The organism is Pseudoalteromonas sp. S3178 (assembly GCF_005886985.1).
Taxonomy (GTDB): domain Bacteria; phylum Pseudomonadota; class Gammaproteobacteria; order Enterobacterales; family Alteromonadaceae; genus Pseudoalteromonas; species Pseudoalteromonas carrageenovora.
Map to the genome: position 1 here is coordinate 57,672 of NZ_PNCW01000036.1, position 57,671 is coordinate 115,342.

Here is a 57,671-nt window from a genome sequence, read left to right on the forward strand (position 1 = left end):
TAAGCTCGTTTAACGATGTATTTTGGGCGTGTATAGCGCTTAATATTGGCTCAATGATTATTGGTTTGCTCATAGCAAAACTTTCAAACCTTAACCTTACCGACTCACTAACACTGGGTATTGAGGTAGGGATTCAAAACGCATCGCTGGCTATTTTAATTGCTATAAGCTTTTTAAATAAGCCCGAATACGCAGTAACAGGCGGCGTATATGGCCTTGCCATGTTTATAGGCCCACTGTTATTAATTGCAGGGTTAAAGTTTAAAAGTAAGCCCACATCTTAAATTAAAAGGCTGCAACTGCAGCCTTTTTTAATATTTATAAATTAATGTGCTATTCAAAAGTATGATGACGAGTAACACTAAAGCGATTAAGTATATGGTGCATTACATACACGGCACACAAACTTAAAATAATAGCCACAGATACCGAGCTAAATCTATATAGTGCGCTGTAAACTAGGTCTTGCCCAGGGCCTAAATAGTTACCAAACAAAATACCAAAGGTTGTTAGTACGCCAAAGCCAATGCCCGGTATACCGCCACCTAAAATATGAAAACGCGCAAATATAAACGACAGTATCCATAAAGTAATAATTGGGAAAAGTAAAAAGTCTGAGTGGCTATACAAAAGCAATTGCGATAAAAGTGCAGCATTACAGCCAATAAGTGTGCCTATAGCACGCTGCCATGCAGCCATTCCTGCGGCTTTCCAGCATAATGAAAATAAAATAAGTACCGATGCTGCTTGCGCCGAAATAGAGTCGTTTAAATCAAGTACCTGAAAAACCACAAAAGAAAGTGTAGCCACACTTGCACAAAGCAGTACTTCATGACGAATACTTTCTTTTGCTTTAGTAGGCATTGCTCGCCCTGGCCGGGCAGTTACATCAGGGAATATGCCATGCATTATTGCAGCAATAATCGCGGTTAAAAAAATAGCTAAACCATTACTTAAAATAAGCGGATAAATACTACTTCCTTGATCTACATAACTTGAAAAGTGCAACTGAATAGATAAACTCACCACACCTAAAGCACCAAATAAAAAGGCGGCGCCTGAACTCATTTGATAAAACAAAATGCAAAAAACAGCAAAAACTAACAAGGTCATTAGTACAGGCAAATGAGAAAACAGCCCTTGCATAATAAGCACTACAAAAGCGCTAAACGCAGCCGAGGCAATAAATTGCGTTATAACAGCGCGGCTAAATGTAGGTACCATACCTAATAGCAACATAGGGTAAACGGTAAAAAATATACCGTTTGGCCAGTTCATTAATTTACTAATTGTAAAACCAATTGTGCACCCGCCCGCAATACGCAGTGCTTGGCGCAAGCCATTGGAGTCTAATTGTGGGCCTTGGCTAACAACTTTGCTCATAAGGCCTCCTTTAATAAATGTAATGTAACCAGCTAATAAATCTAATTTGTATTGAGCCAAACCATTGCCCAATACTCGACTGCGGCAATAATTGCACCGTTGCACGAGAACCACTTGGCATATTGGCTATTAAATCTTGATGGTTTGTAAGCTTTAAATGAATACGTTGACGCTGCGCATCGCGAACCCAGCGGTTACTGGTTTCTGTGGTACTTAATAAACCATTAGCACTCAGCTGGCCGCTACTTACACCCGCTTCAAAAGTATCAAGAACGGCCTCGTAAACTTCACCAGGGCGGCTATCAAACACAACTCGAGCTTGAGAGCCCGGCTTCATATTAGAAAGTGACTTTTCTCTAAAGTCGGCAACCAGATCAGCTTTTTTAGCCACAATAGCCAACAAAGGTTGCCCAGCAACAGCGTACGCACCATCGAGCAGCTGCAAATTAGCAACTGTGCCATCGCTTAAAGCGCGCACCTGAGTGTACGATAAATTAAGTTCAGCTTGCGCTAATTGGTTAGCGCCATGACGCATTGCTAAATTTTGCGAGCCACTTTCACCACGCGCCAAAATAGCCTCGGCTAATTGCGCTTCAAGGGCTGCAACGCTTGACTTGCTAGCTTGAAAATTGGCACGAATGCTTTCAAGCGCTTGTTCCGATATAGACTTTTGCGTATAGAGCTTTTCGCCTCGGTTTTTAAGTAACTTTTGTTCGTGTTGCTTTGCCTTGGCTGCGCTTATTTGTGCTTCAAGCGCTTTTACATTGGTATCTAAACGCTTATTTTGCAGCTTTGCGTCGTCTAGTGCTAATTGCGCTTGTTCTTTGGCTAAAATATATGGGTCTTGGTCGATACTAAATAAAACATCGCCAGCTTTAACAGCTTGGTTATTACTTACTTTTACATTAGTAACTCGACCACTAATTTGTGGAGATATTTGCACAACAGGATGATAAACACGCGCTTGCGGCGTAACAGGTAAAACCATATCTGCCACTAAATAATAGATAAATACTAAAATAAACCCTATGAGAGAAAACCTTACATAGCGTGCAAATTTTTGATCGGGTGTCATTTTTAACCTTACTTATTAACTTCAATACATTCAAGTGCGTTTTGTTCCATTTTGAGTAAACACAATGCCATGGCATCTAACTCCTCAGTAGATAAATCGCTGTATAACTGATTTTTTATGTCGCTGACTGTCTCCAATAAAGAATGCAAAATAGTGCCGCCTTGCTCAGTAAAATAAATCTTTTTACTGCGTTTATCGTGCTCATCTATTTTGCGGGTGATTAAAAGCTGATCCTCTAACTGTTTTAAAGTGCGAGTGAGTGAAGGCATTTCTATACCTAAGCTGTTAGCAAGCTCAAGTTGAGTTAACCCTTCGCCGCGCATATCTATGTGCATTAGGGCTGTCCAACGTGATTGCGTAAGCCCTAAAGGCTCAACAGCTATGGTAACGGCTTCGCGGCATAGCCTATGGACGCGGCCCATATTGCCGATAATGGTTAAATCGAGCGTTTCGTGAAAAGGTTTTTGAGTAGTCATAACCACCCCAAATTAGTTAGCATGCTAAGTATTTTAACATTAATTAGCGTGCTAAGTAAATATATGGTGATGTATCACAATGTAGATATTTTAAAGTTTAAAATCGGGAATGAAATAGTGGTTTTTAAATAGTATTAATCTTTAAGGTTACTTAAAAGCCACTGTATTTTTTAGAGAAGTAATAAATGTTAAATCATGTTGTGAGTGATGGGTCCAAGATCTTTGAAGGCATAAGAAGCAAAACCTGCTTTTGCATGGTTTGAAGCAATTCTCACTTTTGTACCACTGTTAGTTGTAAAAAAATCAGTGTATATCGCAGGATATTTAGTATCTAGCTCGCTAAAAGATACACCCGAGAATAACTTATTTAGATTTTCGAAATTTTTTGGTAAAGCAAAAATAGCTTCGTTTTCATGTATATCAGCGCTTGTATTAGAATAAATAGAGAAAAACTCATCAATTGTTAGATTAAGCTGTAAGTAAAACAGAAAAAATGGCTGCGCTCTTTTTAAGTCGGTAAAATATCCTATACAACTTATATTTTTAGTGTCGAAGTGTTCATCAGATAAATTAAGTTCGTCTTTAAGCGAACGTGCGCTCGTAGCAAAAGGTGAAGGTTTATTTTGGTCGTCAATATCGCTACATAGTGGATTGTTTACGGAACGGTACATACCTTCAGCAGCAGACAAATGTACTGATATTTCATCGTTACTTTGCTTACCTGCAATAAACTGGTTCATGGATCTAACAGAGCAAATCACATAACCATCTTTAGTGACGACTAACGTACCAGTACCAACTTTGAATTGTACCTGCGGAAAGTTCCTCATTGTTGATATAGACAATACTTTTTTATCTAACGAAAGCATATCTCTTAAAGTATGGTTTTCTTGAGTCGCATCGCTGTAATAGGGTTTTTCTAGGCATAAATTTGGAAACACAAAACTAAAGTAATCTGTTGGCTCTAGTATAAGTTTGTAAATATTATTACGTTTACCATTTGTACCCTCAGGTCTACTTACATCAATACGCCTAAGGCCAAAAGATCCATTATTATCTAACGTTAGGCCGTTTAATTCTGAATGTGCTTTTTTATCTGCTATTTCTTTTTGTTTTAGTGTTTCTAATTCAGTAGGAAGCTTTGTATTGTAATCAAGTAACTCCGAATCAAAGCAACTACTTTTTAAGGGCGTTTTAACAAAAAGGTTTTCAGGACGTATATCTTCTACGTTAAGTAAATCAAATAATTCTTTTATATCTAATTTATGTTTGTGCTTACTAATAGAGCTAACAGGTTCTACAAACCAGCTTTTAAAGTTAGTGAGTAAATCTTTTGGTGCGACAGCAAAAAAAGCGAGTATTCCTAATACAGAGGCAATGATGCCTATAACTTCCAACATGTTAATACCCATAATTTATAAACAGCATTTTGCTGTAAGTCACTTATAAAGTTCATTACGAACAACTAAGTTTAATTTTTAAAATAATATTATAAAGTTACCAATGATTGTACTAATAACCGAAAGTAAATTTAAGTAAGTAATAAGTTATATTTAAAACGCGGTAAACCGCGTTTTAAATAGTTCATAATACTAGTTTTAAAAGTTAAGAAGGTTAGCGGGGGAGTATTGGTCGGTAAGTACTTTTGTATCTGCAGGCCAGTCTTGGTTGTTTTTAGTGCTTTGCATGTAGGTACTAATTGCTTTTATATCTACATCGTATTTTTTTAAACGTGGTTCAAGGGCGCTAATACGCTCGTTAAGTTGCGCCTGGGTTGGCATAGTTTTAATGCCCGCTAAAATAATACGGTTGCTGCGATTAGCACGGCTTACATTAATAAAATCACCAAATACGCTATGGTACGTTGCCGACTCGTGCTCGTATAATTTGCTGCTCGAAAACGTATTAGCTGCAATAACACCGCCTTCGGCCAGTACGCTTTGTACTTCTTCAAAAAACTCTTTGGTAAGCAAATGCTCAGGAATGTAATCGCCATTAAATGCATCAAGAATGATCCAGTCGTACTTTTGCTTTTTAATAGCCGCGCGTTTTATAAATATACGACCGTCTTGCACGCTTGATGTAACTTTATCAGTTTCTATAAAGTTAAAGTAATCGCGGGCTACTTTTAAAACAGCTGGGTCTATTTCAACATTATGAATTTTAGCGGCTGGGTAAAGCTCATGAATTACATTAGAAAGCGTACCGCCACCTAAGCCTATAACCAGCACGTTTTTAGGGTTTTGTGTTACTAAAAGGCTGGCAAAAGTAAGCTTGGTATAGTTAAAAACGAGTTTGTCGGGATCGTTTTTATACATACAACTTTGGCTAGTCTGGCTGCTTTTTGTATTAAATTTAAGACAGCGTAGGTCGCGTGTTTCATCAACAATAATATTTCGATACAAAGAGCGTTCTTCGTGTATTACATTACTAAACGCTGCACCTGAAAACACACTGGCAGCTAAGAGTAAGTATTTAAGCATGCGCTAACTCCTTATTACCGCCAAGGCTGTTAACAGTAATAGCAAGTACACCAAGTAGGCCAAGTGTTGATGCAAACGCGCTAATTATGGTGTTTACGTCGAACGCGAGCACAAAGTAAAACGAGGTAATAATAGTACCCAAGGCACTGCCTAGCGTGCTTACAAAATATAAAACACCCGCAACTTGGCCGCTTTTTTCGCTGTCGGTTACTAATAAGCGAACAGAATAAGGCGAAATCATGCCTAAAATAACGGTAGGAATAAAAAATAAAGCTGTAGAGGCAAGCAAAGAGCCATAGCGTGTGTCTTCAATGTGGGTAAATATAAATTCCATTATTGGCTGCGAAAACAGCGCAATAGGCACCACCATAATACTCGCCACTAAAAAAATTAACCCATATTTAGTAAGCGATGCATTTTTAGTACTAAGTTTGCCACCGAGTAAATAACCTAAGGATAAACTAAGCATAAATACAGTAATTATACTGCCCCAAATATGTACGCTACTGCCAAAAAAAGGCGCTAAAATTCGCCCTCCTAAAAGCTCAATACCCATAATGCAAAAGCCACTGCAAAAGGCTAAAAAGTAAATTAACGCGTTTGTTTTTATACTCATATAATTATCGTTATGTAACCTAAAGAGATCACCATACTAACGTGATGTATACAAAGCTGCTAATGCAATTTTTAAATTCAAAAAAGTCTTTTTGTTATAAAGTAACACATGCTAAACTTATCGTTATAATATCACATTAGCTTATTCCCTATTATCATCATGAAGTACTCTTTAATTTATTTAGCCTGTTTAGGCATTAGTGCGCAAACACTTGCGCAAGAGCAAACCGACGAAATTGAAAAAATATCTGTCACTTATAAACAAGCTTACCGTGGCGACATTCCTCAAAAGCAAATGCCGCAGTCTATTGTAAGTGTTAGCAGCGCTGCACTTGATCAAAAAGGCATTACCGAATTACAAGACGCGCTTGATTTTTCAGCGAGTATTTCGCGCAAAAATAACAGTGGCGCATTATGGGATAGCTTTTCTATTCGTGGCCTTTCGGGTAACGAAAACATGCCGTCGGGCTATTTAATTAATGGCTTCAGTGGTGGGCGCGGTTTTAGCGGCCCGCGCGATGTATCAAACATTGAATACATAGAAGTATTAAAAGGCCCAGGTTCTGCACTTTATGGGCGCTCGGAGCCTGGTGGCACTGTTAATATTGTGACCAATAAGCCACAGTTTGATTCTCAAGGTGAGCTAAAACTAAGCTTAGGCAGCGACAGTTTTAACCGTGTTGAAGGCGATTACACTAACGGCATTAACGACACCACTGCGTTTAGAATAAATGGCGCGTGGCAAGATAGCGACAGCTACCGCGATGAGGTGTACACCAATAAAAAGGTGATTACGCCGTCTATTTATCATCAAATAAACGCATCGACCAGTGTAACGTATGAGTTTGAATACGTAGATTTAGCCCAGTTATTTGACCGTGGTGTTGTAGTGCTTGATAACGATTTTGACACCGTACCAAGCTCACGTTATTTAGGTAACCCAAACGATGGCGACACGCAGGTTTACTCTCGTGGTCATCAAATTACGTTAAATCACGATATTAACGACGAATGGTCACTTGTTGTAGGTGCAAACTACCGCAGCTCTACATTAACGGGGTTTTCGTCGGATGCTGAGCTTTCGCCATCGCGCCAATCGTTATTTGACGATGGCCGCACACTTACCCGTCAGCAGCGCTATCGCGACTACGAAGTAGAAGACACAAGCGTTAAGTTTGAAGTTAGCGGAAGTTTAGATACAGCAGGCATTACGCATCACTTATTAATAGGTGCCGATGCATATAAGTACGATTTACGTACAGCGCTTTCACGCTACCGTGGCGGTAATGGTACTTATACTGTTGATATTTTTGAGCCAAACTACGATGTTGAGCGCCCAGCAGTTAGCTTACTTTACGAAAACGACGAAGAGCAAAAAGCTTACGGTATTTATGTTCAAGACCAAATGGATATTACCGATAAATTTAAGCTCTTAGTTGGCCTAAGGTTTGACAGCGTTGACCAAGACATTTTAGAAACCAACAGCGGCGTGTTTTCAACAAGCTCTGAGAGTCAAATAAGCCCACGTGTTGGTCTAGTGTACGAGCTAAATAATGCACTCACCTTTTACAGCAGCTACTCAGAAGGCTTTTTGCCACTAAGCGGCACTGATGCAAGCGGCGACCCGTTTGGCTTTGAATACAGCGACTCGTTTGAAGTTGGCGCTAAGTTTGAATACTTAGGCGTAAACGGTACTGTGGCATTTTTTGATGCTTCTAAAAGTAATATGTTAGTGGCAGACCCTGTAAACGTTGGTTTTTCAGCGCCTATTGGTAAAGCCGATAGTAAAGGTTTTGAGCTTGATTTAAACACCTATATTACTGATGCAACCGCGTTTAGCTTATCGTACGCCTATATAGATGCCAACACAGCAAACGATATTATTAATGCCGATTGGGGCGTGCCAATTGAAAAAGGCAGCCCGCTGGTAAATGTACCAAAAAACAACCTAAACCTTACGCTTAGCCACCAAACGGCGTTAATGGGCAAAGAGCTTGAATTTGGTGCAAGTTACCAATACACAAGTAGCCGTTTAGGTGATGCCGCCGATTTAAGTTTTAGGCTACCTAGCTATCAATTAGTAGGCGTGTTTGGACAAGTTAATTTAACCGAGCAGACCGAACTTAATATCAGTGTTAATAACATTTTTGATGAAGATTACGCAGAAAGTAGCTACAACGCTTTATGGGTTTACCCAGGTGCGCCAACTCAATTAAAAATGTCGTTAGCTTATAATTTTTAATAGCTAGCAACTTAAAGTTTTCATCCTAAAGCGTCTTAGTGTAGTGGTTAAGGCGCTTTATTTTTTTAAGACCTTTTTTATAAAGAATGCATAAGTTTATTAAGCCAACCATCGGCCTTTGATGGTTTGTATATCATTACAATGCTTTCACTGTAGTGACTGTTAACCCCCTTTACAGTTAATTTTGTAAGCCCTAAATCGTCAATCACAAAGTTAGGTAAATACGCTAACGCCAAGCCACTTTGCACAACCTCTATTAATGCACTGTAGTCGCTACATCTAAATACAATATTGCGCGGGGCCATGTGATCTTGCCAGCCGTCGGAGCCTACACCTTGCTCTAAGCCGCATAACGGCGAAAACAAAGGGCATGCAAAAACCGCCTGCAGTAATTGTTTTTTATTAAGCGTTAATGCACCTTTTTGAACTAGCTGATGCGAAGCATGTGCTGCCACACTAAACCCAGTATTAAATACATCAACCGACACTAAATTAGTATGTGAGCTATTATTTAGTGCCTCGCGAGTTACTAGCGCAATATGCGCCGAGCCAGACGCAACTTGGCTTATGGCTTCACCTTCAAACACATTATTAATACGCACCGAGCAGGGTAGTTGGCTAAGAGGTGTAAGCAGCTTTTTAAGGCCACTTTTAAGTAAAATGGCAGGGCCTGCAATAACCGCATTAAATTTATGATTATCACTTTTAAAACGGCTAGTAAGCTGCTGGTAATTATGAACTAAATCACTACTGTGCTTAACAAACTCTTTGCCTTTATCATTAAGCACTAAGGTTTTACCCACACGGTTAAACAGCTCTGTGGCTAAGTTTGCCTCAACCTTTTTTAGCGTTTTAGACAGCGCTCCTGGGGTAATATTAAAATGCTTAGCGGTTGTATGCAGATTTTGCGAACTCGCCATATGAATTACTTTTTCAATGTCGTCTAAATGCATAGCGCCAAACCATGTTGATTAAAAGGAAACAACTAATAACTTATTATCGATTATTTATACATAAAAACCAGCTTATAGTAACGCTATATTTATTTTTGAGCATTAACATGAAACACATACTGCTACTTTTTATTTTATTGTCGAGCGCAGCGCTTGCAAACACACCTCAACACAATTCACAGAACACACATAAAGCCCACAGCTACGTGGGATTTCATGGTATGGCGCTTATATTAGCGGGCGATAAAGTACTGGCTAGCCACATGCCGTTATACGCTCCTCCACACGACTACCAAATAGTGTATGAAGTAACTACAAGTGACACCCACTTTAATACAATCAAAAGTGTTTTAAAAAAAGCAGCAAACGAGCAACGTCAGATCACTATTTTACCAACCAAATTTGACCTAAACTTATTAATAAATAAAAAGACACCCACCTTAAACGTAACTGTATTTAACAGCCATTTTGAACGCGGTGGCAAAGCACTTTTTACAACCAAGCTAACTTTTAAAAACCCGTTATACATTGAAAAAATAACGACCAATAAAGCACAAAAAAATGCGTTTGAGTTAATAAAGCTAACAGCGCAGCAAGGCTTGGTAATTCATAAAATACAAAGTAAACCAAGCTATGACTCACTAAGCTTAGTGCCGCTTAGTAGAGGTGAATATAACGGGGAATTAAAGTGTGATGCTGCATTAAATACTTCAATAGATACTGTTCTCATAAGCAAGCTAGAGGCATGCTTTAAAAGTGTGCCAAGCTATTTAGAAACAAAAGACTTTGCGATTAATTAATTAATTTATAAATAGCCAGCACTTTAGCTTAAAAACGCTGGTTTATAAAGTGCTGCTCAGCATTTAATGAGTACAAGTTTGCCTGAACATACTCACCATTGTGCAACTTAACTTGCGTTAATAAAGTTATGATGACACCCATCTTTATTTTTGTACTTTAGCCATTTAGCAACTAAGATTTATTCAGTTCAATAAACAAACAGGTGCTACATGGCTATTGCAAGAAAACGCCAAATAAGTTTGGCCGATACAAAGTACTATCACTGTATTTCACGTTGTGTGCGCCATGCTTATTTATGCGGCGCGGATTCATTAACAGGTAAATCTTATGAACATCGAAGGGGCTGGGTAGAGCAAAAACTATTTAGCCTCGCTAAAATATTTTGTATTGATATATGTGCTTATGCAGTTATGAGTAATCATACGCATATTGTGCTTTATGTTGATGATAAAAAAGCAAATAGATTGAATGACAAAGCCATAGTGCTGCGCTGGCATAAGCTATGTAAAGGTACACCACTAACGCAAAAATTTTTACAAGGTGAAGAACTTAGTAATACTGAGCGCTACTTTTTAAGCCAAACTATTATTCAATATAGAGAAAGGTTATCTAGCATTAGCTGGTTTATGCGCGTTTTAAACGAACATATTGCTCGAAAAGCTAATAAAGAAGATAAATGCACTGGCCGGTTTTGGGAAGGGCGTTTTAAATCACAAGCTCTTCTTGATGAAGCTGCCCTTGCAGCTTGTATGGCTTACGTTGATCTAAACCCAATTAGAGCAAAAGTAGCTAAAGCTCCTGAAGACTCAAACTTTACCAGTGTGCAAAAGCGAATTAAAAGCGCAGAAAATGCAAAGCAACCCAAACAACTTTTAAAGTTTGCAGGTAAACCCCGTAAATTTATGCCAAAAGGTTTACCGTTCGAGCTTAAATATTACCTCGAATTAGTTGAGCTCACAGGGCGCATTATTCGCAATGACAAACCAGGTTTTATTGAAAACACTCAACTCCCTTTATTAGAAAGAGTAAACATATCGCCAGAAAATTGGTTAAAACTCACTACTGATTTTACCCGCTTATTTCACGGCGCTGTAGGTAAGCCACAATCACACGTAAGTTATTGCGGACACTTAAATAAAAAACGACGAGTAAATTATAGTAATTGTAAAAAGCTACTAGCCTAAAAACCTCCTTAATAGTTTTAAAACTGCTCAAATGCAGGTTTAACCATGCCTAAAATTAATAAATCATAAATATGCCAACCCAATACCTCTTAAATTTATCCATATTGCTGCACTTTTTATAATTACAGCTAATAAACCCCATTAAAAGCGCTTAATTTAACTGATAATTACATATTTAGAGTCGGTGTCATGATAATTTTTTGAACTGCCAACTCAAAATTTAAGGTGGGTGTCATTTTAATTATTCCTCTTACTTGTGACATAATTTTTACTGCTAATTAAACGCCACTTTAATAATTAAAGTGGCTAACTTGGAGCGAAAGCTTACGGGGAATTAACGTGGTTAACCACAGAGATTATCTTTTACCATGGTAAATATTTTCTTTACTGCTGTATTTTATAAAAATACTGCTGAGTTTTAATCTTTTTTAGCCACGGAGTTTTCTACCTCTTTAAACAGCCATTCTTTAAATGCGTGTATTCTTGGCAGTTCAGCACATTCGGGGCGATAAATAACGTAATACGCCAAAGGCGATTCAAAATAAATATTAGGAAATAACCTGACTAATCGCCCTGCGGCGAGATCATCTTTAGCCATAACACTGCGCGCTAAAGCTACGCCGCGGCCGTCAATAGCTGACTGCAATACCGCTGCCGAATTATTTATTTGAATGCTTTTAGTGGTTAAAGGGCCTGTTATTCCGGCTTTTTTTAACCACGCCGACCAAGACGGAAAACCAGTATGATCATCCATTGACTGATCGTGTATTAGGGTTTCGTTCAATAGTTTATCAATGGTACTTAAGCGGTTTGAGTCTTCTAAAAATTTAGGTGAGCATACCGGGTATACTTCTTCATCCATTAGTTTTTCTGCGCTTAATCCTTGCCAATTGCCTACGCCAAAGCGTATGCCTACATCTATACGCTGATCTGCAAAATCCACCGGTTTTAAATTAGTATTTAAATTTACATTGGTTTGCGTACATATTTCTTGAAAGCGATGCAACCTAGGTAATAACCATTTAGCAGCAAATGCAGGACTTACTGCAACCGTTAACGCGCCGCTTATGGCGTTGTCTTTTAAAATGTCTAGCCCTTGGGCAAGTTTATCAAACCCTTCGCGTATTAATGGCAGGGCATTTTGCGCGGTTTCGGTGGTTATTAGCCGTGTTTTACCCGAGCTCATTCTATGAAACAGCGGCGTATCGAGCCACTCTTCCAATGTTTTTACCAGCTGCCCAACTGCAGCAGGCGTTACGTTTAACTCATCAGCTGCCGCTGAAAAACTTTGGTGCCTTGCGCTTGCTTCAAACGCTTTTAATGCATTGAGATGTATGGGAGATTTCATACGATAAACTTTTTCTTTATTGATGATTCAGATTATCTCGTTTGTTAAAGCAAGTAAATAAGTAAAAAATACCTCCCAAGCCAAACAGCAAGCTACTTGCTATTAGGCAACTTATTACTTTTTATTTATATAACAAATACAGCGCATATTGGCGCTTGGAGAAATAATCATGACTAAGCAATTTTCAGGTAAAAAATTACTCGTTATTGGTGGTACTAGCGGAATGGGTTTTGAAACGGCTCGATTAATTTTAGAGCAAGGCGGCCAAGCTGTAATTGTTGGCCACCGTAAAGAAAAAGCCCAAGCAGCAAAAGAGCAGCTATCAGCTTTAGGCACTGTTGAGGTGTTAACCGCTGATTTAACCAGCGATGAAGGCGTGCAAAACTTAATTAACACACTTTCACAAGACCACGCAGACGTCGATTTACTGGTAAATGCCGCCGGTGTGTTTTTCCCTAAACCATTTTTAGAGCACGAAGCGGCTGATTACGATCAATACATGCAAATTAACCGCGCCTTGTTTTTTATTACTCAAAAAGTAGCCGCTAATTTAGTGGCAGCTAAACGCGCAGGCGCTATTGTAAATGTGGGTTCTATGTGGGGTAAGCAAGCTATTGCCGCTACACCATCGTCAGCGTATTCAATGGCTAAAGCAGGCTTACATGCGCTAACTCAACATTTAGCAATGGAATTAGCAACGTACAATATTCGCGTTAATGCTGTATCGCCAGCGGTTGTACAAACGCCAATTTACGAAGGCTTTATTCCTAAGGCCGAAGTAAACGATGCCCTACAAGGCTTTAACAGCTTCCACCCAATTGGCCGTGTAGGTACAAGCGAAGATGTCGCCAATACCATTGCGTTTTTACTCAGCGACAAAGCCGCTTGGGTAACGGGTGCTGTATGGGATGTTGACGGCGGTGTAATGGCTGGTCGTAATTAATACGTAATTTTAAAGCCCTCGATGGGCGCAAATTTATAGAGCAATAATGTATGTTATTGCTCTTGTTTAATTTAGGTTGGATAAATGCGAGTCAATTCAGATTTTTCACAACACGCTTTAATGCTGCCAACTCAATATCGTTGGCAAACATCGCCTCAGGCGGGTGTTGAGCGCGTAATGCTCGACAGAATAGGCGCTGAAAAAGCCAGAGCAACAAGCGTAGTACGCTACGCGCCTGAGTCTACTTTTCCAAGTCATGCTCACCCAGGTGGTGAAGAAATAATGGTACTTTCGGGCACCTTTTCAGATGAGTCGGGCGACTACCCACAAGGCTTTTATTTACGAAATCCGCCAGGGTCTTCACATGCACCTAAGAGTAAAAGTGGCGCCACAATTTTTGTAAAACTGTGGCAAATGTGCGTAACAGAAACCACCCCAGTGCGGATAAATACAGACGATCCAGCTACGTGGATAACACAAAACAACCGCATAATATGCCCGCTTTATAAAAATGATAACGAAGTAACTAAACTGGTAAAGTTAGCTCCGCAGCAGCCCCTATTTGATAATATAAATGCACATAATGCCTTAGAGTTATTTGTACTGAGCGGCAGCGTAGTACATAACGAGGTAGAATATTCAAAAGGAAGCTGGCTAAGGCTGCCATGTAATAATAAAGCGGTAATATCAGCGGGAAATAACAGCGCTAAAATTTATCTTAAAGTAGGTAATTTTAACAATATAGGCTGTGGAGGCTAAATAATGCGTACAAAAATTGCGATTATAGGCGGTGGGCTAAGCGGCTTGTATGCAGCTTATCAGCTAGAGCAACGCGGCATTACCGATTACATATTGCTTGAAGCCAGAGCCCAATTAGGTGGCCGTATTATGGGCTTTACAAGCCTTTCGCAAGCTACAGAAAATAACTTTGACCTCGGCCCAACGTGGTTTTGGCCAGAGTTTCAACCGCAATTAAATGCGATTATTAAAACCCTAAACCTAGAAACATTTGCCCAGTACGAGCAAGGCAATACGTTAGTAGAGCGCTCACATACCCAACCGCCCACAGCGATGCGCGGTTATACGCATGCTCCTACGTCTATGCGATTAAAAGGTGGCATGGGCACTCTCATTAATGCCTTACACGCAAAGCTTAGCAACAAACAAATAGTTATCGGTGCTTTGGTAAACACAATTACCCATCAACACGACAATATTGAAGTTAACTTTAGCACCTCAAACACAGCAAATAATCAGGTAAATGTGGAGCATGTAATGCTTGCGCTACCGCCACGCTTAGCCGTAAGCCAAATAACATTTACCCCCGCATTGCCAAGCAATTTAGTAACGCAGTGGCAAAATACCGCAACCTGGATGGCACCACACGCCAAGTATATTGCTGTGTACGATACGCCATTTTGGCGTAAGCAAACGCTCTCGGGCAGCGCCCGCAGCAGTGTTGGGCCAATGGCAGAAATACACGATGCATCAAACCCAGAAGGCCAAGCCGCATTATTTGGCTTTATTGGCATACCCGCCGATGATCGAAAACGCATTAGTAATGAAGATTTAATCACACATTGTCGAGCGCAATTGGTCAGGCTTTTTGGCGCACAAGCAGCCACACCAAAAGTCGATATTATTAAAGACTGGGCACAAGACCCACTCACAGCAACGTCGCTTGATACACATGCAGCAAATACGCATGCGCCTGCTCCTTACATAACCGCGCAAAATGGCCCGTGGCATCAAAGCTTAGTAGGTATTGGTAGTGAGTGGTCGGTGCAATTTCCGGGCTACGTTGCCGGTGCGATTGATGCAGCAAATATAGGCGTTGAGCATTACTTAAAAAACGTTAAAGCGTGATGTGTAATGGCTGATGTTTGAGCTTAGCGTTTTAATGGTTTGCTCATAACGGCAGCTGATGTGGAGTTATGAGCGAGTGCGTTCATACAGGTGAGTCGTCAGTAACTTAGTAAGAATAAGAGGACACTTTCCTCTTTTTTACATGCTTATATAAATTTCAGAAAGCATAATATTTATAGCTAGCAATAACTTAAACTGTTTGCTATTAATGTAAGTTCACAAAATAAGGACATTTTCGCGATAAAATGGGGAAAGTGTCTTCTGATTAAATTGTTATGCATATAAGGATTTAGATGCGCACTTTCGGTGAAATAAATGGAGTTAGTCCAGGTGATATCTTTGATAATAGAGAGTCTTTAGCTAAAGCTAAAGTTCACCCTCCTTTAGTTGCAGGAATAAGTGGTGGTAAAAATGAAGGTGCTAACTCGATCGTACTTTCTGGAGGGTATGAGGATGACGAAGATTTTGGTAACGTCATTATTTATACGGGCGCTGGAGGTCAACAAAATGGTAAACAGGTTTCAGATCAAGAGCTAGATGGTGTAAACCTAGCTTTAGCTAAAAGCAAAATTGAAAATCTTCCAGTCCGAGTAACTCGTGGACACAAACATCAAAATGAATTAAGCCCAATAAAAGGCTACCGATATGCAGGGCTATATCACGTAGAAAACTACTGGTACGAAACAGGAAAATCTGGGTATAAGGTTTGGAGATACAGGTTAATTGCTCAAGAGGGCTCACCTGCTGACTACATAGTAAAAGAGCCATCTGGCGAATATGATGCTCCAGGTAGAAAACCATCAACAGTTAATCGTATTGTAAGAAACTATCAAAAAGCTAAGAATGTAAAGTCTTGGCATAACTACAAATGCCAAGTATGTGGGGTAGCAATTGAAACCAGTGCTGGTTTATACGCTGAAGCAGCTCACATTAAACCTTTAGGTGAACCACATAACGGACCTGATATAGAGAGCAACCTTTTGTGTTTATGCCCTAACCACCATGTTATGCTTGACAATGGTGGCTTTGCTATAAGTGATAATTTAGATCTGGTAGGTATTGAGGGTAAACTTAATGTTGTAAAAAAACACCTCATCAATATCGACTTTATTAGGTACCATCGAGATCATTATCACACAAATGCATAACAAGCTGTTTAATAAGGACAAAATACAGTTGGCTTTTGCTCCTTCGTCGCTTAATTTTAGCCAACTATATTTTGCCCATTAAGAGGGCGTTATGCATCAAAGGAACTATCGTGCAAAAATTATCATTAAGTTCAGTTAAAAGGTGGCATTGGTATGGAAATCAATATTATTTGCCGTTTTCAATCAAAACACATTGTCCTGAATGTTCAGAGCAAGTAATTTTTAAATTGGAAAACCCTGTAAATGACATGCAATTTCGTAAGGCTTTCAATTTCTCTTCGCCTTGTCCTTCTTGTGACCATGATGCAAATTTTTACTGTATGGGGCCTAAATCAAAAACCGACGAGGTTATAGATTTAGATAACCTTTATATGTATCCAGAAATGAGTTCAATACGTGCAAAAAAAGACTACACAAAATATATTCCTGAACAATTACAAGTCGCATATGAGTCTTCTCTAGTTTCCTATAATTCAAAAAACTATATAGCTACAGCCGTAGGCTGTAGAAGAACGTTAGAGGGGATATTTTATTATTTACTTCCTGAAGGCGAACGAAAAAATAATTTAGCAAGTGCAATTGAAGCTGCTAAAGGCTATGTAGATTGGATCGAGCCCCTAAACAATTTGGCGCACCTTATAAGGAAAGGTGGAAATTTAGGTGCACATTTTGACGAGAGTAAAGAGCCAAATGAAGAAGTAGCAAAAGCTATGATAGATCTATTGGAATATCTCTTCGAATATATTTATGAATTACCTACCAATATTAAAGATCTTGAATCACATATAGCAGGTGTTTAGTTTTTATAAACCGATCTTTTGCTAAATAACAAGGCAATCAAGCGGGTTTATGCTGTTTACTCAGTTTCGCTTCGCTACACATTTTAGCCCCTTATTGGGGCGGTGTGAGCCCAAGCATTAATCAAAAACAATGGAGTGTAAATGATATTATCTGATTGGCTAACTTTAGCTTCAAGTACAGCAGCTATGTGTGCTGCTATTATTTCTTTTTTTACATTGTTCGAATTATTTAAACAACGTAAGGCTAGCTATAAACCTGATTTGTGTATTTTGAAACGTTACTTTTCTGTCAAAGTAAAAGGTACTTCAAGTGATTGGTATCTTGCTGGCTCTTCTCGAGAGCAACAAGCATCGATCAAATTAGTTAATGTTGGAGTTGGTGCTGCAAAGAATATAAATGCTAATTGGACTTTTAATTTAAATAGTCTCATTGAAGAAATTAATAAATTAGCTCAAAAGGCTCATCGAAACTTTTATATTGAAAAAAAGGATCATTTTTTATCAATCGAAGCACATGATAAGTCCAACTCTATGATAAATGCCAAAATGACTGATTTTCAATTTGAGTATTTGTTGGCTTCTGCGCAAGACCCGCAAGGTACTACACTAAACTTGCCTCCGAGCTATTCATATTTACTACCCATTTATATTGGGCTTCACAGGGAATTAGAACTTAATTTTAACGACATAAAAATCCCTTCCCTTGAGCTCAATCTTTCATACAATGACATAGGAAAAAATCAGTATACTTCAAAGCATAATGTTAAATGTGATTTCCATATGTTTTCTCGTAACAAAGATGAGAATGAACATTTGTTCGAGCTTTATTTAATAGAGGACTCATAATAAAGTGAATGGGGTCAAATCTTGACTTCATACACCAAGGTTTACCAATGACCGTTTATGGCTGTGAGTTCAACTACTCGATGCAACATAAAATGTTGATAATAAATGAACAGGCATTTTACTGTGTCGGATGGCGCTTCGCTTATCCGACCTACACAGGCACATACCTAACAGCTCAAGTTAATCCCCCAAATTATTAATTCACTTTACCGCCCTACATTTAACGGCAAAGCCATTTACACATTCGAGCGTGTTGATTCTATAAACCCTTTTACATAATCAAGCTGTAAGTCGTCATCGCGCACGCCTACATTCACGCTTTTTTGAAGCCCTTTATTACCTATGCGGATGCCTTTTATGCCTAAACGGCTTTCGTGCGATGACACTAGCCACTCGGGTAATGCTGCCACGCCCCGATTGGCAGACACTAATTGCAGCATCATTTCGGTGGTTTCTATGGGTACTCTGCGTTTGGGTTGCACGTTAGCGGGGTCTAAAAATCGGGTATATACATCTAAGCGGTTGTAGCCTACGGGCACGGTATAAAGTATTTGGTCTTCGAGATCGTGTGCTGTAACAAACGTTTTGTTGTATAGCGGGTTTTGCTCGCTCACTACAATACATAAATTGTAGTTAAATACCGACCTAAAGTTTAAACCCTCTGTATTTACGGGGTCGGGGGTTATTAGTACATCTATTTCGTTGGCTTTTAGCGCTGCTATGCCATCAAATCTAAAGGCACTTTTTATTTCTACGTCTACCTCTGGCCATGCTTTTAAAAATTGCTGAATTTTACCCATTAACCATTGCTCACACGGGTGGCACTCCATTCCTATGCGCATTATTCCTCGCCGGCCTTGGGCAAACTCTTGCAGTACTCGCTCTGCATATTCGAACTCTGCGACCATTTTGTCTGCAAGCGAGAGTAAATAAAGCCCCGCCTGAGAATACACAAGCGTATTGCCTTTACGGTGCCACAGCTTAACGCCAAATCGGCGCTCTAATTTAGCAATAGTATGGCTCACAGCCGACTGGCTTAAGTTTAAACTTTCGGCCGCGGCGGTCACGCTTTTAAGGCGATTAACCTCTTTAATGATGTGTAGATGATTACGTTCAAGCATTATGATTTATATTCATTCCAAAACCAGTTTTTACCATTAGTGTTCATAATGGTGTTTTGGTAATGTTATCACATTACATAACCAAGTCTACGCGCTTTGCTATTTGTGCTATGTATACTCAACAGCAAAACGCCTACCAATTTACGGATCGTCGGGAGACACAACACATGATCAACGACTCTATCTATACTTTTATATTAATAGGTATAGGGGGCACACTAGTGTTAGATATTTACGCGGGGTTACTCGCTAAGTTTTTTGCTTTACCCGCCACAAATTGGCGATTAGTCGGGCGCTGGGTAGGCCATATGAAGTCGGGACAATTTTATCAGCCTGCGCTACCTAAGGCCGAAAAAATACCGGGTGAGCTTGCCATTGGATGGGTTGTACATTACCTAATTGGCATAACGTACGGTTTAATATTAATGGTGTGTGTAAACACCCAATGGCTTGATTTGCCAACCATACTACCTGCTTTACTTGTTGCATGGTTTGGCATAGTTGCCCCCTTTTTTATTATGATGCCAGGCATGGGGGCGGGCATGGCCGGTGCAAAAACACCTAACCCTACAGTTACGCGCATAAAAAGCTTTGCAGGGCACACTGTATTTGGCTTGGGCATGTTTTTAACCGCACTGGTTTTAGCATAATTTTAAGTAGGAAAGCAGTACATGAACATTTTAAATTTAAGCACCTATTCTGCGCATATTAAAATAGTGGGCTTAATAGCTATTGTTATTTCAATAGCTGCGTGGAGCACTGATTTATTAGGCATTGTGTATGTGTGCCCCTATTGTAGAGTGCAGCGCTCAGTTATTGGCCTTTTAGGTTTATTAATAATAACGCCTGCGGTTACACACTGGATAGGCAAATATTTTGCTTTAGTAATTGGTTTTTTTGGCGCAATAGTGGCCGCCAATCAGCACTTTATGGGCTGGAAAAAAATATCAGCAGGCACCTTTGAATTTAAAGATAACCTGTTAGTTGACCCATTTATTTTATCGGCCTTTGCACTAACAGGTATTATTGGGCTCACTTATTTAGCAGTAACAGCCGCTAAGCTACCCGCTAAAACGGTTTAACATTCACCAAAGGCACATACACACTCATTGCGCTGTTTGTAGGGTTATAGACCTACTACGGCGCTGCGCCTTTCCATTAAAGCTACATTGCGCCATACGCCATGCAGCTGTCCTAATTTTTCTCGGTTTCCAACTTGCCTAAAACCATTACGAGTATGTAGAGCAATGCTGTTTATGTTTTCAGGGAATAAACTGGCTTGTAGCATCCATATACCGTTACTTTCTGATTCATTAATGAGTGCACAAAGCAATGCGTGCCCTAAACCTTTACCTTGGGCTTGGTTTGCAACATATACACTTACCTCGGCAACGCCCGAGTATACCTCACGGCTAGAAACCGCAGATAACCCGGCCCAGCCAAGCACCTTTTCATTCTCAACTGCTACAAGACGACAACAGTTGAGCATAGAACTATTCCATTGCTCCCAACTTTTAGCTTCAGTTTGAAACGTCGCGTTGCCGGTATCAATACCTTGCTGATATATGTTTTGAACGGCTAAAAAGTCGTTCTCTGCAAATGGTCTTATGATGACAGTATTTCCTTTCAACTATTATTATTCCTTAAAATTAGCGGTCTACTTATCAATGAGTTAACGGCTAATTTTAATAACCGCTAACATGTCGTCTTCGTCCTCATCGAGGCCAACCTCCTCAAACCCAAAGCTTGAATAAAAGTCTTTAGCTATTGGGTTTTGCGGGTTATAACAAATTTCGATTTGTTCAAGCTTAGAAATCGTTTTAATCTCTTCAATTGCCATAGCCAGAGCTTTGCGCCCAATGCCTTTATTTTGATGAATTTGATCAACCATAAAGCGCCAAATAGAAACCTTTGTAGGGGTTTCTTGTACCCACATAAAAAAGCCAACAGGTGTACTATTTAAGTAAATCGCTTTACAGGTGTACCCGCTATTGTAGTGCGCCTCAACCAACGACCACATATTACACGCTACGTATTCTTGTTGTGTTTTAGCAACCTCTAAATCGCATACGGCTTCGTAGTTATCGGCGGTGATATCTTCCAATGACAGTGTCATGTTTTTCCTTAAAAATAAATTATTTATATAACTAACCTGAACTTACCAGTATCTGTACCTATAAACAATAAATGGCTTTACCAACCCAATAGAGCCTTAATTATTATCTTTTTAGGATACGGTCAATATGTTATATTATAACAATTGATGTGTTTAGCTCTATTTTGAATAAGGGTTAGCTTATGAAAACGTTTACAAAAAGGCTGAGTGTTGCCCTGCTATTAAGTATGGGCTTTAGTGCTCATGCTCAAAAACATGTGCATGGAGAAGGTGAGTTACTTATTGCTCAAGAGGGTAGCGTGCTGCAAATGCAGTTTATTATTCCTGCTGCTGATGCGCTAGGTTTTGAGCACCAAGCTGCAAACTCAGCAGATAAAAATGCTATTGATGTACTTGCTCAGCAATTAAAAAATAGCAGCCACGCTATTGATATAAAAGGGCAGTGTATTTTACAAAGCACCGAAAACTCACTGGCTCACAGCCACAGTGAGCACGATGAGCACGATGAGCACGATGAGCACGATGAGCACGATCATCATAATGTTGAAGCCACCTACAATTTTAACTGCAAAACGCCGGTTTTAGGCTTTTCGGTCACGTTGTTTAAGTTAATGCCGTCACTTAATGCGCTTAACGTGCAGTGGATTAGTAACACAGGGCAAAGCTCAACAGAGGTGACGCGCAATAACCCTGTTATTAGTTGGCAAAGCTAATATTTGGCCACCAATACTCCCACATAACTTGCTAATTAAAAGAGCTTATAAGCATGAAAAGCCAACTTATAAAAAATGCCAGTGTAGTAAACCAAGGTATAATAAAAACCTTAGATGTACGTATTACTAACCAATTTATTGAATGCATTGCCCCTAATATCACCCCGAGCGAAAACGATGATGTAATTGACGCAAAAGGCGCGTACTTACTCCCAGGCATGATAGATGACCAAGTACATTTTAGAGAGCCAGGCCTTACCCATAAAGGCTCTATATTAACTGAGTCGCGCGCGGCAGTGGCCGGCGGAATAACCAGTTATATGGAAATGCCTAATGTTAACCCTTCAACCACAAACAAAGCTGCGCTTGAGGCTAAATACGCCATAGCCGAGCAGCACTCTTATGCTAATTACTCTTTTTACCTTGGCGCTACAGAGCACAATTTAGATGACATTAAAGCGCTCGACCCTAAAAAAGTATGTGGCGTAAAGGTGTTTATGGGCGCCTCTACCGGTAATTTATTAGTAGAGAACCCACAAGCACTTGAGGGGATATTTCGCGAATGCCCAGTGCTTATAGTTACCCACTGCGAAGATGGAAAAACCATTAGCAAAAACAATCAGCGCTATGAGCAACAAGGCATTGTGCCTAGTATTACCGACCATCCAAAAATTCGTGACGATGAGGCGTGTTATGCCTCATCGTCATATGCGGTGTCGCTTGCTAAAAAATACAATGCGCAATTGCATGTATTGCACATAACTACCGAAAAAGAGCTGAGTTTATTTACTAAAGGCGATATAGCCAATAAAAGTATTACTGCAGAAGCCTGTGTGCACCATTTATATTTTAGCGAGCAAGATTACCCAGCCTTAGGCAACTTAATAAAATGTAACCCTGCCATAAAAGCTAAAACCGATCGCGATGCGCTTATAAACGCGGTTAAAAATAATCAAATAGATATTATTGCCACCGACCATGCTCCGCATACATGGCAAGAAAAACAAACTGATTATATTAACGCGCCAGCAGGCTTACCCTTAGTAGAGCACGCACTTTTAAGCTTACTAGAACACGTTAAACACAACCGCTTGAGCATTGAACAAGTAGTAGAAAAAACCGCACATAACCCCGCGCTGCGTTTTAAAGTAGATAAACGCGGCTTTATAAAAGAGGGTTACTACGCCGACCTAGTGCTTGTAAGTACACAGCAAACTACAAAGGTGAGCCATGACGCTTGCCGCTACCTTTGCGGTTGGACGCCTTTTAATGGCGTTGAGTTTTCATCAAAAATAGTAAGCACGTGGGTTAATGGCGAGCGCCTTTACGATGGCAAAACGGTCTCTAAACCAAGCAAACCTGCCATGCCTCTTGTTTTTAATCGTTAATTGGAATAGTTAAATTTATGAATGCTAAAAGCCATTTGCCAGATATTACTTCGCAGAATAATTCTTTGAATGCACAACCTTTACAATGGGTAGGGATGGAAGGAATTTCGCTGCCTTTGCATGTTTTACCACACGATGGCGAACCTATCCATACGCATGCCAAAGCCGACATATTTGTAAGTTTAAATAAAGCCGAAGCCAAAGGCATACATATGTCGCGTTTGTATTTGCATCTTAAAGAGCAGCTCGTAAACCAGCCTTTAACAGGCGAAAGTTTAACAGCGTTATTAAATACTATGCTGCACTCTCAGCAAGGCCTAAGCTTAAGCGCTAAAGTAAATTTAGCCTTTGAGTTAACACTTAATAAGTCTGCGCTTTTATCAAATCAGTCGGGGTATCAGGCGTACCCAGTGAATGTATGTAAAACCATTGAAGACGGTGAAATTAATACCGAGCTTAGCCTTACTATTGCTTATTCAAGCACGTGCCCGTGCTCAGCCGCGCTATCGCGAAAAGCATTAAGCGATGCCGTAGCAGAGCAATTTACAGAGCAGCACGTTGATAAAAACGCATTGCTAGAGTGGCTATCATCAGAGCAAGGCAGTATTGCTACACCACACAGCCAACGCTCATACGCGTACATAACAATGCGTATTAAAGGTGAAGAGCTTCTTGACTTACCTGCACTTATTACACAACTAGAAAGTGCGATTGGTACGCCTGTTCAAACCGCAGTAAAACGCGAAGACGAACAAGCATTTGCCAAGCTCAATGCCGAAAACTTACTTTTTTGCGAAGATGCCGCCCGCAGAATCAAACAGGCCTTACAGCTAAAAAACAACATTTGCGACTACCACTTTAAAGTTGAACACCAAGAAAGCTTACACGCTCACAACGCTGTTGTGTACGACCAAAAGTTTTCGCAGCAGCGTGTTATTTAAAACCTTAATTTGCATATTTAGTAGGATAAAAAATGTTAAGAAAAAACCCAAACGGCCACATGCCAAGCGTCGCACAAAGCGCATTTATAGACCCAACAGCCATTGTGTGTGGCAAAGTAATAATTGAAGACAATGTATTTATTGGCCCTTATGCGGTTATTCGCGCCGATGAAGTAGACGACACTGGCGATATGCAGCCAATTATTATTTAAAAAAATTCAAACATACAAGATGGCGTGGTTATACATTCTAAATCGGGTGCCGCTGTATCCATTGGTGAGCGCACGTCTATAGCGCATCGCTCTATTATTCATGGCCCGTGCAGCGTAGGGGATGATGTATTTATTGGCTTTAATTCGGTAGTATTTAGATCGCATGTGGGAAATGGGTGTGTAGTTAGGCATAACTGCGTTGTTGATGGATTAGATTTACCTAAAGATTTTCATGTACCGCCAATGACCAATATAGAACCCGACTTTGATTTAAACAGCATAAGCAAAGTGCCGCCAGAATATTCAACATTTTCTGAATCGGTGGTGTCTGCAAATCACGATTTGGTAAAAGGTTACAAGAAATTGGCTAATGAACTTTAATAAGCAAACGCTAAAAGCAATACCCACTAATATTATTAGTGGGTTTTTAGGTGCCGGAAAAACCAGCGCTATTGTATCGCTACTTAAAACCAAACCACGCACTGAGCGCTGGGCGGTATTAGTAAACGAGTTTGGCGAAGTAGGTATTGATGGCGCGCTACTTAATGGGCAACAAAGCCCAAACAGCGGCATATTTATTCGCGAAGTACCCGGTGGCTGTATGTGCTGTACCGCCGGCGTGCCAATGCAAGTTGCTCTTAATCAGCTGCTAAAACAAGCAAACCCAGATAGACTTTTAATTGAACCCACAGGGCTTGGCCACCCAAAAGAAGTATTACAAACACTTTCATCATCGCATTATAAAAATGTACTGAGCTTACAAAAAACAGTTACTTTAGTTGATGCCAGAAAGCTCAATGACTCGCGTTATACAAGCCACGCTACGTTTAATCAGCAAATTGATATTGCAGATATTATTGTAGGTAACAAACACGATTTATACGCTCAAAATGACGCTGAAACATTAACTGATTACGTAATAAACCGCGCAAACCAAACACAGCAAATAGTGTTTACTACACAAGGTGAAATAGCACCTGAGTTGTTACAAGGTGAGTGCGGCTATAATCAATCGGCGCCTTGCACTGCGCATGCTCATACAAACTCAGGCATTAGTACCCGCGAAGCGCCGTTACCCACAAATGGCATACTGTGCATTAAAAATAGCGCTCAAGGCTATCAAAGTATTGGCTGGCGTATTAGTGCAGCACACATATTTAGTAAAACCGCGCTGCACGCTTTGTTTAGCAATTTAAGAGTAGAGCGAATTAAAGCTGTTATAAAAACAGACGAAGGGTTTGTAGGCTTTAACTTAGCGGAGCAAACCTTAACCGTTACCCCCTTAAACGATTGCCAAGAAAGTCGCATAGAAATAATAGCGATACAAATTAACTCTATGTGGGGGCAACAACTCATGAACTGCTTAATTAATAATAAAACCAACTCAGAGAAAACCAACCATGAACACATTTAATACATTAACCATTGCTTTAGTCAGTGCGCTTAGTGTTGGCTGTACATCTAACCTAGCCAAAAATACTAATGAAAGTTTTTCAGCGCAGTCTGCCTCGCAGCTACAAGCTCAAACTCTGCCTGCTTTAAAAATAGCGACTTGGAATGTTGAGCACCTTGCATACCCAATAGATACAGGTTGTAGAGCCAGAATGCCAAGCGAAATAGCAGCAATGAAAGCGTATGCAAAAAACTTAGACGCCGATATTATTGCACTACAAGAAGTGGGATCTAAAGAGGCGTTACAGCAAATATTCTCTGAAGACGACTGGCAACTAATTATGTCTAGCCGAGCAGACAGCAAAGCCTATACGTGCCGACAAACGGGGGCTTTATCAACCCAGCAAAAAGTAGCCTTTGCAGTAAAAAAAGCAATACCTGTACTCAATACAGCTCCTATAGACCAATTAGGATTAGCAAGAGCAGGGCTGCGCTACGGATTACAAATAACAGTTAATACACAGCAAGGGCCAACCGATATACTTAACGTACATATGAAAAGCGGCTGCTTTGTAGATGACTACTTAAAAAGCGACTCACCCGCGTGTAAAACCTATGCACAACAAGCACCAGTGCTTAATAGCTGGGTTGAAAAACACGAAACAGCAGGCACGCCTTACGTAATTTTAGGTGATTTTAACCACCGTATATCAGCACCTTATAATAGGCTAACCCGCACTTTATTAAGTGATGAGCGCTCAACTCGTATTACAACCAGCCAATTATTAGGGTGCCAAGCACGCTATCCTGCGCCTATCGATCACATTATTGTTGGCGGTATGAATGCACAAAATATTGAAGCGTCGGCTCAGGTACATAAATTCAAAAATATGGATAACAAAGCCATGTTGAGTGACCACTGCGCGGTATCGGTTTCACTTGCTGCTAATGCGCACTCACTGTCGTCGGCAGTGTTATGGCAAACAACCAGTAAAGAGTACAAAGCACTAGCAACTACAACCTATGAACAAGCAAAAGCTGCGGTAATGCAATTGCCAAACACAGCAAGTAACTGGGTAGCCGTGATGGATGTTGATGAAACCGTGCTTGATAACTCAGCTTATCAAAAACAAACCGAGCTCAACGGCAAAGGATATACACCACAATCTTGGCAGGCATGGGTTGCAAGCGAAAAAGCCACACTAGTACCTGGTGCTAAATCGTTTATAGAAACGGTGTATAAACACGGTGGAAAAATAGCGCTTGTAACTAACCGTAATAAGCAAAACGATTTGCACACATGGAATAATTTAAAAGCAGTAGGTTTACCTGTCACACTTAAAAACACCTGTTTAATTGGCCGTTCAGAGGCTGACAAAAACGCCGTTAATAACAACGACTTTATTAACGATAAAGACTTGCGCCGCCAACAAGTAACACAAGGCACAGCCGATTGTTTTTCACCAAGTGGGCAAAATAATAACTGGCAGCAGCCACAGGTTATTAAGTTTCAGGTGGGGGATAACATAGAAGACTTTAGCGGCGTAACACAAGAAAGCGCCAATATAAAAACGCTACAACCCAAGCTTGGTAAATCATTATTTTTACTACCAAACCCTATGTATGGTTCGTGGTAAATACTATTAAAAAGGAAGAGTAGTATGACCGATAAATCACCAGCCCCAACAGACTCAGGCTGCACTAACACAAGCTGCTGCCCGCCACCGCAAAGCCCTGTAACCCGAGGCACTCCAAAGGTAGGGCGAAACGACCCGTGTGTTTGTGGGAACGGGCGTAAATATAAAAAGTGTTGTGGTAAAAACGCATAAACTGCAGCAAAGCTGCTTTTAATTTAGGTATAAAAAAAGGGCTAACGTTACGTTAGCCCTTTTTGTATTTAATCTAAATGTAAGTTATATCAACTGGCCGCCACACTTATTTTTTGTTCAAGCGTGAAGGGCTTTGCATTTAAAATGCCGTTAATTTGAATAACAATTTCACTATTGCCTGCCTTATTTGCCACGTATTTTAAACGATGAATACCCCGGGTACTGGCAAGTTGTACAGAAGCGGCCCCAGTTAATTTAATATTTTTAGGTGCAACAAATTTTACACTTACCGCGCTGTAACGTTTAGGTATTAAGTAACTAAAGCTTGCCGTGCTGGGGTTACCCACTTTTACCTGTGCTTGTTTAGCGTGTTCAAACGAGAAATTTTGTAAAATAGGGGGCTGAAAGTGTTGCCGAGCAAAAGGATGAAACTGATTTAATCCCACGCCCGCATGAAACTCACACGCACCAGCGCCTAAAGAACTCAAAAAAGCTAAACCGCACAATCCACGTTTTATATTTATGTATTTCACTTTAATCCTCGTACGGTAAAACTCGGTCTAACTTGAGCTCGTAAGCCGATGTACCTAATTCGTTTTCTACGGTATTTATTATTATTTTTCCTTCAAACCAAAATGCGTCGTATAGGCTTTGCAGCTCAACGCCTTGCTCATATTTAACATAAATTATTTGGTTTGGCGGCGGTGGCGGCATATGCAAACACGCTCCAAAGTAAGGCACTACAAAAAACTCACTAATGCGCTTACCTTCTTCTGATTCAAGCGGCACAATAAAACCAGGCACGCGAATATTTTTATTATTATAGCTCTCAATTACTCGAGCTGAGCTTAATGCTTGCTGGTAGCGTTTATCTTGCTCGTTTTCGAAAGGCTTAGCGCCTAGGCTATCGAGTGTGTCTTGCTCTGAGCCATCTTCAATTTCTGTTAAATACTCTGGCGGATTAAGCAGTGCGTCTAAATCGTCTTTAGGCATTAACTGAATCCACTCTATTTCTTCGTAGCTTGAACTTTTAGCCACTGACTCACACGTAATTACTAAACTGGCCAAGGCTATAACAAACCAAGCAACCATTTTAGTTACATTTTTTGACATATTTTCATCTCAATTGGCTTACGGCTTTATAAAAAACGTTATAACATATCAACCATTATCAAACCATAGGAGTCTCATCTTTGCCTAATACATTCTCTTCGGCCTCAACTCCCTTTGCCATACATATTAATCAACTTAACTATAAGTACCACAAAGCCGATAAAACCTCGTTTTATATTCCTACTTGGCAATTAAAGCAGGGGGAACAGGTGTTTTTACACGGCGAATCTGGCTCAGGTAAAACCACATTACTTAATTTATTAGCAGGGGTGCTTACACCACAAAGTGGCGATATAACCTTGCTTGATCAAGCATTTTCAACGCTTTCGTCAAAAAAACGCGATAAATTTAGAGCGCAGAACACTGGCGTGGTGTTTCAGCAATTTAATTTAATACCGTATTTAAGTGTTTTAAAAAACATTCAACTTGCTAGCTACTTTGCTAAAACGGACAATACGCAAATAGAGCAAGAGGCGAGCGCTCTACTTTTAGCGCTTAAGTTACCGACTACAATTTTGCACAAAGCAGCAAATACACTAAGTGTTGGCCAGCAGCAACGTGTGGCCATTGCCCGCGCTTTAATAAATAAACCTAAACTGCTATTAGTTGACGAACCCACCTCAGCATTAGACGCCGCATCGCGCGATGCATTTATGACCTTACTCATTGATTTATGTAAGCAGCACGGCATAACGCTTGTATTTGTAAGTCATGATATGCACTTACAACAATTTTTTGAGCGCAGCGTAAATGTAACTTCGCTTTTAAAAGAGGAGGGCAGCAAATGCTAGTATCGTTAGCGTGGAGCAGCTTAGCCAGTAGACGTAAATCGGTCATACTTACTTTTTTATCATTACTAATAAGTATAAGCGTGTTGTTAAGTGTTGAGCATATTCGCCAGCAAGCCAAAGAGAGCTTTAACAGAACCATCTCTGATGTAGATATGATTGTGGGCGCACCTAGCGGGCAGTTAAACCTTTTACTTTATTCGGTATTTAGAATGGGTAGCCCCACCAGTAATATTAATTATAAAAGCTATGAAACCCTAAAAGGCAGCTCATTAGTTAAATGGGCAATACCCATTTCGTTAGGTGATTCGCACCGTGGTTTTAGAGTAATGGGCACCAATAACAGCTACTTTGAACACTTTAAATACGGCACTAAGCAACCACTTACTTTTAGTAGCGGCCAGCCATTTAACGCATTATTTGAAGCGGTGATAGGTGCCGATGTAGCCAAAAAGCTCAATTATAAAATTGGCGACAGCGTAGTGATTGCTCATGGTATTGGTAACACAAGCTTTACCCATCACGACAATACTCCCTTTATTATAAAAGGCATACTTAGCCCCACAGGCACACCGGTTGATAAAACCATACATGTAAGCTTAAACGCCATTGAGGCCATACATTTATCACCGGTAAAACAAGCTAAATTACTTAACAATGTAGACTCGGTAAACACCACACCCGGGAGCATTACCGCAGTAATGCTAGGTTTAAAGTCTAAATTTTCAACCTTTAAATTACAGCGCGATATAAACAACTATAAAGCCGATAGATTAATGGCTGTATTACCCGGTGTTGCCATGACCGAGCTTTGGCAAATGATGGCAACGGTTGAAAACCTATTACGCATTATTGGTATTTTGGTATTGGTATCGTCGTTATTTGGCTTATCAACCATGTTACTTTCCTCTATGGCGCAGCGTAAAAACGAAATTGCCGTACTACGTGTATTGGGCGCAGGGCCAAGCGTTATTTTTAGCTTAGTACTGGTAGAGGCCTTAATTTTAGTAATACTGGCAAGCGCAGCTGCAACGGCTTTACTTAGCTTAACCTTATGGCTTTTAGGTGATTGGCTAGGCGCCACGTACGGCTTATTTTTAAATGCAAACATGCTTAATGTAGAAACACTAAAAGTAATAACCGTGATTACTGTTGCCGCTATTATTACCTCAGCTATACCCGCGTATGAGGCCTATAAAAATGCCCTGCATAGCTCGCTTGGTGCTAAAAGTTAGCACCTTTAAAAATTGAACCTCCTAATAAAAAAGGCCGCAGTAATAAATACTGCGGCCTTTGTTTTAAACTATGTACTTTAAGCTAAGTGCGACTTAGTAAGCGCCTGCGCTGTAAATAAGCTCGTAGCTGTGGCTGTAAATCTCAAGGATGTTACCAAATGGGTCTTCCATGTAGATCATGCGGTACGGCTTTTCGCCAGGGTAGTAGTAACGAGGCTCTGGCATACGTTTTTTACCGCCTGCAGCAACAATACGATCCGCTAAGCCTTCTACATCTGGGTCTTGTACACAAAAATGAAAGATACCGGTTTTCCAGTATTCAAAATTGTCTTTAGGGTTTTCTTGGTCTTTAAATTCAAAAATTTCTACACCAATACGGTCGCCTGTTGAAAGGTGCGCTATTTTAAATTTTTCCCAATCTGGACCAAATACATCGGTACACATTTCGCCAATGGGGCTGTTATCTTCAGTGATCACGGTAGGCTCCATTATGGTGTACCAGCCCATCACCTTAGTGTAAAACTCTACTGCTTTTTCAACATCCGGTACTGAAATACCAATGTGCGAAAAACTACGTGGATATGTATGACTCATAATATGTCCTCTTTAACGTGTGGCTTATCTTAGTTGATGGAGTTAGTTTACGAACTAGCCTTTATTAAGTAAAATTATCATTAATCATCATTTTGAGTATGTTTTGTAATGATAAACCCTACATGGTTAAACACGTTTTGTACGTTGGTTGAGGTAAATCACTTTACCCAAACCGCCGAGCGCCTTTTTATGACCCAATCTGGCGTGAGCCAGCATATTAAAAAGCTAGAGCAGCAAGTAAACTGCGCGCTATTAGAGCGCCACGGCAAACAATTTACCCTTACCGTACATGGGCAAAACTTATATCAGCAAGGCAGTTTGCTATTAAAAGAATGGCAATTTTTAGAGCAACAATTAAAAGATGACTCGCCTTACAGCGGCCTTGTAAAAATACAATCACCAGGTAGTTGTGGGCTTAAGTTTTATAGCCAGCTATTAGCATTGCAGGCTGAGCATACCGAGCTAAATATTGATTATCGCTTTGCACCCAATACAAGTGTAGAGCAAGCTGTGGCAAACCACAGTGCCGACATAGGCTTTTTAACCCAAGCCCCCACGTTTAGCGAAGTTACTAGCCACAAAATTGGTAAAGAAGCCTTACTACTTGTCACCCCCGCACATATTAAAAACCCAACGTGGGAGGTTTTATGTGAGCTTGGCTTTATTGGCCACCCCGATGCAAAACACCACGCGCAGCTATTACTTAGCGAAAACTACAGTGAGTTTGAACATGTTGATCAAATTAAGCGCACGGGGTTTTCTAACCAAATAAGTTTAATACTGGAGCCGGTAAGTTTAGGGCTGGGTTTTACGGTTTTACCTGCGCATGCTGTTAGCGCATTTAATAAACCTACGCTTATTAAAACGCATCATTTAGCTAATCCAATCAGTGAAAATATTTATGTATGCCATCACCGAAATAGGCCAATGGCAAAGCGCATGAATACCGTAATTGAAGCAATAAAAGCAGAGGAATAAATTTAAAAAAGGCAGTACAGTCAGCTTTTATTTGCTGTACTACCTCTTTGGTTTTAGAGAGTTTAAACCTTAGACATATAGGCGCTTACATACGCCTTATTTTTAAATACCAGCCACAAAGTAAGCGCTATGAGGCCAATACTTAGCTGAATAAACCCTAAGTTTTTAATTAACGTATCTGCATTAAGCGATACAAGCGCCATGCCTATTGCGCCTGCAATCATAGAGCAAAACTGAATAACAGCTACAGCAGAGCCCGTATCCGTTGTTTGCTGCTCTAACATTAAATTAGTACCGGGCACGCGGGTAATAATAACGGTTAAAGTAGCTATTGCTGCCAGCGCACCAAAAATCCAAGGCGATAAACCGCCTATAAAAATAGTGCTAACACCACATGCTGTGAGTATTACAAAGCTAGCGGTAATTATTTTTTTTATAGATACACGCGCAGAAAGCCGCATATAAAGCGTTGGCCCAAATGACGCACACAGCGCATTAGCTGCAAAAGCATAACTAAAGGCTTGCTCAGATAAACCAAAGCCATTTATATACACGTACGAACCCGCAGCTAAAAACGACATTAACGCCATAGGAACAATAGTAAAAACAGCCAATAACGATAAAAATGGCGGATTTTTAACAACCACAGCTAAACGCCCCCACGACTGAAACACAGACCCTGCGTAGCGTGTATGCAAGGTTTCGCGGTAATAAAAGGTAAAAAGCATAGCCAACGAGCCAAATACCGCCAAAGCAGCAAACATCATATGCCAATTAGCAATTTTTAATAGCAATGCGCCCAGTACAGGGGCAACCATAGGAGCAATAATAACCAGCGACATAATAGTGGCTATAATTTTTTCTCGCTCGCGGCCATCGTACAAATCTTTAACTATTGCCGTAGCTACAACCGTTACAGCACTTCCGCCAAAGGCTTGTAATAAGCGAGCACCTATCAGCATTTCTACAAAGTTAGATAAAGCGCAAAGTACGCTGCCTATTACGTATATTCCAAGGCCCGTTAGTAAAATAGGTTTACGACCAAACTTTTCGCTCAGCGGTCCCCAAAATAATAATCCTATTGCGTAGGCGGCAAAATATACGCTAAGCGTTAAGTTAACCATGGCCTGGTTGGTATTTAGTTTCTCAACCATAGTAGGTAAGGCAGGTAAATATAAATCGGTAGTTAAAGGGGGAATGCACTAATAATAACTAAAAAAATTAACGTGCCAGTTTTGCCTAATACAGGCTGTTCTACTTTCAAACTAAACTCCAAACAAAAACAAAATAACTGACGAATACACAATCTTGCATATAAATAACGAGGTAAGTAAAAAGCACGACTGCACTCGTTAACTATTTTATATACTCTTAGCTCATGAGTATATTGCTCATTTTTTGATGCACATTTTGTTATGGCTGGCTATTACCTTACCGGTAACAGCCCTGTGAGTTTAATTTATGCTGTACGCTTAGGCTTTTGCTTAATTGCCAGTATGCTTTGCTTAGTTTGTAAATACACTTTGTGCACTGCAAAGGTTAGTAAACCCATAAGGGCCATTAAGCACAGTGTTGGCCATAGTGATTGTGTGTGATAACCAAACACGCCCATAAGCCAGCAAATTAGCACCCATTGAATAATGTAAAGGGCCGTTACATGTTTACTCGCATACAAAAGAGCCCGTGTAATAGGGCCGTTGAATTTATTAGCAAATACATACTCTATTACAGCTAAACCAAATAAATTTAAACCGATTAAATAAATAATACCGCCGCCATTTAAATGGAAAAAATTGCCAAACTGTCCCTTAAAATCAGCAATAAGCCACGTTGTACCAACAATTAATAATGCAGCACCTAACTTTGCGCATACACTAAATAAGTACGCAGCATTATGCTCGCTATTTATGTATAAACGCCCAAGCACATAGCCGGTTAATATAGCGCTTATCCATGGAAATACCGGAAAATAAACTTGGTAGTTATTAGCAAAAAACAAATCGCTAATATACGGCGAAAGCGCGAACTGCTGGCCCCTTACAAACTGGCTTACAAGTGCAATAGCAATGGCTAAGCATGCAATCCATACGGTTTTCCAACGGGCAATATTAAGTGCCCCAAACAGCAATAAGCTTACTCCGGCAAGTTGTAAAATATCACCTGTAAGGACCATAAATTGTAATTGCCCCGCACTCAATGGACTTTGCCAGCCATAGGCATTTATAAATGCCTCTGGCATGGTGTTAAATACCTCAATGGGTAGCCAAAACTTTGCCGCATTCATTAAATAAGCAAGTAGTAAAAGCTGTATGCCGCGCTTAATTAATAACATGGGTGTTTGCCTGCGCGAAAGTGCCATAGATAGCCCCATAGCCACCAAAAACGAGGCTGTGCCTTTACCAAGTATATGAATAACAGCGCCAAATAGGCTTTCACTTTGAAGCGTTGTGCTCGAGTACATCCATAGGGTATGTACCAAAATCATAATAAAAACGCTCGCACCTCGGGCAAGGTCAATCGTTTTAAGACGTGTGTTCATTGGTTTTAATATCCTTTTTTGGGCAGGTTTGGCATTTTTTGTAACCTGCTAAATAATAACGACAGCACGTTAAGCGCCTAGGCGTTAATTTAAATGGGGTGTTTAAATTAAAGTGATTATTGATTAAGTTATGTAGCTGTTGATGGCAATGTGTAATGTGCTCAGCACTTGCTAAATTTAAGCTATGAGCGCGCTCAAATGCGCTGTTAAGGGTGTCGATTAATAAGCGTCCTTGCTCTTTTTTACCCAGCGCATAATCGGTATTTATCCACTTACCTACACAGCTAATAAACTCAATAAGTGCAGTGTTTTGCTCAGTTTTACTTAATAAAGGCGCGCCTGTAAGGGTAAACCCTCGGCTATAGGCGCCGCTCATTTTTAACTGTAAGTGCATGGGGTTATGCGCGTTGTGTTTGCACGTATGCCAATAACAATAGGCATAAATAGCTTGCCAACAAAGCTGCAAATATAAATGCCGGCTAATAAATTGCGTAGGCGCATGGGGGTAATGCGCCTTGCAATGAACCGCTAATTTGCGCACTAAATCTAAGCTTGGATGAGCCGCAGCAACTGGCTCATTTGGGCAAAATAAAAAGTGCGAAAGGGTGTTAGGCTTAGCCATACAGCTTTGCCGATACCGGGTTATCTAAATTCCCGGCAAACTGTAAGCTGCCTGCGGGGTCGGTTAAATCAACCATTTGCTTATTATTGCCAAGCTGTAAGCGGTTTAAGCAAGAGTGTGCAAATTCATCACTAAAAAAGTCATACTCTTTAAAGCGCTCATTTAAGGCTGGGTTGGCTTGTTGATACGCGTTTACACTTTGCGCAACGCCTTGCCAAAAATCGTGCTCGGTAATGCGCGCTTCTCTTACTAAAATAGCGACTAGGTATCTAAAAAAGCAGTCAAATACGTCGGTAAATATACTTAGTAATTCAAGCTCTTTAGGCATAGCAATATGAATACGCGACACTTCCTCAGGTAAAGACTCAGTGCTATTAAGCAGCGCGACTTCTTCGCCTATGTCTTTCATATAAACACCCACAGGCACTGAATTTTTAAGCTTTAAAATGAGGTTTTCGCCGTGGGGCATAAACACTAATTTATGGGCATAAAAACAATGCACTAAAGGAATAAGGTAGGCGTTAAAATAGCTTTGCAGCCAAGCATGTGTGGTTAAACCGCTTTGATCTATTAATGCGCCTGCCATACTTTTACCGTTGTTATCTAGGTGCAGCAATGCGGCCATGGTGGTGAGCTGCTCATTATTTTGTAAATTATGGTTTGGGTTTTCGCGCCATAAACACGCAAACATTTTACGATACGGCGTATCACCGAGTGCACTTTGCTCAAAGGTGTGATGCGCATAACCTAACGTGGCGTACTCTCTAAGTGCTGTAAAGTTACACGCGCTAAGTGTTGGGTCGTGGTTTACTTTATTAAACACCCAATCATTTATAGCCGGAGTGACCGCCATATATGCACGCGAAAGCCCGCGCATAAAGCCCATATTTAAAATAGACAGCGCCACTTTTAAATACGGTTTATGCGGGTGTGAGCAGTTATATAACGTACGAATAGATTGCTGCGCTTGATATAAATCGTCACCTTCTCCTAAATACACTAAGCGGTTATTGGCAAACTCGTTGGCAAACACCACACTTAATTTATGCTGGTACTGCCACGGATGAGCCGGCATAAATAGGTAGTCGTCGGGGTTTAGGTTTTGCGCTTTTAGCGCTTTGTTAAACGCATCACGAGTGGTTAAATCAAGCTCGCCACTAATATGGCTTGGGTAGTCACTAAAGTATTCACTATAAGCAAAATCACATACTGTTTTGTGCGCCGCTAACCACAGCACTTTAAACGGTTTACCCACTTCTGGCGCATAGCGTAAAAAGTCGCTTTTGCTAAAACCAATTCGGCCATTATTAGCCACAAATGCAGGGTGGCCTTCGCTCATTGCAGCCTCTATTTGTTGCAGCCCTAATTTCGCAAGTTCGGCTGCGCTAAGCGTGTTGTTTTCGCGTTTATAACAGGCACTGGCAAGTGTGGCGTTAAGCTCTTCAAGGTAGGTGGCTAAACGCTCACCAGTTAAACCCAGCGCAGGGCCTTGCACACTAAAAAAGTGCAGTACATCAAGCGCTACTTGCTCATTGTTAAGGTTATAAAAACATAAGCTTGGCTCGTCTATATCTATGTGGTTAAGCGCCATAGCGCGGCCATTAAATAAAAAGTAACCCCCTTCAATATTGACTTTAAAACCTTGCTGGGTTTGCTCTTCAACCAATAAGCGCTCGTGTACAAGCTCGCTAATGGCTTTACTTTGTAAGTGCCTATTTGCCCACTGCCAGTGATCAAACTTTACATAGTCGGTGTTTATTGGCGTTTGCGATTTGTGATGTAAATCTATATGCGTTTCAAACGTGGCTTTATTACAAAGCCCAAGGTATGCGTTTTTATCACCCAGGGTTATTTGCTGGGTATGCACAAACCCTAAACGTTTATTTAAGGTATGAATTTTACTATTGGCAATATCGGGCTCTACCACTACGCGCGCATCATCATTATGGGCAAAAATACTCCTTAATACACACTGCATTATTTCAAAACTAAAATGGCGTTTAGGCTTTGTATTTGGGGCAAGTAAAATATGCATGCCCGTATCGTTTGGCATTACCTCATAGGCAGCTGCGAGTAGCTTGTCGTGCTTTGGGCTGTAAAGCTCAACAAGGGCAAGTAGCTCATTATTTTGTTCAATAACATACGCATGATGATGCGGGTTGTTTATTATATCTTGATAGGCGCTGCACATTTGCTCGGGTGTGTGTTTACTCATACCCCAAAAATGCGCATAAGGCAGTTTAAGCCACTGGCAAATAATAGGCATGTCGCTTTGCTGTAGTAACCGCATAGTCACATTACCTGTGTGTTGTAACGTGGTTACAAAAGATGAAAAATACATAAAAACTCCTAAATCTTTTAATTATTAAGTGGCTGTGTGGCAGTGCGGCCAACAAATTTAACCCGCCATAGCAAAATAGCGCCAAGGCTTGCAAAGCCAATGGCAGCAAAGTAAAAAGGCACGGTTGTACTAAAATATTCCACACTCATACCCACCAATAACGACGCTAAAATAACGCCAATATTTTGCGCAACATGCACTTTGGCAAAATCACTGCCGTAGTGAGCAGGCTCACTTTTAGCAAATAACATAACCTCTAATAAAACCATTACTTGAAACAGCGCTATACCGTATAAAACGCGCGAGCTGACAACTAACCACACCGACTCTTGCGCCTGTAAATAAAGCCCAATAGCGCCAAAAATAAGCGCACACGAAAACGTACTAGTTCGGCTAAGTGTAGGAAGAGGTAAGTGCTGCCTAAAGTGGTTAAACAGCAGCATAAGTAGCGCTGCAAAAGCAGGAATGGCGTACACAAGCGCACTTTGAAATGCACTGCTTTGCGCGCTCATTCCTTGCCAATGGGTAGTAAAAAACGGCCTAATTAAAAAGGCGCTAAAGTAAACAACCACGCTTATAAAACAAAATTGCCAAATAAAATACGGTGTGCGAGTACGTGGTTTTTCGCTTTCAACCGCTTGCTGATAAATACCTAGCTTTAAGCTCAGCATTAAATAGGCGCACAGCAGCACTTGTATTACATCGCCCGCAGCACTTAATAACAGTGCATAACGCGGTTCGTTTAAGCTAAAAAAGTGCCCGCCCACTAATGCACCACCAATAGCGCCAAAGTGCATAAGTACCGAAAACAACCCAATAATAGAAAGGTGCTTACTTTGCTGCTCTAAACGCAGTGCAAACGGATAAATAAGCAGGTAACTGGCCTTAAGTACCAACATAAGTTGGTAATAAAACCAAAATTCCCACACGTTAGTTGCAAAATAACAAAGCAACCCAAAGCATGCGGCAATCACTTGCGTTACAAGCCACAGAGCCAGCTCGTGGTATTTTTTAGCAACCTTTGCCCACAGGGGCAGCGCGAGCATAACGGTAATACAACAGTTAGCTACAAACACCCCAATAAGCGTGGGGTTACTTACAGAAAATTCGCTGACAAAAAATTGCGGATAAAACGGCAGTAATAAGGTGTCGCATACCACTGAAATAACCGTCAGTAAAATAAGCGCTAAACGTAAACTCATGCGGCATTACTCTTTTGCTGTGAATGAGTCTCTACATCACTTAAATCAAAGCACTGAAATGCAATTTTTTGCTCAACCTGATACGGCGCATAGCCGAGTATTTCTTGCAAAATTATACTGTTGCGATAACACGCCATGCCTAAATCGGGTGTTACAAAACCATGGGTGTGCTGCTCTGCATTTTGTACAAATATACGTTTTTGGTCGGTATCTATTGCGTATTCACGGCTTACTATATAACGGCCTTGATCATCTTCAGGGAGCTGCTGTGCAATGGGGTTTAAAAAAGCGGGACGCTTGTATTTAAAGCCCGTGGCACAAATTAAGTAATCGGTTTTTATTTCAAAGGCTTCATTTAGCTCTTGATGGTAAAACTCAGTCACTAAACGCCCAGCACTCTTACGCGTATTAGTAAGTTTGCTGTTCGTTTTAAATGTGGTAGATATGGGTCCATCTAAGCTTTGCGCGTAAAGGGTGTCAAAAATGTCGTTAATTAAATCGCCATTTATGCCTTTAAATAAGTTTTTTTGATTTTGGTTAAGCCAATCTCGTTGCTCGGTTTTTAAATTATAAAAGTAATCAACATATTCAGGTGAGGTCATCTCGAGGGTGAGTTTGGTGTACTCCAGCGGAAAATAACGCGGCGAGCGAGCTATCCAATCTAGTTGCAAACCGTGTGGCACGGCTTGTTGTAATAGGGTGTGATAAATTTCGGCAGCACTTTGTCCTGCTCCCACAACAGTTACGCGTTTAGCGGATTTTAGCTCATCAAGACGGTGGCAAAAGTCGCTACTGTGCATTACGTTATTAGAATTACTTTGCACTGCGCAATCAGGAATATATGGGGCAGGGCCGGTGCCAAGCACTAAGTGGCGCGTAACATAGTGTTGCTCACCGCCTGGAGTATTACAGGTAACGGTATAGCACTGAGTTTGCTGGCAAAATTCAACCTTAGTTACACTTTGCTCAAAGCTTACGTTACTCAACTGCGAGCACACCCATTGGCAATAAAGGTTGTACTCTTTACGCAGTAAAAAAAAGCTCTCACGAATATAAAATGGGTATAAGCGATTATTAAGCTTGGCATAATTTAAAAAACTGTACTGGCTAGTAGGATCGGCAAGGGTCACCAAGTCAGACATAAACGGCGTTTGCAAGGTAACCCCTTCTAGCATCATCCCTGGGTGCCAATCAAATTGGCTACGCTGCTCTAAAAATAAACTTTTAACGCCCTCTAGTGGTTCACTTAAACACGCTAACGATAAATTAAACGGGCCAAGACCAATGGCTATAAAATCATAAGGTTGGTTGCTCATTATTTTTGCTCCTTATACGTTTGCCACGCAATAGTGCTAATTTGTTCAAGCACGGCGCGCACATCACTCAATTGGCACTGGGCATTAAGTAACGTAAATTTAAGATAATGACGGCCGTTAATTTTGGTGCGCGCGATCATGGTGTCACCGGTTTTTAAAAATGTTTGGCGTACGTGCAGGTTTAGGGTGTCGAGTAAATCGGGATTATGTTTTAGCGCCTCAGGCGCAAAGCGAAATACCAGCGCGCTAAGCTCTGGGTAATTTATAACGTCAAAATCAGGGTGCTCGTTAAGCACAATATGGGTTTGACGAGCAAGGCCAATTACTTTATCAAACGCTCGGCCAAGTGGCGCCTCGCCCATAGTGCGCAGTGTTAACCAAAGTTTTAAGGCATCAAAACGGCGTGTGGTTTGTAAGCTTTTATCAACTAAATTTGGTGTGCCATTACCGGCTTCCGCTAATGGGTTTAGGTAGTCGGCGTAAAGTGTAATATGGCTAAAGTGGCGTTTGTCACTTAACAAAAAGGCACTGCAGCTAACCGGTTGCATAAACGATTTATGGTAATCTATGGTAATTGAATCTACTTGTTCTATACCGTTTAGGGCACTACGGTGATGCTCACTCACTAATAATCCGCCGCCGTATGCGCCATCTACATGGCACCAAAGCTGCTCTTTTTTAGCAAGTTTTGCTATGTCTTCAATAGGGTCAATTGAGCCGAAATCGGTCGTACCGGCGGTAACAACCACCGCTATGGGTAAATCGCCCTTGGCTTTAGAATCTGCAATTGCATGGTTAAGCGCGTCCATATCCATTTGCATTTTGCTGTTTGTAACCACAGGAACTACCGCGTTATAACCTAATCCCAATAACGCCGCAGCCTTTTGAATACTAAAATGCGCCACCTCTGAGCAATAAATACGAAAACGCGAGGCAACGTTTGGCAAACCTTGTAGTTTTACTTGGTGATCAGGGGCATAACGGCTCACGGCTACTTCGCGTGCAACAAGCATCGCCATTAAATTCGATTGTGTACCACCACTTGTAAAAACGCCATCGGCAGTACTCGGTAGCTTTGCCTTTTCACAGCTCCAATCAATTAATTTTTGTTCAATAAGGGTCGCGCCAGCACTTTGATCCCACGTGTCTACTGAAGTGTTGATTGCGCCAATGATGTGCTCAGCCACAACCGCAGGGTACGTAACAGGGCAATTTAAATGCGCCATGTAACGCGGATGATGAAAATACACAGCGTGATCTAAATATACGCTTTTAAGCTCGTTTAATACCGCAGGAAAATCAGCGAGAGGTTTGGCTAAATCTACATTGTTAACAGTGGCGGCAAGTGTATTAACTGCCACGCCAGAAAACGGCTTTTGTGCTTTTGCCATAGCTTGTTGCACAGCCGAAAGCCCTTGCAATGATGCTATTTGGTAGTTAATAAACTGATCAAGATTAAATTGCGGCGGAAGGCCATTTTGCTCAAATAAAGCTTGGTTTTGGATAGGGCTGAGCTGTGCAGTTTGTAATTGTGACATATTTCGCTCCTTGGTACTTATTTGGGTTCAAGGATCTTAATGGTAACAATTTGCATTATCAATAATGATTAAGGACTAAATATAGGGTTATTATCGTATTCAAGGGAAAGTAATTAGTTATAAGGAATTACATTTAAAACTAACAGAGTATATAAAGCGAGCTATGCAAATATTTAAAGTGCACTCTAATTAGTAAGGATTTGTTAGTTTGAAAATTGGGGAAAGGTTAATTTAAAGCTTGGGTATTTTAGGCGGACTAACAAAATAAGGGCTAAACCCTCTTTACAGCTAAAGCAGTAAAGAGGGATATAAAAGTACAAATGCGGCTTAATTGATCTTTTCGAGCTTGTTTTCTAAATCCACTAAGTCAGTGGCAATAGTAGTTGGCTGAATTTCCCACGGATCAAAAATAGAGTCTTCTGAGCGTTTTATCCACGCACCGCGCATACCATGCGAAATAGCGCCGGTTATATCAAACGGATTACTCGATATGAGCCACGTATTTGCACCCGTTGAGTTGGTTTCGCGTAAAAAATGGCTGTAAACACCTGGATTTGGCTTAAATGTTTTCATATCATCAGCGCTTACTACCCCTTCAAAAAGCTCACTAATACCTGCAGTTTCGAGTAATTTATTAACCGCATCAGCAGCGCCATTTGAAAATGCGAACAACCGGTAATTTTGCGCTTTAAGTTGCTCAAGGCCTTTTTTAACATCGTCAAAGGCCGGTAAAATTTTATATTGCTCAAGCAATTGCTGTTTTTGATCGTCGCTAAGCAGCGTTTTATGCGCTAAACACGCGTAATCGAGGGCATGTTTTGTACATAATGAAAACGGTATATAGTTTTGCATTAATCCGCGTCTAAACGAATATTCCAATTGTTTTTCACGCCATGTATTTGAAAAGTTTTGCGCGTTATCGCCAATCATATCTTCAAGTAAGGTCAGTACGCCATGGGTATTTATAAGCGTGCCGTATACGTCAAATGCGAGTGTGGTTGCCATGTTTGCTCCCTATAAATTTAAGTTACTTGTAGATTAGTCGCTCTGAGCTTAACTTACTTTGAACACTTGCTCAAATTAACAAAGCTTATTTGCTTTAGACGCTAAAGTATTAATTATCATATTGGTAAAAAAGGTTTTAACTTATCATTAATTACTCTTATAGCTGTGTAAAAAAGAGTGGAACTTGGCTTAGCTAGTTAAAACTAAAGACTACTATTTTTCAGTATTATAAATTGATTTAAAAATACACTAGACGAAATGTTTACGAATAGATATTATTTGTTCCTATAAAATGTAAAAGGATGAACATTATGACTTGGAAGCACTCAGGGAAAGCATCGGCTTTTGAATATATAGCCTTAGATGAAAATGTAGCTCAATCTTATAACTTGATTTATAACCCAGTAGAACTAAAAAGTACTCGGATTTTAATAACGAAACAAGCTTTAGCTATGCTTGGCAGTTTAAATCGATTTGATCAACAAAAAGTTATCGAAGAAATTACTTTTGTTTGCAATAACCCCAATAGTTGTAGTTCAGTTAAACATAGCACTCTCCCATTTAAACGCTTATTTCGCTCTAAAAATCAGTTCAAGTCTTATCACTATTTAATTGACTTTAAAATCACTGCAGATAATCAAGTTGTGATTCACGATATATACTTCGATACTAATGCCACTGGACCAAAGCCAAGAGAAAGTCTAGAGCGTAACATGCTGTATAACGTCAAACGTCAAGGTGGACGCTTTAATGGGGCTTGGGATAGTGATGAGTTACAGCAAAATAAAGATTCATGGGGATTATCTGGTTCTGGCGCCACTCAAGTATCTAATCAGCATGCCGCAGTTAATGGAATGCAGAATGGTCTAAATAAAGCTACTTGGTTAATGGGTGCTCATTTAGATGTAGCTTACCCTAAGGATAGTTTTGATACATACACTTTATTTCACAACCCAACGGATCGCATGCTCTATGACGTTGTTGAGTGCATATTTGATAAACGTAAAGGCACTAAATCACAAAATGCACAACATTTAGCGGCTATTTTTTTTCAATCTCAGCAACAGGGGAAAAAAATAAAATGGGTCGTGCACAGTCAAGGTGCTATTATCTTTACTGCGGCACTTGAAGAATATGCTAAAACCCACACTATTAAACTAACTTCCCAACAAGTAGCCGTTCACTCTCCTGGAGCGTACCTTCCACGATTAAAATCCGCAGCTGCGAGGTTAGGTATGTTAGTGCATCAAGCTAATAGTAACCCGTTTGACGTAGTACCTAATATGGCAGGACAAAATAATTTATCCCCAAGCAGTTTGGTACGTAGCTTAAAGTTTATGGGGTTAACTTTTTTAGGTACGGAATTAACTAGTCCCCATACGTTACCATATCTGGGGCTCGAGTCTTACCACACTCAACTACGCTTAGCTGGCAATCATCGTAGAGCACAAGATGTACTAAACTATATAGAAAAAAATACATAAAGCGGTTGTATTAGAAGGATATTTAGATGCTATTGAAAAAAATACTCAGGAACTACCGCGGAGGCCCTGATTTTAAAAATATTCAGGAAGATTATTATTACCTTGACGGTGAGTTTAAATTAACAGTTGCACTTCCTGTTTGTAACCCATTAAAACCACCTAGAACAAAAATTATAAATTATCCTTATACAGAACCAAACTGGTTTGAGAATCATCATAGTCAAATTCGTCACTCGAAATATATTCCAATTCACGAGTCTTATTGGTTTTACTGGCCTCTATTTCGTACTCCAATGACAGGTGAGTTAGGAAACTTGCGTCTAAATATTACCCTTGGAAAGCTATTATCTCCTGTTGCTAGTAGTGAAGAACTTGGTCTTGCCATTCTGGAAGAATATAACGACTATTATAATTCACCCTCAATAGGAAAATATTTTAAAGGGCATAACACTGAACTAGTTAATGAAATAGAAGCTCATTCTGCTCGTCGCGCCACACCATTTTCAGATGAAGAAAAGCAGGAGCAAATAGAGTCTCATATGTTTAATGCCGGCTTCCCTGAAATATCTCAATTTAATGAATATAAGTTTAATAATATTGAGTGGATAAAATATACTGAGCTTCGTTCTAATGAAACAAAGAAAAAATACGTTTTTGCAACTTTATTAGATAAAAAACACTACCTTATGGCTAATTTTACATTCGATCTAAATATGCCCCATAATGATAAACCTTGGTATAAAGATGCCAATGCAGCTATAGCTCCTATAATGGAAGGTATTACGCTTAAACAATTAGAAAACATAAGTGAGGAAAAAAAGTTACTAAATGACTCTTTTGATAACTAAACTAATTGTAATTTAAAAATATAAAATCAAAGTCCTAGTTTCTTAAGAGCCCCCCTAGCTTTATACCTTCGTTTAGTTAGTTTTAATTAACCACTCTTTGTAAACCCCCATTACACTTTGATTAAATAAACGACTAGGTGCTTGCACTATACTGCTTAAAATTAATAAAACTTATACGCATCGAGCGCTAAAATATCCATTTCGGTATCACTAAAGAGTTTTTCAACCTGCGTGCCGCCTGCACCCATTGCGGCAAATAATGGTAAAAAGTGCTCTTGGGTAGGGTGGTTAAATAACACATGGGGTGCTTGGTTTAAATAATCTAACAGGGCGCCTGTGTCTTGCGCTAAAAGCGTTTGTTCAACCCATTGAGTAAACGCTTTTACCATTTTCACACGGTTGGGTGTAGGTGGCTTTTTAAATATTTCGGGCAAGTTGTGGCTAATTCCGCCGGAGCCAATAATTAATATATTTTGCTCGCGAAGTGGGGCAAGTAACTGCCCGAATTCGTACATGGCTTTTGCGCCTAAGCGAGTATTTATAGACACCTGCACTATAGGAATATTAGCCTGTGGGTACATTAAGCGCAGAGGTATCCATACGCCATGATCCCAGCCTTGGGTTGCATTAAGCTCGGCCTCAATGCCTTTTTCTTTAAAGCGCGCTGCAATAACGCTAGCAAGTAAAGGCTCGCCCGGTGCGGGATATTTAATGTTATACATGTGTGCAGGGAAATTATAAAAGTCGTGAATGGTTTTGGGCGCTTTGCCTGCAGTAATCACTATGTTATGGCTTGAGTCATCGTTAGCAACATCAAAATGGGCCGAAAAAATAATAATAGCGCTCGGTGTTTTAAGCGTTTTACCAAGCGATGATAAAAAATCAGAGGTGGGAGATTGCTTAACTGCCATTATTGGCGAGCCATGTGAAATAAATAAAGCGGGCTGGGACATGCTATTACCTAATTAGTCTATTTTGATATAACCATTTTATTGCTTTTTAATTTGATGATAAATGTGCTATTTATTTATAAATTACAAACAACGTATTGTTAATTATGGACAAGCTAACCACCATGAAAACTTTTGTGAGCGTAGTGCAAGAGGGTTCATTTTCTAAAGCCGCCGATAAACTCGATATATCGCCGCAATTGGTGAGTAAATATGTATCAGCACTTGAAGAGGGGCTGTCTACCCGTTTATTGCACCGCACCACACGAAAAGTAAGCACCACAGAGGCGGGGGATCACTATTTTACTCGCTGCCTACAAGTACTTGGCGATATAGATGACATGGAAAACTCGCTTAATAACTTAAGCGAAAACGTATCGGGTGTCCTGAGTATTAGTGCGCCTATGTCGTTTGGGGTTAAGCATTTAGCCCCTCTGCTGGTTGAGTTTCAAAAGCAGTATCCAAATTTAAAATTAGATTTAAAACTCACTGACCAATTTGTAGATATTGTAGAACAAGGTATTGATATAGCGCTGCGCATTGGGGTGTTAAAAAATTCATCCCTTATTGCTAAAAAAATAGCGCCTATACGCTTAGCGGTATTTGCATCGCCTGCGTATTTAAAGCAGCACGGTACACCCACAACACTGCAAGAACTTCAGCAGCATAACTATTTACGCTACGCCAACGCTGAGCCGACTAAAAGACTTACAGGGGTCAATGAGCTTAAAAGCGAGTTTAAACTTGAAAGTAATTTAGTCGCTAACAATGGCGATTTATTACTAAATACAGCCATTGCAGGCGGCGGCATTGCTATGCAACCTACCTTTATAGCTGGTGAGGCACTAGCACAGGGTAAAGTTGTGCGTATTTTGCAAAACCATGAGCCAGAGCCTATGGGGCTTTACATGGTGTACGCAAACAGGCAGTTTTTACCTAGTAAAGTGCGTGCATTTGTTGATTTTACGAGTGGCTATTATGGCGATGTACCTTATTGGGATTTAGGAGAATGACATGTCGATAACCAATCAATTAGCGTTATTTGTAGATGTAGTGCAACAAGGCTCATTTGCTAAAGCCGCCGCATTAAACGATATGGATAATTCATCACTTTCTAAGCAAATTAAAAAGCTTGAAAGTAGCTTAGGTGTGCAATTACTTAACCGGTCTACGCGCTCGTTTTCGCTTACCTCAGCAGGGGATGAAATACTCCAACAAGCGCACATTCTTATAGATACCCTTAGCGATATTCACAGTATTGCCGACTCGTACCAAGCCAAACCTAAAGGCATTTTACGCATTACCTCGGGCATGTTTTTTGGGCAACAGTATATTCAGCCTGTTATTAATATATTCATGCAAAAGTACCCAGAGGTAAAAATCACCTTAATGCTGGATGATAAGCGCAACGATATTATTAGCGACCATTACGATTTAGCATTTAGAATTGGCAAACTTGACGACTCAAACCTAATGGCAAAAAAAATATCTGATATGCACTTTGCACTGGTTGCCTCGCACGATTTTATAGCGCGCCATGGTATGCCAAACACACCTGAGGAGCTTTTAGCTTTGCCTGCAATAGTTTACGGCAATGGCGATGTAAGCCTAGATCAGGTTAAATTAAGCACACAACCTCATGGTGATGAATACAAAACTCACAAAATGAAGGGCAATTATAAAGTAAGCGACGTACGCGCCATGCTTGATGCTACTAAAGCAGGTGTAGGGTATGTAATGCTTGATTTATTTAACCTAGAAAAACCCATAGACGAAATGGGTTTAGTGCCGCTTTTAACTAATTATAAGCTTTCGGCTTCTGGCGCGGGCATTTATGCATTGTATCCGCACCGTAAACAAACGCCACTAGTAAGCGAATTTATAAAAACTGTACAAGAGTATATTGGCAGCCCTGCATTTTGGGTTAACCATATTCCTAATTACAAACAACTTTATAATTAATACCAATCCGCATTAATACTTAATCATTTTCAGGGGCTAAACGTGTCGCTATCTGCGTTAAAAAATTCTCATTTAGAACAACTAAATAGCGATTTTTTTGCCTTGCTATCAACACGTTTAGCCATCCTCAAAATAGATCACTTAATTATGCGGATTGGTATAACAGGCATAAAAAAGCCCCGTAAGGGGCTTGGGTATACTCAAAAAAACGTTATACGTAAGGTAGCTTAAAAACCTTCTAAAACCACTTTGCCTTTAGCTGTTTGGGTTTCAAGGTGCTGATGCGCTTTGCGTAAATTGGCAGCGGTAATTTTACCTAAGTGCTCACCTACGGTGGTTTTAATTTGCCCTTGGTCAATCATAGTGGCTACGTTGTTTAAAATAATGTGTTGCTCTTGCATGTCGTCTGTTTTAAATAACGAGCGAGTAAACATAAGCTCCCAATGTACCGACACACTTTTATTTTTAAATGGCACAATATTAAGTGTTTCAGGGTCGTCAATAAGTGCAAATTGACCTTGTGGCTTCACTACTTTTTCAATTTCAGGTAAGTGTTGCTCTGTATTGTTTAAGCTTACTACGTAATCTACTTCGCTTAAGTTTTTAGCTGCAAATTCTTCACTTAATGGATTACGGTGATTAACAATAGTATCGGCACCTAAATCTTCTAACCACGATATTGTTTCGGGGCGAGAAGCGCTGGCAATAATATTTAATTTAGTACGCTGCTTTAACAGCTGCACCATAATTGAACCCACACCACCGGCGGCTCCAATAACTAAAATGCTCTTAGAGTCATCGTTTTTAGATACGTTTAAACGGTCAAACAATAATTCCCACGCAGTAATGCTGGTAAGCGGTAATGCAGCGGCTTCGCCATACGAAAGCGAACTTGGCATATGGCCAACAATACGCTCGTCAACTAATTGAAACTGCGCGTTACTGCCTGAACGAGTTATGTCGCCCGCGTACCATACATTGTCGCCTGGCTTAAATAATGAAACGTTTTCGCCAACCGATTTAACTACCCCAGTTGCATCCCAACCAATTACCTTGTATTCGCCATCTGCTGCTGGCATTGCTTGACGAATTTTAAAATCAACCGGGTTAACCGATACCGCTTTAACTTCAACTAAAATATCGTGACCGTGTGCTGTTGGCGTTTCAAGTTCAATGTCTTGTAGTGATAGTTCGTTTTCGATAGGTAAATTTTTTTGATATCCAATTGCTTTCATGGGAGTTGCCTCGTTAGCTAGTTAATACTCTGTGTTGATGACGCTATTTTGGCTTTATCAACGCTATTAAAAAAGAGACAAAACGCCCAATTATTATGGACGTAAAAATCCATAATAGAATATAAATATATTTAAAATGCAGATTCATATTGCTATGAGCGCGTTAAATTAATAACGCCTATTTAACTGTAACGGGGGTTTACAGTTACTTTATATTAAGCTCGGTTAATTTATTCCACACACTTTCACCACCTGGGTGCAAAGCCGCATGATATCTGTAAGCATAGTAAGTTATTGGCACGCAGTGCTGCTCATTTCCTACAACTACTAGGGTATTATTTTTAAGCTCGTTAAATATAACGTAGTCTGGCAGCCAGGCAATACCATTACCCGCTACAGCATGCACTTTTAAAAGCTCCGTCATGGATGAAACAAACACCTTATTAAGCTTAGCGCCCGATATAATGGGCTCTAACTGCCGCCCCATGTAGGAGTCGAGGCTGTAGGCTAAATGTGGTATTGGCGTGTCAGTTTCTAGGTTATACATGGCTTTGCCGTTTATATCGCACGCGCTTACAGGAAGCAGCTTAGCATTACCTATTTTTTGATGGCTAAATGGCGGTAGTTTAAGGCGTTCGTTATCAAAGGCGATAAGTAAGTCGCACTCACCTTGCTCTAGCGCTTCAGTGGCTTTATCTACGTCTATTGCCTCAAGGTTAAGTACTATATCGCGCTCATCTTGAGCTTGAAAGTTGGCCAATTTTAGCGTTAAAAAGCTCGCTAAAGAGTGCGCCGCAGCCACCTTTACCGAGTAGTTTTGTTGAATTGAAAGCTCCTCAAGCATACTGATTGAGGTATTCATTTGATTAACAAGGTTACGCGCTGTTATATGAAATATTTTACCGCTTGGGGTAAGGGTAATAGGTAGGTTTTCTCGGTCGATTAACTCAGCGCCTAGGGCATCTTCAAGGGCTTTTATGCGCCTACTAAAGGCAGGTTGTGTTATATGCCTAAGCTTTGCCGCTTGCGAAAAGCTTTTAGTATTCGAGAGCGTTAAAAAATCTTCTAGCCATTTACTTTCAATGTTCATAGCAGCTACTTAGTTATGCGTTTTTAGCATGGGTGGTAAAATAATAGCATTATTCAAACTAAATAAAACACTATAAATTAAGCCTATAAACTCAATAATAGGAAAGCAATCATGCTCAGAACTCTTGGCGTATTAGGCGGAATGGGGCCTTTGGCTACTGCCTCATTTATGAATCAGGTAATTGCGTTATCACCTGCTAAAAATGATCAAGAGCACATACCTATGTTTATAAGGAATATCCCGCAAATTCCTGACCGAACAAAATTTTTAATGGGTATTGAAGATGAAAACCCATTGTTTGAGCTAAAAAAAGGTTTTAAAGAGCTAACAAGCTTAGGTGTAAGCTGTATTGTTATTCCGTGTAATACCGCGCATTACTGGTACGACGCACTAACTCAAAATGCCGATGTTCACACCATTAGCATTGTAAAAAGCGTTATTAAACAAGTTAAAGCAACCAATAAGCAAAAAGTGGGTATTTTAGCCACTACAGCCACACTTAATATGGGTATTTATCAAAACGCATTTGAGCAACACAATATTGATTTTATTGAGCCAAATACGCAGCAGCAAATGGCTATTATGGATGGTATAACCGCAGTAAAAGCAGGGGATCTAAATACAGGGCGCAGCTTATTAAGCAAGGCTTACGAGTCAATGCTTGCCCAAGGTGCAGATTGCGTGCTGTTTGGCTGCACCGAAATACCACTAGTATTGACCACACAAGCTAAGCAATCGCCTGATACCTGTTTAGACACCATCGCTATTTTAGCGCAAGAGTGCGTTAACTGGGCATATGCAAACGCCCATCAATCAACGCTCTCAAGTGTGGCTTAATTAAATATTAGTTATGAATAGGTGTGCTTACACTGACGCATTTAAGTAGCACACCTAAATAGCCAACTTACACTGGCGCGTTTTGCTCAATCAAGTTTTTAGCTTTTAACTCACTCCAAAATGCATCTGGAATGGTTACCTTCATTGACGCAACATTTGCGTTAATTTGATCGGCAGTACGCGCACCAGGCACTATTGAGGCCACAGTAGACGGTGCTTCTGCAAATTGCAGCGCAGCTGTTTTAATGTCGATGCCATGCTTAGTAGCAACTTCACTAATTGCATTATACTTTTGCTGCATAGGCGCTGGTATTTTAGGTGAGTAATTAAAGCGATTACGCCCCGTTAAAAAACCGCCATTAAGCGGCGCCCCAATAACCGCAGAGATCCCGCGCTTATCAAGCATTGGGAATGTTTTATTCAGGGCTTCTTTGTGATCTAAAATAGAATACTGCAGCGCTAATAAACAAATATCGGGATCTGACATATCAAGCGCTTTATAAACAGCGTGCGGCGTATTAACCCCAAAACCCCAACCTTTAATTATACCCTCGTCGCGCATTTTAGTGAGCTCAGGTATGGCACCTTTAGCCGCTTGATCAAAGTATTTAAGCCAATCATCACCCATATCGCTATTTTGAGGCGATAAATCGTGAATATAAACAATATCAAGCGACGCTACGCCAATTCTTTGTAGCGTATCTTCTATTGAACGGCGCGTACCCGAGGCTGAATAATCATACTTATAATGAAACGGTGAATGATCGGCCCAGTGCCAGCTATTTTCTAAAGGCTCAGCAGAGGGAGTGAGCAAGCGCCCCACCTTGGAGGATAAAACAAAGTCTTCGCGTTTTTTATTACGTAATAAGTCCCCAAAGCGCCTTTCACTTAGGCTTAAACCATAAAACGGGGAAGTATCGTAATGCCGTATGCCTGCGTCCCACGCAGCATTTAGCAATGTTAAGATTTCTGTATCGCTAGATATAGTATTAAAGCCGTTACCAGCCGCTAAACCACCTAGCCCCATTCGTGCTTCAGGGCGATAGTGTTTAGCGTTCGTAACATCGTTAGTTGGAAGGGCTGCGCTTTTATCAATTGGGCCCTTAGTCGGCATAAGCTGCCCTTGAGACATTTTTACTTTTAGCTGCTCAGCCAATGCTGATGCACTAAAAATAGAGCCCAAACTTAAAGCGGCTCCTGCTTTTATAAAGCTTCTGCGAGATACCATGTAACCTTCTCCTTGAGTAACGTTAAATATCTACGTTATACGCTAGTATAAAACTCAAGCAAAAACAACATAAGCAGTTACAATAAAGCTCAATATTATCAACAAGATGAGATAAGTTAACAAGTACTGAACAAGCATTATGTTTAACATTAATGAATGATTGTTTAGCTTGTTAGGACAGTAATTAAACATGTACAAAGTGGTGCACTTTAATAGCTTGATAAAAAAGCATTCTTCCACCATGGTGCACCTTTTAATACCAACAAACACAATATGTAAGTGGTTACATTTATTACAATGTATACATAACTAAACAAAAGGTAAAAAATTAACAGGCAAAACTAAAAGCTTAATTTAGCTCTTTAGTAAAGCGCTTACGGTAGCGCTTTGTAAGCTTAGCTGTGCGTATTTGATCGCTTATTAAAGTAAAAATAGCGGAGGCATTTGCTTTAACGTGTTTGCCTTGGCCAACTCGGCGAATTTGCCTTTTTACCAGCGCCATAGTGGCAAGCCCAGCAAGAGTTTTGTCTTTAAAGGTAACACGCGGAATAAGCAGGTTTTGCGTTGGTTGTGTTTGCCAGCAATTAACTAAATTTGGCTGATAAGCCAGTGCCGTGGCCATACCAACGAGCGCTACACCTGAGCTAATTACTTTATTTGCCACATCTAATCGGCTAATGCCACCGGTGGTCATAATGGGTATGGTTGATTGCTCGCTAATTGCTTTGGCAAACTCTAAAAAGTACGCCTCACGTGCAAGTGTACGCTCATCGCCTGTTTGGCCTTGCATAGCAGGTGCTTCGTAACTTCCGCCCGAAAGCTCTACAAAATCAACCTTTAATGCGCTTAGCATATTAACAACCGCTTGCGCGTCACTTGGTTCAAAGCCACCGCGCTGAAAATCAGCAGAGTTAAGCTTTATGGATACCGAAAAACTCTCACTACAATGTGCTTTAATGCTTTTGGTAATTTCGAGCAATAAGCGGGCGCGGTTTTCAAGGCTACCGCCCCATTTATCATCTCGTTTATTAGTAAGAGGAGATAAAAACTGTGCTAATAAATAGCCATGTGCAGCATGTATTTGTACGCCATTAAAGCCTGCTTTTTCAGCCTGTAAGGCTGTTTGTGTAAAACGCGTAATGACATCGCTAATATCACTTTGTGTCATTGCCTTTGGCTGAGCAAATAAATGTGAATGCTTACCCACATCAAGCGCAATGTCTGAGGCACTAAAGGCTTTTCCGCCCATATTTTTAAACACTTGGCGACCAGGGTGATTAATTTGCATAACAATTTTACAATCGTTTTGCTGCGCTAAACGTGCAAGCTCTGCAAATGCTGTTATATCTGTTTGTTGTTCAAGTGCTAAGCCGCCTGGACCTGTCATAGCAAGGTGATCGACCATAACATTACCAGTAATAATTAACCCGCAGCCGCCTTTTGCCCATTCGCTGTATACATTTTTAAGCACTTGCGATGGCGTTTGGTTAGCCTCTGCGAGGTTTTCTTCCATAGCTGCTTTTACTACTCGGTTTTTAAGCGCTAAGCCACTTGGTAAAGTAAAAGAGGTAAATACAGAGGATTGTTTATTTTTAGACATTAGGTAAACCATAAATTGACATTACAGGCACTATAACCTTAAAGTCAGCTTTAAGGTCAACCGTCATTTTAGGCTAATGGGTAACAATGAAAATAGGTGAACTTGCTAAACAAAGCGGGACTGCAGCCAGCACTATAAGGTATTACGAAAGCATAGGTTTACTGCCAGCGGGCGTACGTAACAGCAATGGCTATCGCCAATACACAGCAAATAGTGTTGAGCAGCTAAAAATAATTAAGTTTGCACAAAGTTTAGGGTTTTCACTTGAAGAAATACCCACACTACGTAAGCCAAATAAAGAGCTAGATCACACTGCCATTATTGCGCGCCTCACTCAAAAAAAACATGAAGCCAATGCACTGATAGAGCAGCTACAGCGTAAGTCAGAGCGTATTGGTAGTTTAATTACCCTACTAGATGCTAGCTGGACTAATGGAGAGTGTATTGGCGATGAAAAAATAAATGAACTATTGAATGAGGTGGAGTATTAAAGGCGTAAGCTGGTACATATGAGCTTTAGTTGTATTAGTCTGGCAGCGCTCTACCATGAAAATTTACATAAAGCGTTTGTAACTTGGCAGGTACTAAAGGCCAACCAACTGCAATAGTATGAGAACTTGCACCCAAAAATAGTGTTTCTACGTAATATACGTCTATGTGTTCAATTACTTTTGCGTCTGCATTTAATAACTTTTCAGCCATGTAATTTAAATAACGTTGGGCTTGTTCAGTATAATCGAGAGTAACAGCCTGTGTTGTGGCTTTAGAAAATGCCTCCATTCTAAACGTGGTTTCATCTTCATCATAGATGCTCATTAACGCTTTAACTTCAGGAAATTGAACGCTGATTTCGTTCAATAAGTTATAAACTACGTCATCATTTTTCATAAATTGTGCTCCGCGCTTAAAAGTGCAAAGCATTTAAGATCGTGAAATTGCCCTTTCCAAAAACCACTTTGTCGCCTTGTGCCTTCTTCATTAAAGCCAAGCTTTAGTAAAAGCGCTTCTGATGCGTTGTTCCCTGGTACAGTGTCGGCTTGAATTCGATTTAAAGCCCCGCAACTTAGCAACCCATCAAAGGCAGCTTTTATAATTATACTAATGGCCTCCAAGGCATAGCCCTTGCCCCAGTAATGGCTTTTAAGGTCGTAACCAATAAATGCATGCTTCATTGCTATTGACCAACTATTAAAGCCGCAAGTACCTATTAACTCATCACTATTTTTTAAACGAATAGCCCAACGGATCCCTTCTCCATTTTTATAGCGGGTATTGAATAAAGCGATTAACTTATCAGCCTGAGAAATTTGAGTTAAGGGATCAAGATCATAGTATTTAGTAACACCTTGGTCTGAAAAAATAGCAAAAATAGCAAAAATAGCATCTCTATCATCTTCATTAATAGGGGTTAACGTTAACCTTTGTGAACTTAATAACGGGAAAATCATTAACCCTCCTTTAATTTATAAATAAAAAGCGACTGTATACTAAGCCTAATCAAGCTCTAACTGGGCTTTTTCTACGCTTTCGTTTGGTAACTCTTTTTGAACCGATACACCTAGCTCTTTAAATTCAGAGGCTTGTTTAATTAAGTTGCCTTTACCACGGTATAGCTGAGAGAACGCTTTGTCGTAGCTTTCTTTTGCGCGGTCGAGCTGTTTGCCTACACCTTCCATACTCGTTAAAAAGCCATTGAGCTTGTTATAAAAGCGCTCGGCACGATTTGCCAGCTCTTTAGAGTATTTAGTTTGCTCTTCAAAACGCCAAAGCTGTTTAACAATATTTAAGCTTGTAAGCAGGGTTGTTGGCGTAGCAACTAAAATATTTTTTTCGATGGCTTGTTGATAAATATCGCTTTGGTATTTAAGAGCCTCTACAAATGCCGACTCAATAGGGACAAACATAATAACCACTTCAGGCGAGTTTATACCAGGGAGGCGATCGTAAGATTTACTCGCAAGCTCGTTTATACGCGATGTAACGGCATTTACATGCTCTTTAATTGCTTGGCTAGCTTCTAATTCGTTTTCGGCGTTAACGTATCGGGTATAAGCATTGAGCGATGTTTTAGCATCAATCACTAAGTGGCGTCCCTGTGGTAAATATACAACTACGTCGGGGCGCAGTCGACCGTCTTCGGTATTAAACGATACTTCGCGTTTGTAGTCACTGCCCGCACGCAGTCCTGCACTGTCGAGTACGTTTTCGAGCATCAGTTCGCCCCAATTACCTTGCGTCTTTTTTTGCCCTTGCAGTGCATTACTGAGCTTATCTGCTTGCTCGGTAATAGCTTGGCTTTTGGCTTGTAAATGCAGTAGCTCAGTTTTAAGGGCAGCACGTTGCTTTAAATCTTCAACGTGAATAGATTCCATTTTATCTCTAAAGCCTTTTAGCTCACCTTGTACTGGTTTTAATAGTTGCTCAATGCTTTCTTGATTTAGGGTTTTAAAACTTTGCGATTTTTCTTCTAAGATTTTATTAGCGAGGTTTTCAAACTCTTTTTTAAGCACATTTTTACTTTGCTCTATTTGCGCAAGCTGCTCGGTAAAGTTTTGCTGCTTTTGCTCAAGCGTAGTGCGCATATTATTATATTCAACATCGCGCTGATTAAATTGCTCACGCAGAGCAGTTAATTCGCCTTCGGCTTTACGCCAAAAATGATTGTATTGAATACTTTGTTTTTCTTGTTCGCTAAAACGTGTTTTAAAATGCTGAGCTTCGTCGCGTTGCTCCTGATGGGTATGCTCTAGCAGTTCGTGATCTTCTTGCAAGGCGCTGTATTGCAACTCTTTATTATCAAATTGATTTTGTAACAATGATAGCTGCTGTTGTTGTTCGCTTATTTGTAGATGTAGCTTTTTACGAAGCTGCGCAGCTACAACACTATAAAGTACTGCGCCTGCGGTAACGCCAGCGCCCAGACTTAACCAGTCAATATGAGTGAGTAATTGGGTAAACATAAAATAAACTTATAAAATTTAGAGACATGCCATCATAACCAATAACATTGATGTGGGGTAGGGAAGTAACTAAAGCTTTAACTTAGATAAAAAAAGCCAGCTAGAGGTAAGCTGGCTCAACATTACATAATTAAGTAATCAAAGGGAAAGTAATCTATTGCTGTTTGCCAGCAGGTATAACAGTAGACCGTATAAACCAAAAAACTATTCAAAATATTTACTTTAGACATAAAAAAAGCCAGCTCAAAATGGGCTGGCTCAATCATTACTAAATTTAGTAACCAATCAGGGTAATCAACATGATGCTTGAGTTAACTGCAATTAATCAACA

59 protein-coding genes (1 of these 59 only partly in view) are annotated in these 57,671 nt (G+C 40.2%); 29 read left to right on the forward strand and 30 right to left on the reverse strand.

The annotated features are described in order from the left end of the window. A protein-coding gene (locus CWC11_RS11245; protein WP_138682764.1) for a bile acid:sodium symporter family protein crosses the window boundary here: on the forward strand, nt 1-284 show its 3' end. It extends 583 nt beyond the left edge of the window; the window shows 284 of its 867 coding nt (coding positions 584-867); its start codon lies beyond the left edge, outside the window; it ends in the stop codon at nt 282-284. Nucleotides 285-333: 49 nt separating this feature from the next. On the opposite strand, the gene CWC11_RS11250 is transcribed toward CWC11_RS11245, so the two are convergent. The 6 genes from CWC11_RS11250 to CWC11_RS11275 form a co-directional block, all read right to left on the reverse strand. Further along, on the reverse strand, nt 334-1,383 hold the full coding sequence (locus tag CWC11_RS11250) for a DUF2955 domain-containing protein (RefSeq protein ID WP_138682765.1): 1,050 nt from the start codon (nt 1,381-1,383) through the stop codon (nt 334-336). 10 nt (nt 1,384-1,393) lie between these two features. Beyond that, on the reverse strand, nt 1,394-2,458 hold the full coding sequence (locus CWC11_RS11255; RefSeq protein WP_138682766.1) for an HlyD family secretion protein: 1,065 nt from the start codon (nt 2,456-2,458) through the stop codon (nt 1,394-1,396). Between the two features lie 8 nt (nt 2,459-2,466). After that, complete coding sequence (locus CWC11_RS11260) at nt 2,467-2,934, reverse strand: MarR family transcriptional regulator (protein WP_138682767.1); 468 nt, start codon at nt 2,932-2,934, stop codon at nt 2,467-2,469. Between the two features lie 188 nt (nt 2,935-3,122). Continuing rightward, nucleotides 3,123-4,334 (reverse strand): hypothetical protein, encoded by a 1,212-nt coding sequence (locus tag CWC11_RS11265; RefSeq protein WP_138682768.1) that lies wholly within the window; start codon nt 4,332-4,334, stop codon nt 3,123-3,125. Between the two features lie 198 nt (nt 4,335-4,532). Further along, a complete protein-coding gene (locus CWC11_RS11270; RefSeq protein WP_138682769.1) occupies nt 4,533-5,417 on the reverse strand; it encodes a spermidine synthase in 885 nt (294 codons plus the stop codon). Beyond that, complete coding sequence (locus CWC11_RS11275) at nt 5,410-6,033, reverse strand: fused MFS/spermidine synthase (RefSeq protein WP_138682770.1); 624 nt, start codon at nt 6,031-6,033, stop codon at nt 5,410-5,412. The genes CWC11_RS11270 and CWC11_RS11275 overlap by 8 nt, the downstream gene beginning before the upstream one ends. 159 nt (nt 6,034-6,192) lie before the next feature. Here CWC11_RS11275 and CWC11_RS11280 point away from each other — a divergent pair, with 159 nt between their 5' ends. After that, nucleotides 6,193-8,274: a TonB-dependent siderophore receptor gene (locus CWC11_RS11280; protein WP_138682771.1), complete on the forward strand. Its 2,082-nt coding sequence runs from the start codon at nt 6,193-6,195 to the stop codon at nt 8,272-8,274. 77 nt (nt 8,275-8,351) lie between these two features. Here the strand turns inward: CWC11_RS11280 and CWC11_RS11285 are convergent, their stop codons facing one another. Next, a complete protein-coding gene (locus CWC11_RS11285) occupies nt 8,352-9,227 on the reverse strand; it encodes a LysR substrate-binding domain-containing protein (RefSeq protein ID WP_138682772.1) in 876 nt (291 codons plus the stop codon). Between the two features lie 107 nt (nt 9,228-9,334). On the opposite strand from CWC11_RS11285, the gene CWC11_RS11290 reads away from it, so the two are divergent. Further along, nucleotides 9,335-10,027: a hypothetical protein gene (locus tag CWC11_RS11290; protein ID WP_138682773.1), complete on the forward strand. Its 693-nt coding sequence runs from the start codon at nt 9,335-9,337 to the stop codon at nt 10,025-10,027. Nucleotides 10,028-10,237: 210 nt separating this feature from the next. Further along, nucleotides 10,238-11,212 carry a transposase gene (locus CWC11_RS11295; protein ID WP_138682774.1) on the forward strand — a complete coding sequence of 325 codons (975 nt, stop codon included), beginning with the start codon at nt 10,238-10,240 and terminating at the stop codon, nt 11,210-11,212. Between the two features lie 418 nt (nt 11,213-11,630). Here CWC11_RS11295 and gcvA read toward each other — a convergent pair whose 3' ends face one another. Next, nucleotides 11,631-12,560, reverse strand: coding sequence for a transcriptional regulator GcvA (gene gcvA, locus CWC11_RS11300; protein ID WP_138682775.1), 930 nt, complete (start codon nt 12,558-12,560; stop codon nt 11,631-11,633). Nucleotides 12,561-12,729: 169 nt separating this feature from the next. Here gcvA and CWC11_RS11305 point away from each other — a divergent pair, with 169 nt between their 5' ends. From CWC11_RS11305 to CWC11_RS11330, 6 genes are all read left to right on the forward strand, one after another. Beyond that, nucleotides 12,730-13,503 (forward strand): SDR family NAD(P)-dependent oxidoreductase, encoded by a 774-nt coding sequence (locus CWC11_RS11305; protein ID WP_138682776.1) that lies wholly within the window; start codon nt 12,730-12,732, stop codon nt 13,501-13,503. Between the two features lie 84 nt (nt 13,504-13,587). After that, the gene (locus tag CWC11_RS11310) at nt 13,588-14,262 is read left to right on the forward strand and encodes a cupin domain-containing protein (RefSeq protein ID WP_138682777.1); all 675 of its coding nucleotides are present in this window, start codon (nt 13,588-13,590) and stop codon (nt 14,260-14,262) included. A gap of 3 nt (nt 14,263-14,265) precedes the next feature. After that, complete coding sequence (locus CWC11_RS11315) at nt 14,266-15,369, forward strand: flavin monoamine oxidase family protein (RefSeq protein WP_138682778.1); 1,104 nt, start codon at nt 14,266-14,268, stop codon at nt 15,367-15,369. 293 nt (nt 15,370-15,662) lie between these two features. After that, on the forward strand, nt 15,663-16,517 hold the full coding sequence (locus CWC11_RS11320) for a YDG/SRA domain-containing protein (RefSeq protein WP_138682779.1): 855 nt from the start codon (nt 15,663-15,665) through the stop codon (nt 16,515-16,517). Nucleotides 16,518-16,627: 110 nt separating this feature from the next. Beyond that, nucleotides 16,628-17,317 carry a DUF4145 domain-containing protein gene (locus CWC11_RS11325; protein ID WP_138682780.1) on the forward strand — a complete coding sequence of 230 codons (690 nt, stop codon included), beginning with the start codon at nt 16,628-16,630 and terminating at the stop codon, nt 17,315-17,317. Nucleotides 17,318-17,458: 141 nt separating this feature from the next. Beyond that, entirely contained in the window at nt 17,459-18,163 is a 705-nt protein-coding gene (locus CWC11_RS11330; RefSeq protein ID WP_138682781.1) for a hypothetical protein, read from the forward strand. Nucleotides 18,164-18,399: 236 nt separating this feature from the next. Here the strand turns inward: CWC11_RS11330 and CWC11_RS11335 are convergent, their stop codons facing one another. Continuing rightward, entirely contained in the window at nt 18,400-19,284 is an 885-nt protein-coding gene (locus CWC11_RS11335; protein ID WP_138682782.1) for a LysR family transcriptional regulator, read from the reverse strand. Between the two features lie 62 nt (nt 19,285-19,346). On the opposite strand from CWC11_RS11335, the gene CWC11_RS11340 reads away from it, so the two are divergent. Further along, nucleotides 19,347-19,934, forward strand: coding sequence for a DUF2938 domain-containing protein (locus CWC11_RS11340; RefSeq protein WP_212748084.1), 588 nt, complete (start codon nt 19,347-19,349; stop codon nt 19,932-19,934). A 21-nt stretch (nt 19,935-19,955) separates the two neighbouring features. Beyond that, nucleotides 19,956-20,366 (forward strand): hypothetical protein, encoded by a 411-nt coding sequence (locus CWC11_RS11345; protein ID WP_138682783.1) that lies wholly within the window; start codon nt 19,956-19,958, stop codon nt 20,364-20,366. A 44-nt stretch (nt 20,367-20,410) separates the two neighbouring features. Here the strand turns inward: CWC11_RS11345 and CWC11_RS11350 are convergent, their stop codons facing one another. Together CWC11_RS11350 and CWC11_RS11355 are read right to left on the reverse strand one after the other, a co-directional pair. After that, nucleotides 20,411-20,914, reverse strand: coding sequence for a GNAT family N-acetyltransferase (locus CWC11_RS11350; protein ID WP_138682784.1), 504 nt, complete (start codon nt 20,912-20,914; stop codon nt 20,411-20,413). A gap of 42 nt (nt 20,915-20,956) precedes the next feature. Next, entirely contained in the window at nt 20,957-21,400 is a 444-nt protein-coding gene (locus CWC11_RS11355; protein ID WP_138682785.1) for a GNAT family N-acetyltransferase, read from the reverse strand. A 182-nt stretch (nt 21,401-21,582) separates the two neighbouring features. Between CWC11_RS11355 and CWC11_RS11360 the strand changes: the two genes are divergently transcribed. The 8 genes from CWC11_RS11360 to CWC11_RS11390 are packed head-to-tail and all read left to right on the forward strand — an operon-like array spanning nt 21,583 to nt 27,875. Beyond that, complete coding sequence (locus tag CWC11_RS11360; RefSeq protein ID WP_138682786.1) at nt 21,583-22,113, forward strand: ZrgA family zinc uptake protein; 531 nt, start codon at nt 21,583-21,585, stop codon at nt 22,111-22,113. A 53-nt stretch (nt 22,114-22,166) separates the two neighbouring features. After that, on the forward strand, nt 22,167-23,501 hold the full coding sequence (locus CWC11_RS11365; protein ID WP_138682787.1) for a dihydroorotase: 1,335 nt from the start codon (nt 22,167-22,169) through the stop codon (nt 23,499-23,501). A 17-nt stretch (nt 23,502-23,518) separates the two neighbouring features. Beyond that, nucleotides 23,519-24,442: a GTP cyclohydrolase FolE2 gene (folE2, locus tag CWC11_RS11370; RefSeq protein WP_138682788.1), complete on the forward strand. Its 924-nt coding sequence runs from the start codon at nt 23,519-23,521 to the stop codon at nt 24,440-24,442. Between the two features lie 32 nt (nt 24,443-24,474). Beyond that, the gene (locus CWC11_RS22980; RefSeq protein WP_212748085.1) at nt 24,475-24,654 is read left to right on the forward strand and encodes an LbetaH domain-containing protein; all 180 of its coding nucleotides are present in this window, start codon (nt 24,475-24,477) and stop codon (nt 24,652-24,654) included. 24 nt (nt 24,655-24,678) lie between these two features. After that, nucleotides 24,679-25,035 (forward strand): LbetaH domain-containing protein, encoded by a 357-nt coding sequence (locus CWC11_RS22985; protein ID WP_212748086.1) that lies wholly within the window; start codon nt 24,679-24,681, stop codon nt 25,033-25,035. Beyond that, complete coding sequence (locus CWC11_RS11380) at nt 25,025-26,068, forward strand: CobW family GTP-binding protein (protein WP_138682789.1); 1,044 nt, start codon at nt 25,025-25,027, stop codon at nt 26,066-26,068. The genes CWC11_RS22985 and CWC11_RS11380 overlap by 11 nt, the downstream gene beginning before the upstream one ends. Beyond that, on the forward strand, nt 26,055-27,683 hold the full coding sequence (locus tag CWC11_RS11385; protein WP_138682790.1) for an HAD family acid phosphatase: 1,629 nt from the start codon (nt 26,055-26,057) through the stop codon (nt 27,681-27,683). Before CWC11_RS11380 ends, CWC11_RS11385 begins: the two co-directional genes overlap by 14 nt. Nucleotides 27,684-27,707: 24 nt before the next feature. Further along, nucleotides 27,708-27,875: an SEC-C metal-binding domain-containing protein gene (locus tag CWC11_RS11390; protein WP_138682791.1), complete on the forward strand. Its 168-nt coding sequence runs from the start codon at nt 27,708-27,710 to the stop codon at nt 27,873-27,875. A gap of 89 nt (nt 27,876-27,964) precedes the next feature. Here CWC11_RS11390 and CWC11_RS11395 read toward each other — a convergent pair whose 3' ends face one another. Together CWC11_RS11395 and CWC11_RS11400 are read right to left on the reverse strand one after the other, a co-directional pair. After that, nucleotides 27,965-28,408, reverse strand: coding sequence for a hypothetical protein (locus tag CWC11_RS11395; protein ID WP_138682792.1), 444 nt, complete (start codon nt 28,406-28,408; stop codon nt 27,965-27,967). A 1-nt stretch (nt 28,409) separates the two neighbouring features. Then, on the reverse strand, nt 28,410-28,988 hold the full coding sequence (locus CWC11_RS11400; protein ID WP_138682793.1) for a DUF3299 domain-containing protein: 579 nt from the start codon (nt 28,986-28,988) through the stop codon (nt 28,410-28,412). Between the two features lie 80 nt (nt 28,989-29,068). Here CWC11_RS11400 and CWC11_RS11405 point away from each other — a divergent pair, with 80 nt between their 5' ends. Both CWC11_RS11405 and CWC11_RS11410 read left to right on the forward strand, forming a co-directional pair. Next, nucleotides 29,069-29,779, forward strand: a complete 711-nt coding sequence (locus tag CWC11_RS11405; protein ID WP_502704798.1) for an ABC transporter ATP-binding protein — start codon at nt 29,069-29,071, stop codon at nt 29,777-29,779. Beyond that, nucleotides 29,773-31,011, forward strand: coding sequence for an ABC transporter permease (locus tag CWC11_RS11410; RefSeq protein WP_138682795.1), 1,239 nt, complete (start codon nt 29,773-29,775; stop codon nt 31,009-31,011). Before CWC11_RS11405 ends, CWC11_RS11410 begins: the two co-directional genes overlap by 7 nt. Before the next feature lie 93 nt (nt 31,012-31,104). Here the strand turns inward: CWC11_RS11410 and CWC11_RS11415 are convergent, their stop codons facing one another. Then, complete coding sequence (locus CWC11_RS11415) at nt 31,105-31,605, reverse strand: lactoylglutathione lyase family protein (protein WP_055018988.1); 501 nt, start codon at nt 31,603-31,605, stop codon at nt 31,105-31,107. A 108-nt stretch (nt 31,606-31,713) separates the two neighbouring features. Here CWC11_RS11415 and CWC11_RS11420 point away from each other — a divergent pair, with 108 nt between their 5' ends. Continuing rightward, on the forward strand, nt 31,714-32,583 hold the full coding sequence (locus CWC11_RS11420; protein WP_138682796.1) for a LysR family transcriptional regulator: 870 nt from the start codon (nt 31,714-31,716) through the stop codon (nt 32,581-32,583). Nucleotides 32,584-32,645: 62 nt separating this feature from the next. Here the strand turns inward: CWC11_RS11420 and CWC11_RS11425 are convergent, their stop codons facing one another. The 8 genes from CWC11_RS11425 to CWC11_RS11460 form a co-directional block, all read right to left on the reverse strand. Further along, nucleotides 32,646-33,782 (reverse strand): multidrug effflux MFS transporter, encoded by a 1,137-nt coding sequence (locus tag CWC11_RS11425; RefSeq protein ID WP_283241004.1) that lies wholly within the window; start codon nt 33,780-33,782, stop codon nt 32,646-32,648. 260 nt (nt 33,783-34,042) lie between these two features. Continuing rightward, nucleotides 34,043-35,122, reverse strand: coding sequence for a heparan-alpha-glucosaminide N-acetyltransferase domain-containing protein (locus tag CWC11_RS11430; RefSeq protein WP_138682797.1), 1,080 nt, complete (start codon nt 35,120-35,122; stop codon nt 34,043-34,045). Beyond that, entirely contained in the window at nt 35,106-35,744 is a 639-nt protein-coding gene (locus CWC11_RS11435) for a hypothetical protein (protein WP_138682798.1), read from the reverse strand. The genes CWC11_RS11430 and CWC11_RS11435 overlap by 17 nt, the downstream gene beginning before the upstream one ends. Further along, a complete protein-coding gene (locus tag CWC11_RS11440) occupies nt 35,737-38,085 on the reverse strand; it encodes a GNAT family N-acetyltransferase (protein ID WP_138682799.1) in 2,349 nt (782 codons plus the stop codon). Before CWC11_RS11440 ends, CWC11_RS11435 begins: the two co-directional genes overlap by 8 nt. Nucleotides 38,086-38,102: 17 nt before the next feature. Then, the gene (locus tag CWC11_RS11445; RefSeq protein WP_138682800.1) at nt 38,103-39,287 is read right to left on the reverse strand and encodes an MFS transporter; all 1,185 of its coding nucleotides are present in this window, start codon (nt 39,285-39,287) and stop codon (nt 38,103-38,105) included. Next, on the reverse strand, nt 39,284-40,603 hold the full coding sequence (locus tag CWC11_RS11450) for a lysine N(6)-hydroxylase/L-ornithine N(5)-oxygenase family protein (RefSeq protein ID WP_138682801.1): 1,320 nt from the start codon (nt 40,601-40,603) through the stop codon (nt 39,284-39,286). The genes CWC11_RS11445 and CWC11_RS11450 overlap by 4 nt, the downstream gene beginning before the upstream one ends. After that, a complete protein-coding gene (locus CWC11_RS11455) occupies nt 40,603-42,141 on the reverse strand; it encodes a pyridoxal phosphate-dependent decarboxylase family protein (protein WP_138682802.1) in 1,539 nt (512 codons plus the stop codon). Before CWC11_RS11455 ends, CWC11_RS11450 begins: the two co-directional genes overlap by 1 nt. A gap of 327 nt (nt 42,142-42,468) precedes the next feature. After that, entirely contained in the window at nt 42,469-43,146 is a 678-nt protein-coding gene (locus CWC11_RS11460) for a haloacid dehalogenase type II (protein ID WP_138682803.1), read from the reverse strand. A 311-nt stretch (nt 43,147-43,457) separates the two neighbouring features. On the opposite strand from CWC11_RS11460, the gene CWC11_RS11465 reads away from it, so the two are divergent. Continuing rightward, on the forward strand, nt 43,458-44,630 hold the full coding sequence (locus CWC11_RS11465) for a hypothetical protein (protein ID WP_138682804.1): 1,173 nt from the start codon (nt 43,458-43,460) through the stop codon (nt 44,628-44,630). A 26-nt stretch (nt 44,631-44,656) separates the two neighbouring features. Continuing rightward, complete coding sequence (locus CWC11_RS11470; protein WP_138682805.1) at nt 44,657-45,478, forward strand: hypothetical protein; 822 nt, start codon at nt 44,657-44,659, stop codon at nt 45,476-45,478. Between the two features lie 161 nt (nt 45,479-45,639). Here CWC11_RS11470 and CWC11_RS11475 read toward each other — a convergent pair whose 3' ends face one another. Further along, nucleotides 45,640-46,431: a DODA-type extradiol aromatic ring-opening family dioxygenase gene (locus CWC11_RS11475; RefSeq protein ID WP_138682806.1), complete on the reverse strand. Its 792-nt coding sequence runs from the start codon at nt 46,429-46,431 to the stop codon at nt 45,640-45,642. Between the two features lie 104 nt (nt 46,432-46,535). Here CWC11_RS11475 and CWC11_RS11480 point away from each other — a divergent pair, with 104 nt between their 5' ends. Beyond that, nucleotides 46,536-47,441: a LysR family transcriptional regulator gene (locus CWC11_RS11480; RefSeq protein WP_138682807.1), complete on the forward strand. Its 906-nt coding sequence runs from the start codon at nt 46,536-46,538 to the stop codon at nt 47,439-47,441. A gap of 1 nt (nt 47,442) precedes the next feature. Next, nucleotides 47,443-48,390, forward strand: coding sequence for a LysR family transcriptional regulator (locus CWC11_RS11485; protein WP_138682808.1), 948 nt, complete (start codon nt 47,443-47,445; stop codon nt 48,388-48,390). Nucleotides 48,391-48,617: 227 nt separating this feature from the next. On the opposite strand, the gene CWC11_RS11490 is transcribed toward CWC11_RS11485, so the two are convergent. Beyond that, the gene (locus CWC11_RS11490; RefSeq protein WP_138682809.1) at nt 48,618-49,625 is read right to left on the reverse strand and encodes a zinc-binding alcohol dehydrogenase family protein; all 1,008 of its coding nucleotides are present in this window, start codon (nt 49,623-49,625) and stop codon (nt 48,618-48,620) included. A 205-nt stretch (nt 49,626-49,830) separates the two neighbouring features. After that, nucleotides 49,831-50,715, reverse strand: coding sequence for a LysR family transcriptional regulator (locus tag CWC11_RS11495; protein ID WP_138682810.1), 885 nt, complete (start codon nt 50,713-50,715; stop codon nt 49,831-49,833). A 111-nt stretch (nt 50,716-50,826) separates the two neighbouring features. On the opposite strand from CWC11_RS11495, the gene cuyB reads away from it, so the two are divergent. After that, on the forward strand, nt 50,827-51,552 hold the full coding sequence (gene cuyB / locus CWC11_RS11500; RefSeq protein WP_138682811.1) for a cysteate racemase: 726 nt from the start codon (nt 50,827-50,829) through the stop codon (nt 51,550-51,552). 67 nt (nt 51,553-51,619) lie between these two features. Here cuyB and CWC11_RS11505 read toward each other — a convergent pair whose 3' ends face one another. Beyond that, nucleotides 51,620-52,780, reverse strand: coding sequence for an aldo/keto reductase (locus CWC11_RS11505; protein ID WP_138682812.1), 1,161 nt, complete (start codon nt 52,778-52,780; stop codon nt 51,620-51,622). A gap of 349 nt (nt 52,781-53,129) precedes the next feature. Then, nucleotides 53,130-54,380, reverse strand: a complete 1,251-nt coding sequence (locus CWC11_RS11510; protein WP_138682813.1) for an NADH:flavin oxidoreductase/NADH oxidase family protein — start codon at nt 54,378-54,380, stop codon at nt 53,130-53,132. Between the two features lie 86 nt (nt 54,381-54,466). On the opposite strand from CWC11_RS11510, the gene CWC11_RS11515 reads away from it, so the two are divergent. Then, nucleotides 54,467-54,871: a MerR family transcriptional regulator gene (locus CWC11_RS11515; RefSeq protein ID WP_138682814.1), complete on the forward strand. Its 405-nt coding sequence runs from the start codon at nt 54,467-54,469 to the stop codon at nt 54,869-54,871. 34 nt (nt 54,872-54,905) lie between these two features. Here CWC11_RS11515 and CWC11_RS11520 read toward each other — a convergent pair whose 3' ends face one another. Genes CWC11_RS11520 through CWC11_RS11530 form a run of 3 tightly spaced genes read right to left on the reverse strand, consistent with a single transcriptional unit; the run spans nt 54,906 to nt 57,340 of the window. After that, nucleotides 54,906-55,268 (reverse strand): DUF7674 family protein, encoded by a 363-nt coding sequence (locus CWC11_RS11520; protein WP_138682815.1) that lies wholly within the window; start codon nt 55,266-55,268, stop codon nt 54,906-54,908. Further along, nucleotides 55,265-55,828 carry a GNAT family N-acetyltransferase gene (locus CWC11_RS11525; RefSeq protein ID WP_138682816.1) on the reverse strand — a complete coding sequence of 188 codons (564 nt, stop codon included), beginning with the start codon at nt 55,826-55,828 and terminating at the stop codon, nt 55,265-55,267. The genes CWC11_RS11520 and CWC11_RS11525 overlap by 4 nt, the downstream gene beginning before the upstream one ends. A 45-nt stretch (nt 55,829-55,873) precedes the next feature. Continuing rightward, nucleotides 55,874-57,340, reverse strand: a complete 1,467-nt coding sequence (locus tag CWC11_RS11530) for a DNA recombination protein RmuC (protein WP_138682817.1) — start codon at nt 57,338-57,340, stop codon at nt 55,874-55,876. Nucleotides 57,341-57,671: the final 331 nt, after the last annotated feature.

Excerpts from the sequence above, each read along its gene's own strand:
- CWC11_RS11250 (WP_138682765.1), bottom strand. The coding sequence starts at position 1,383 with ATGAGCAAAGTTGTTAGCCAAGGCCCACAATTAGACTCCAATGGCTTG.
- CWC11_RS11255 (WP_138682766.1), bottom strand. The coding sequence starts at position 2,458 with ATGACACCCGATCAAAAATTTGCACGCTATGTAAGGTTTTCTCTCATA.
- CWC11_RS11260 (WP_138682767.1), bottom strand. The coding sequence starts at position 2,934 with ATGACTACTCAAAAACCTTTTCACGAAACGCTCGATTTAACCATTATC.
- CWC11_RS11265 (WP_138682768.1), bottom strand. The coding sequence starts at position 4,334 with ATGTTGGAAGTTATAGGCATCATTGCCTCTGTATTAGGAATACTCGCT.
- CWC11_RS11270 (WP_138682769.1), bottom strand. The coding sequence starts at position 5,417 with ATGCTTAAATACTTACTCTTAGCTGCCAGTGTGTTTTCAGGTGCAGCG.
- CWC11_RS11275 (WP_138682770.1), bottom strand. The coding sequence starts at position 6,033 with ATGAGTATAAAAACAAACGCGTTAATTTACTTTTTAGCCTTTTGCAGT.
- CWC11_RS11280 (WP_138682771.1), top strand. The coding sequence starts at position 6,193 with ATGAAGTACTCTTTAATTTATTTAGCCTGTTTAGGCATTAGTGCGCAA.
- CWC11_RS11285 (WP_138682772.1), bottom strand. The coding sequence starts at position 9,227 with ATGCATTTAGACGACATTGAAAAAGTAATTCATATGGCGAGTTCGCAA.
- CWC11_RS11290 (WP_138682773.1), top strand. The coding sequence starts at position 9,335 with ATGAAACACATACTGCTACTTTTTATTTTATTGTCGAGCGCAGCGCTT.
- CWC11_RS11295 (WP_138682774.1), top strand. The coding sequence starts at position 10,238 with ATGGCTATTGCAAGAAAACGCCAAATAAGTTTGGCCGATACAAAGTAC.
- gcvA (WP_138682775.1), bottom strand. The coding sequence starts at position 12,560 with ATGAAATCTCCCATACATCTCAATGCATTAAAAGCGTTTGAAGCAAGC.
- CWC11_RS11305 (WP_138682776.1), top strand. The coding sequence starts at position 12,730 with ATGACTAAGCAATTTTCAGGTAAAAAATTACTCGTTATTGGTGGTACT.
- CWC11_RS11310 (WP_138682777.1), top strand. The coding sequence starts at position 13,588 with ATGCGAGTCAATTCAGATTTTTCACAACACGCTTTAATGCTGCCAACT.
- CWC11_RS11315 (WP_138682778.1), top strand. The coding sequence starts at position 14,266 with ATGCGTACAAAAATTGCGATTATAGGCGGTGGGCTAAGCGGCTTGTAT.
- CWC11_RS11320 (WP_138682779.1), top strand. The coding sequence starts at position 15,663 with ATGCGCACTTTCGGTGAAATAAATGGAGTTAGTCCAGGTGATATCTTT.
- CWC11_RS11330 (WP_138682781.1), top strand. The coding sequence starts at position 17,459 with ATGATATTATCTGATTGGCTAACTTTAGCTTCAAGTACAGCAGCTATG.
- CWC11_RS11335 (WP_138682782.1), bottom strand. The coding sequence starts at position 19,284 with ATGCTTGAACGTAATCATCTACACATCATTAAAGAGGTTAATCGCCTT.
- CWC11_RS11340 (WP_212748084.1), top strand. The coding sequence starts at position 19,347 with ATGTTATCACATTACATAACCAAGTCTACGCGCTTTGCTATTTGTGCT.
- CWC11_RS11345 (WP_138682783.1), top strand. The coding sequence starts at position 19,956 with ATGAACATTTTAAATTTAAGCACCTATTCTGCGCATATTAAAATAGTG.
- CWC11_RS11355 (WP_138682785.1), bottom strand. The coding sequence starts at position 21,400 with ATGACACTGTCATTGGAAGATATCACCGCCGATAACTACGAAGCCGTA.
- CWC11_RS11360 (WP_138682786.1), top strand. The coding sequence starts at position 21,583 with ATGAAAACGTTTACAAAAAGGCTGAGTGTTGCCCTGCTATTAAGTATG.
- CWC11_RS11365 (WP_138682787.1), top strand. The coding sequence starts at position 22,167 with ATGAAAAGCCAACTTATAAAAAATGCCAGTGTAGTAAACCAAGGTATA.
- folE2 (WP_138682788.1), top strand. The coding sequence starts at position 23,519 with ATGAATGCTAAAAGCCATTTGCCAGATATTACTTCGCAGAATAATTCT.
- CWC11_RS22980 (WP_212748085.1), top strand. The coding sequence starts at position 24,475 with ATGTTAAGAAAAAACCCAAACGGCCACATGCCAAGCGTCGCACAAAGC.
- CWC11_RS11380 (WP_138682789.1), top strand. The coding sequence starts at position 25,025 with ATGAACTTTAATAAGCAAACGCTAAAAGCAATACCCACTAATATTATT.
- CWC11_RS11385 (WP_138682790.1), top strand. The coding sequence starts at position 26,055 with ATGAACACATTTAATACATTAACCATTGCTTTAGTCAGTGCGCTTAGT.
- CWC11_RS11390 (WP_138682791.1), top strand. The coding sequence starts at position 27,708 with ATGACCGATAAATCACCAGCCCCAACAGACTCAGGCTGCACTAACACA.
- CWC11_RS11400 (WP_138682793.1), bottom strand. The coding sequence starts at position 28,988 with ATGTCAAAAAATGTAACTAAAATGGTTGCTTGGTTTGTTATAGCCTTG.
- CWC11_RS11410 (WP_138682795.1), top strand. The coding sequence starts at position 29,773 with ATGCTAGTATCGTTAGCGTGGAGCAGCTTAGCCAGTAGACGTAAATCG.
- CWC11_RS11415 (WP_055018988.1), bottom strand. The coding sequence starts at position 31,605 with ATGAGTCATACATATCCACGTAGTTTTTCGCACATTGGTATTTCAGTA.
- CWC11_RS11420 (WP_138682796.1), top strand. The coding sequence starts at position 31,714 with ATGATAAACCCTACATGGTTAAACACGTTTTGTACGTTGGTTGAGGTA.
- CWC11_RS11430 (WP_138682797.1), bottom strand. The coding sequence starts at position 35,122 with ATGAACACACGTCTTAAAACGATTGACCTTGCCCGAGGTGCGAGCGTT.
- CWC11_RS11435 (WP_138682798.1), bottom strand. The coding sequence starts at position 35,744 with ATGGCTAAGCCTAACACCCTTTCGCACTTTTTATTTTGCCCAAATGAG.
- CWC11_RS11440 (WP_138682799.1), bottom strand. The coding sequence starts at position 38,085 with ATGTATTTTTCATCTTTTGTAACCACGTTACAACACACAGGTAATGTG.
- CWC11_RS11445 (WP_138682800.1), bottom strand. The coding sequence starts at position 39,287 with ATGAGTTTACGTTTAGCGCTTATTTTACTGACGGTTATTTCAGTGGTA.
- CWC11_RS11450 (WP_138682801.1), bottom strand. The coding sequence starts at position 40,603 with ATGAGCAACCAACCTTATGATTTTATAGCCATTGGTCTTGGCCCGTTT.
- CWC11_RS11455 (WP_138682802.1), bottom strand. The coding sequence starts at position 42,141 with ATGTCACAATTACAAACTGCACAGCTCAGCCCTATCCAAAACCAAGCT.
- CWC11_RS11460 (WP_138682803.1), bottom strand. The coding sequence starts at position 43,146 with ATGGCAACCACACTCGCATTTGACGTATACGGCACGCTTATAAATACC.
- CWC11_RS11465 (WP_138682804.1), top strand. The coding sequence starts at position 43,458 with ATGACTTGGAAGCACTCAGGGAAAGCATCGGCTTTTGAATATATAGCC.
- CWC11_RS11470 (WP_138682805.1), top strand. The coding sequence starts at position 44,657 with ATGCTATTGAAAAAAATACTCAGGAACTACCGCGGAGGCCCTGATTTT.
- CWC11_RS11475 (WP_138682806.1), bottom strand. The coding sequence starts at position 46,431 with ATGTCCCAGCCCGCTTTATTTATTTCACATGGCTCGCCAATAATGGCA.
- CWC11_RS11480 (WP_138682807.1), top strand. The coding sequence starts at position 46,536 with ATGGACAAGCTAACCACCATGAAAACTTTTGTGAGCGTAGTGCAAGAG.
- CWC11_RS11485 (WP_138682808.1), top strand. The coding sequence starts at position 47,443 with ATGTCGATAACCAATCAATTAGCGTTATTTGTAGATGTAGTGCAACAA.
- CWC11_RS11490 (WP_138682809.1), bottom strand. The coding sequence starts at position 49,625 with ATGAAAGCAATTGGATATCAAAAAAATTTACCTATCGAAAACGAACTA.
- CWC11_RS11495 (WP_138682810.1), bottom strand. The coding sequence starts at position 50,715 with ATGAACATTGAAAGTAAATGGCTAGAAGATTTTTTAACGCTCTCGAAT.
- cuyB (WP_138682811.1), top strand. The coding sequence starts at position 50,827 with ATGCTCAGAACTCTTGGCGTATTAGGCGGAATGGGGCCTTTGGCTACT.
- CWC11_RS11505 (WP_138682812.1), bottom strand. The coding sequence starts at position 52,780 with ATGGTATCTCGCAGAAGCTTTATAAAAGCAGGAGCCGCTTTAAGTTTG.
- CWC11_RS11510 (WP_138682813.1), bottom strand. The coding sequence starts at position 54,380 with ATGTCTAAAAATAAACAATCCTCTGTATTTACCTCTTTTACTTTACCA.
- CWC11_RS11515 (WP_138682814.1), top strand. The coding sequence starts at position 54,467 with ATGAAAATAGGTGAACTTGCTAAACAAAGCGGGACTGCAGCCAGCACT.
- CWC11_RS11520 (WP_138682815.1), bottom strand. The coding sequence starts at position 55,268 with ATGAAAAATGATGACGTAGTTTATAACTTATTGAACGAAATCAGCGTT.
- CWC11_RS11525 (WP_138682816.1), bottom strand. The coding sequence starts at position 55,828 with ATGATTTTCCCGTTATTAAGTTCACAAAGGTTAACGTTAACCCCTATT.
- CWC11_RS11530 (WP_138682817.1), bottom strand. The coding sequence starts at position 57,340 with ATGTTTACCCAATTACTCACTCATATTGACTGGTTAAGTCTGGGCGCT.